The organism is Tenuifilum sp., from assembly GCF_037481895.1.
GTDB classification, from domain to species: domain Bacteria; phylum Bacteroidota; class Bacteroidia; order Bacteroidales; family Tenuifilaceae; genus Tenuifilum; species Tenuifilum osseticum.
The window spans coordinates 1-57,671 of sequence record NZ_JBBFKU010000011.1 but is presented as its reverse complement, the minus strand read 5'-3'; the positions used below and the strand labels follow the sequence as shown (position 1 = coordinate 57,671).

Annotated in this window: 43 protein-coding genes and 2 tRNA genes; 33 read left to right on the top strand and 12 right to left on the bottom strand. The window is 41.5% G+C overall.

What is annotated here, in order from left to right:
• Window positions 1–15 precede the first annotated feature (15 nt).
• On the top strand, window positions 16–1,092 hold the full coding sequence (buk, locus tag WHS63_RS05010; protein ID WP_445204156.1) for a butyrate kinase: 1,077 nt from the start codon (window positions 16–18) through the stop codon (window positions 1,090–1,092).
• An 857-nt stretch (window positions 1,093–1,949) separates the two neighbouring features.
• Here the strand turns inward: buk and WHS63_RS05005 are convergent.
• Window positions 1,950–2,657, bottom strand: coding sequence for an SDR family oxidoreductase (locus tag WHS63_RS05005; RefSeq protein WP_445204155.1), 708 nt, complete (start codon window positions 2,655–2,657; stop codon window positions 1,950–1,952).
• A gap of 88 nt (window positions 2,658–2,745) precedes the next feature.
• Here WHS63_RS05005 and WHS63_RS05000 point away from each other — a divergent pair, with 88 nt between their 5' ends.
• Entirely contained in the window at window positions 2,746–3,339 is a 594-nt protein-coding gene (locus WHS63_RS05000; protein ID WP_445204154.1) for a hypothetical protein, read from the top strand.
• 54 nt (window positions 3,340–3,393) lie between these two features.
• On the opposite strand, the gene WHS63_RS04995 is transcribed toward WHS63_RS05000, so the two are convergent.
• The gene (locus tag WHS63_RS04995) at window positions 3,394–3,594 is read right to left on the bottom strand and encodes a cold-shock protein (protein WP_445199377.1); all 201 of its coding nucleotides are present in this window, start codon (window positions 3,592–3,594) and stop codon (window positions 3,394–3,396) included.
• A gap of 211 nt (window positions 3,595–3,805) precedes the next feature.
• Between WHS63_RS04995 and WHS63_RS04990 the strand changes: the two genes are divergently transcribed.
• The 10 genes from WHS63_RS04990 to WHS63_RS04945 all read left to right on the top strand — a co-directional run bounded on the left by WHS63_RS04990 (window position 3,806) and on the right by WHS63_RS04945 (window position 16,330).
• Window positions 3,806–4,300: an FKBP-type peptidyl-prolyl cis-trans isomerase gene (locus tag WHS63_RS04990; protein WP_445204153.1), complete on the top strand. Its 495-nt coding sequence runs from the start codon at window positions 3,806–3,808 to the stop codon at window positions 4,298–4,300.
• 283 nt (window positions 4,301–4,583) lie between these two features.
• On the top strand, window positions 4,584–5,108 hold the full coding sequence (locus WHS63_RS04985; protein ID WP_445204152.1) for a hypothetical protein: 525 nt from the start codon (window positions 4,584–4,586) through the stop codon (window positions 5,106–5,108).
• A 110-nt stretch (window positions 5,109–5,218) separates the two neighbouring features.
• The gene (locus WHS63_RS04980; protein WP_445204151.1) at window positions 5,219–6,505 is read left to right on the top strand and encodes a dicarboxylate/amino acid:cation symporter; all 1,287 of its coding nucleotides are present in this window, start codon (window positions 5,219–5,221) and stop codon (window positions 6,503–6,505) included.
• A 50-nt stretch (window positions 6,506–6,555) separates the two neighbouring features.
• Window positions 6,556–7,200, top strand: coding sequence for a hypothetical protein (locus WHS63_RS04975; RefSeq protein ID WP_445204150.1), 645 nt, complete (start codon window positions 6,556–6,558; stop codon window positions 7,198–7,200).
• A gap of 7 nt (window positions 7,201–7,207) precedes the next feature.
• Window positions 7,208–10,213 carry an ATP-binding cassette domain-containing protein gene (locus tag WHS63_RS04970; RefSeq protein WP_445204149.1) on the top strand — a complete coding sequence of 1,002 codons (3,006 nt, stop codon included), beginning with the start codon at window positions 7,208–7,210 and terminating at the stop codon, window positions 10,211–10,213.
• Between the two features lie 259 nt (window positions 10,214–10,472).
• The gene (locus WHS63_RS04965; protein WP_445204148.1) at window positions 10,473–11,363 is read left to right on the top strand and encodes a hypothetical protein; all 891 of its coding nucleotides are present in this window, start codon (window positions 10,473–10,475) and stop codon (window positions 11,361–11,363) included.
• A 17-nt stretch (window positions 11,364–11,380) separates the two neighbouring features.
• Entirely contained in the window at window positions 11,381–11,845 is a 465-nt protein-coding gene (locus WHS63_RS04960) for a hypothetical protein (RefSeq protein ID WP_445204147.1), read from the top strand.
• An 8-nt stretch (window positions 11,846–11,853) separates the two neighbouring features.
• Window positions 11,854–13,116 carry a hypothetical protein gene (locus tag WHS63_RS04955; protein WP_445204146.1) on the top strand — a complete coding sequence of 421 codons (1,263 nt, stop codon included), beginning with the start codon at window positions 11,854–11,856 and terminating at the stop codon, window positions 13,114–13,116.
• Window positions 13,117–13,126: 10 nt separating this feature from the next.
• Window positions 13,127–13,504: a response regulator gene (locus WHS63_RS04950; protein ID WP_445204145.1), complete on the top strand. Its 378-nt coding sequence runs from the start codon at window positions 13,127–13,129 to the stop codon at window positions 13,502–13,504.
• Window positions 13,505–13,522: 18 nt separating this feature from the next.
• Window positions 13,523–16,330: an ATP-binding protein gene (locus WHS63_RS04945; RefSeq protein WP_445204144.1), complete on the top strand. Its 2,808-nt coding sequence runs from the start codon at window positions 13,523–13,525 to the stop codon at window positions 16,328–16,330.
• Between the two features lie 970 nt (window positions 16,331–17,300).
• Here the strand turns inward: WHS63_RS04945 and WHS63_RS04940 are convergent.
• From WHS63_RS04940 to WHS63_RS04925, 4 genes are all read right to left on the bottom strand, one after another.
• The gene (locus tag WHS63_RS04940) at window positions 17,301–18,500 is read right to left on the bottom strand and encodes a sensor histidine kinase (RefSeq protein ID WP_445204143.1); all 1,200 of its coding nucleotides are present in this window, start codon (window positions 18,498–18,500) and stop codon (window positions 17,301–17,303) included.
• Window positions 18,501–18,503: 3 nt separating this feature from the next.
• Window positions 18,504–19,559 carry a cobalamin-dependent protein gene (locus WHS63_RS04935; RefSeq protein WP_445204177.1) on the bottom strand — a complete coding sequence of 352 codons (1,056 nt, stop codon included), beginning with the start codon at window positions 19,557–19,559 and terminating at the stop codon, window positions 18,504–18,506.
• A gap of 78 nt (window positions 19,560–19,637) precedes the next feature.
• Entirely contained in the window at window positions 19,638–22,370 is a 2,733-nt protein-coding gene (locus WHS63_RS04930; protein WP_445204176.1) for a PAS domain-containing hybrid sensor histidine kinase/response regulator, read from the bottom strand.
• Between the two features lie 5 nt (window positions 22,371–22,375).
• A complete protein-coding gene (locus WHS63_RS04925; RefSeq protein WP_445204142.1) occupies window positions 22,376–23,650 on the bottom strand; it encodes a PAS domain S-box protein in 1,275 nt (424 codons plus the stop codon).
• A gap of 514 nt (window positions 23,651–24,164) precedes the next feature.
• Here WHS63_RS04925 and WHS63_RS04920 point away from each other — a divergent pair.
• From WHS63_RS04920 to WHS63_RS04890, 7 genes are all read left to right on the top strand, one after another.
• Window positions 24,165–25,745, top strand: a complete 1,581-nt coding sequence (locus WHS63_RS04920; protein ID WP_445204141.1) for a peptide chain release factor 3 — start codon at window positions 24,165–24,167, stop codon at window positions 25,743–25,745.
• Between the two features lie 1,204 nt (window positions 25,746–26,949).
• Window positions 26,950–28,278 (top strand): MFS transporter, encoded by a 1,329-nt coding sequence (locus WHS63_RS04915; RefSeq protein WP_445204140.1) that lies wholly within the window; start codon window positions 26,950–26,952, stop codon window positions 28,276–28,278.
• Between the two features lie 4 nt (window positions 28,279–28,282).
• The gene (gene pgmB, locus WHS63_RS04910; protein ID WP_445204139.1) at window positions 28,283–28,945 is read left to right on the top strand and encodes a beta-phosphoglucomutase; all 663 of its coding nucleotides are present in this window, start codon (window positions 28,283–28,285) and stop codon (window positions 28,943–28,945) included.
• Between the two features lie 5 nt (window positions 28,946–28,950).
• Entirely contained in the window at window positions 28,951–31,275 is a 2,325-nt protein-coding gene (locus WHS63_RS04905; RefSeq protein WP_445204138.1) for a glycoside hydrolase family 65 protein, read from the top strand.
• 49 nt (window positions 31,276–31,324) lie between these two features.
• Window positions 31,325–32,389 (top strand): class II fructose-bisphosphate aldolase, encoded by a 1,065-nt coding sequence (gene fbaA, locus WHS63_RS04900; RefSeq protein WP_445204137.1) that lies wholly within the window; start codon window positions 31,325–31,327, stop codon window positions 32,387–32,389.
• A gap of 176 nt (window positions 32,390–32,565) precedes the next feature.
• The gene (locus WHS63_RS04895; protein WP_445204136.1) at window positions 32,566–34,389 is read left to right on the top strand and encodes a glycoside hydrolase family 13 protein; all 1,824 of its coding nucleotides are present in this window, start codon (window positions 32,566–32,568) and stop codon (window positions 34,387–34,389) included.
• A 19-nt stretch (window positions 34,390–34,408) separates the two neighbouring features.
• Window positions 34,409–36,790 carry an alpha-amylase family glycosyl hydrolase gene (locus WHS63_RS04890; RefSeq protein WP_445204135.1) on the top strand — a complete coding sequence of 794 codons (2,382 nt, stop codon included), beginning with the start codon at window positions 34,409–34,411 and terminating at the stop codon, window positions 36,788–36,790.
• A 295-nt stretch (window positions 36,791–37,085) separates the two neighbouring features.
• Here the strand turns inward: WHS63_RS04890 and WHS63_RS04885 are convergent.
• Window positions 37,086–37,161 (bottom strand) — tRNA-Lys (locus WHS63_RS04885).
• 224 nt (window positions 37,162–37,385) lie between these two features.
• On the opposite strand from WHS63_RS04885, the gene WHS63_RS04880 reads away from it, so the two are divergent.
• From WHS63_RS04880 to WHS63_RS04865, 4 genes are all read left to right on the top strand, one after another.
• Window positions 37,386–38,213: an SDR family oxidoreductase gene (locus tag WHS63_RS04880; protein WP_445204134.1), complete on the top strand. Its 828-nt coding sequence runs from the start codon at window positions 37,386–37,388 to the stop codon at window positions 38,211–38,213.
• 50 nt (window positions 38,214–38,263) lie between these two features.
• Entirely contained in the window at window positions 38,264–39,739 is a 1,476-nt protein-coding gene (gene cls / locus WHS63_RS04875) for a cardiolipin synthase (protein WP_445204133.1), read from the top strand.
• Window positions 39,740–39,795: 56 nt separating this feature from the next.
• Window positions 39,796–40,443, top strand: coding sequence for a porin family protein (locus WHS63_RS04870; RefSeq protein ID WP_445204132.1), 648 nt, complete (start codon window positions 39,796–39,798; stop codon window positions 40,441–40,443).
• A 188-nt stretch (window positions 40,444–40,631) separates the two neighbouring features.
• The gene (locus tag WHS63_RS04865; RefSeq protein WP_445204131.1) at window positions 40,632–42,053 is read left to right on the top strand and encodes an ATP-binding protein; all 1,422 of its coding nucleotides are present in this window, start codon (window positions 40,632–40,634) and stop codon (window positions 42,051–42,053) included.
• On the opposite strand, the gene kdsA is transcribed toward WHS63_RS04865, so the two are convergent.
• A complete protein-coding gene (kdsA, locus tag WHS63_RS04860) occupies window positions 42,040–42,864 on the bottom strand; it encodes a 3-deoxy-8-phosphooctulonate synthase (RefSeq protein WP_445204130.1) in 825 nt (274 codons plus the stop codon). The genes WHS63_RS04865 and kdsA overlap by 14 nt on opposite strands.
• A 10-nt stretch (window positions 42,865–42,874) precedes the next feature.
• Window positions 42,875–44,155, bottom strand: coding sequence for a replication-associated recombination protein A (locus WHS63_RS04855; RefSeq protein WP_445204129.1), 1,281 nt, complete (start codon window positions 44,153–44,155; stop codon window positions 42,875–42,877).
• Between the two features lie 125 nt (window positions 44,156–44,280).
• On the opposite strand from WHS63_RS04855, the gene WHS63_RS04850 reads away from it, so the two are divergent.
• On the top strand, window positions 44,281–45,246 hold the full coding sequence (locus WHS63_RS04850; protein WP_445204128.1) for a DUF6588 family protein: 966 nt from the start codon (window positions 44,281–44,283) through the stop codon (window positions 45,244–45,246).
• A 46-nt stretch (window positions 45,247–45,292) separates the two neighbouring features.
• Here the strand turns inward: WHS63_RS04850 and WHS63_RS04845 are convergent, their stop codons facing one another.
• Window positions 45,293–47,620 (bottom strand): PAS domain S-box protein, encoded by a 2,328-nt coding sequence (locus WHS63_RS04845; protein WP_445204127.1) that lies wholly within the window; start codon window positions 47,618–47,620, stop codon window positions 45,293–45,295.
• A 169-nt stretch (window positions 47,621–47,789) separates the two neighbouring features.
• Here WHS63_RS04845 and fabG point away from each other — a divergent pair, with 169 nt between their 5' ends.
• The 9 genes from fabG (at window position 47,790) to rimO (ending at window position 54,292) form a co-directional block, all read left to right on the top strand.
• A complete protein-coding gene (gene fabG / locus WHS63_RS04840; RefSeq protein WP_369490537.1) occupies window positions 47,790–48,536 on the top strand; it encodes a 3-oxoacyl-[acyl-carrier-protein] reductase in 747 nt (248 codons plus the stop codon).
• 106 nt (window positions 48,537–48,642) lie between these two features.
• Complete coding sequence (locus WHS63_RS04835; RefSeq protein WP_445204126.1) at window positions 48,643–49,626, top strand: DUF6340 family protein; 984 nt, start codon at window positions 48,643–48,645, stop codon at window positions 49,624–49,626.
• A gap of 139 nt (window positions 49,627–49,765) precedes the next feature.
• Window positions 49,766–49,839, top strand: a tRNA-Thr gene (locus tag WHS63_RS04830).
• Between the two features lie 49 nt (window positions 49,840–49,888).
• Complete coding sequence (locus WHS63_RS04825) at window positions 49,889–51,133, top strand: CinA family nicotinamide mononucleotide deamidase-related protein (protein WP_445204125.1); 1,245 nt, start codon at window positions 49,889–49,891, stop codon at window positions 51,131–51,133.
• Window positions 51,134–51,331: 198 nt separating this feature from the next.
• Entirely contained in the window at window positions 51,332–51,565 is a 234-nt protein-coding gene (rpmB, locus tag WHS63_RS04820; protein WP_369490534.1) for a 50S ribosomal protein L28, read from the top strand.
• Window positions 51,566–51,585: 20 nt separating this feature from the next.
• Entirely contained in the window at window positions 51,586–51,768 is a 183-nt protein-coding gene (rpmG, locus tag WHS63_RS04815) for a 50S ribosomal protein L33 (RefSeq protein ID WP_369490533.1), read from the top strand.
• A gap of 11 nt (window positions 51,769–51,779) precedes the next feature.
• The gene (locus WHS63_RS04810; RefSeq protein ID WP_369490532.1) at window positions 51,780–51,932 is read left to right on the top strand and encodes a DUF4295 domain-containing protein; all 153 of its coding nucleotides are present in this window, start codon (window positions 51,780–51,782) and stop codon (window positions 51,930–51,932) included.
• Window positions 51,933–52,021: 89 nt separating this feature from the next.
• Complete coding sequence (ftsY, locus tag WHS63_RS04805; RefSeq protein ID WP_445204124.1) at window positions 52,022–52,990, top strand: signal recognition particle-docking protein FtsY; 969 nt, start codon at window positions 52,022–52,024, stop codon at window positions 52,988–52,990.
• A gap of 6 nt (window positions 52,991–52,996) precedes the next feature.
• Window positions 52,997–54,292, top strand: coding sequence for a 30S ribosomal protein S12 methylthiotransferase RimO (gene rimO, locus WHS63_RS04800; RefSeq protein WP_445204123.1), 1,296 nt, complete (start codon window positions 52,997–52,999; stop codon window positions 54,290–54,292).
• Between the two features lie 49 nt (window positions 54,293–54,341).
• Here the strand turns inward: rimO and tpx are convergent, their stop codons facing one another.
• A complete protein-coding gene (tpx, locus tag WHS63_RS04795; protein ID WP_445204122.1) occupies window positions 54,342–54,848 on the bottom strand; it encodes a thiol peroxidase in 507 nt (168 codons plus the stop codon).
• A gap of 110 nt (window positions 54,849–54,958) precedes the next feature.
• Window positions 54,959–57,502: an ATP-dependent Clp protease ATP-binding subunit gene (locus WHS63_RS04790; RefSeq protein ID WP_445204121.1), complete on the bottom strand. Its 2,544-nt coding sequence runs from the start codon at window positions 57,500–57,502 to the stop codon at window positions 54,959–54,961.
• Window positions 57,503–57,671 lie beyond the last annotated feature (169 nt).

Here is a 57,671-nt window from a genome sequence, read left to right as displayed (position 1 = left end):
AATATTTAAATTAGCATGGAAGAATATAAAATACTGGCTATCAATCCCGGTTCCACGTCAACCAAAATTGCCGTATTCCGGAATAATAAAAACGTTTTCCTAAAAAACATTAAACACTCGGCCGACGATTTGGCAAAGTTTAAGACCATTGCCGACCAGTTCAGTTTCCGTAAGGAAATTATACTTGAGGAGTTGAAACAGGCTGGTATTGATGTTAATAAAATATCGGCAGTAGTTGGTCGTGGTGGGCTGCTCAAACCTATTGAATCGGGAGTTTACGAGGTTAATGAGCAAATGAAAGCTGACTTACGCAACAGCATAATGGGCGAGCATGCCAGTAACCTTGGCGCTTTAATTGCCGACGATATTGCCCGATCGTTACCCTCGGCTAAGGCATACATTGCCGACCCCGTGGTGGTTGACGAGATGGAAGATGTTGCTCGCATTTCAGGCCATCCCCGTTTCAAAAGGGTATCTATCTTCCATGCCTTAAACCAGAAGGCCATTGCCCGGTTGCATGCTAAAAGTATCGATAAAAAGTACGAGGAGCTCAACCTTGTTATCGCACACCTTGGTGGAGGTATATCGGTTGGTGCACATCGTCAGGGCAGGGTAATTGATGTAAACAACGCCCTCGATGGCGATGGTCCTTTCTCACCTGAGCGTGCTGGAACTGTACCCGCTGGCCAGCTTGCAAAGCTTTGCTTTAGTGGTGAGGTAACCTACGATGAGGTAAAAAAGATGCTTACCGGTAAGGGCGGACTGGTTGCCCATGCCGGAACCAACGATGCATATGAAATTGAGCTAAAAGCTCGTGCCGGCGATGCTAAGGCTAAACTTCTTCAGGATGCTATGGCCTATAACATTGGTAAAGCTATTGGTTCCATGGCTGCAGTGCTGAAAGGTAAGGTTGATGCAATAATTCTTACCGGTGGTATTGCACACAATCCTGACCTGGTTGATTACGTTAAGGAGATGGTTGGGTTTATTGCACCAGTTGCTGTTTACCCCGGTGAAGATGAGATGCAAGCCCTTGCCATGAATGGGCTCATGGTGCTAAAAGGCGAGGTAATGCCAAAGGAGTATAAGTAATATGAATGATTAATAAAGAGGAGGGGCAAATGCCCCTCTTTTTTTTGGGGGGGGAGGTAAAGAAAGTCTTTATATATCTAGCATTTGCAATGTCATCCTGAGTGTAGCGAAGGATCTCTAATCGACCCCATGAGATGTTTCGCTTGCGCTCAACATGACAATAGTTTCACGAACAACGCGCAACGTTTCCAGCCACGTAGTGGCGAAACATTTGTAATTCCATGGCTAATCCTACTCTAAAGCGATGCACGCAATACATAATCCAAAGAGCAAGGGTAAAGCGTTGCATCGCTACAGAAAGGCATGGCAAAGAGCCTTTTTCATGTTCTTTCTTGTCTTGATACAAGAAAGAACCAAAGAAAATCAAGGCTGAAAAGCCCGACCCGATGGGTACCCCGTGGGTGTAACTGCCACGCGATACTATTCGCCACGCCTGTGGCGTGGCTCAATTGGTATCGCTTACCAGACCCACCGCAACGTTCCACCCCCGACCCATTGCCGGGTCAGGCTTTTATGCCACTGCCAATGGCATTCCTCGTTGTACTTGGAATCTCATTAATAATTAATAAAGAGTGAAGGAAAAAGGGATGCTTCGGCAAGCTCAACATGACAATAGTTTCACGAACAAAGAGCAACTATACACGAACAACTTCATTTGTCATCCTGAACGTAGCGAAGGATCTTTTGAATAGTGTGCAGTGTACAGTGTGCAGTTTACAGGGAAAATGAAAAGTGGTGTTTGGTTTTTAGTGTTTAGTGAAATGCTTTTTTTCTCCATCAACTATCAACCATCAACCAACAACTATCAACTTATCCTTTACCCTTTATCCTTTATCCTTTATCCTTTATCCTTCTCCTTAAGGTGTACTAACGCTTACAGGCAGTATTTTCCCATTAAAGAACCTATTCCCGTTCTGTGCAAAGTATGCAATAAAGCTAGCCATTTCCTGAGCGGTCAAGGGAGCCTTGTAGCCAGGAAAAGCATTGCGAAGCATTTCGGTATCGGTAGCACCTAGAGCTAAGCAGTTAAAAGCAATACCTGTGCTTTTGAACTCCTCGGCAAGGTTCTCGGTTACAGAAGCTAGGGCTGCTTTTGATGAAGCATAAACCGATAGGCCGGGAAACTTAACGCTTCCCTGAAATCCACCCATACTGCTAATGTTTACCACGTGGCTACCAGCATCCATTAAAGGTATTAGCAGTTTTATCAAAAGGATAGGGGCAAGGTAATTAACCTCTAACATACTGCTTATTTGTTCGTATGTAAGTTCAGTAAGGGGTTTTGCATAAAGTAATCCTGCATTATTTATCAGAATATCAACCTTGTCGATATGCTTTCTTATGATTGAGCCAATATCCTCAGTTCCTTGGCAGAGTTTTGTCAAGTCGTAAACTACAGGGATAACCGTTGAGGCTGGGTTAATCTTCGCAACCTCATTCTGTAGTTTTTCTAAGTTATGCCCGTTTCGGGCTATACAGAGAATGGTGTTACCTCCTTTTTGGGCTAGTTCAATCGCAGTTGCATAACCTATACCTTGCGAGGCGCCAGTAATAACTATGTTCATCGCTAATCTTTTTTAACAGACATAAAGTTAACCAATTAAACATAAATGGCTAATTTTGTGTTCATGTTAGTAAGTAAACATCAGTATTATGCTGAAAAAATCTATCTTTCTAGTAATATTTGTTTTGGTAAGCGCCCTTGCCTTTTCGCAACGAAAACATGGCGATTTCCAACGATTTTCGGATAGAGTATATTTTGGGGGTAGTTTAGGCCTAGCAATTGGAAATCGCATAACCCAAATTGATGTATTGCCCCAGGGTGGCATTTGGATTTTTCCACAATGGTCGGTTGGGGTAGGTGGGCGTTATACCTATCGCAGGGAAAGGTTTAGCTTTGACCCCTCGAGCACCAGTATAAAACCGGTAACTACTACCATTTGGGGATATTCTGGTTTTACCGATATTTTACCCATCCCCGATTTTAATGAAGCCTTTGGCGTTAAGCTTCATGGTGGTTTTGTAATTCACGGTGAGTTCGAGAACCTTTACCTTGACCGTAAGTTTTTTGACATTACCTCTACCCAAGGCATGGGCTGGATACGGATGTATATGGTAGGTGGAGGCTGGCGTCAACGGATAGGCGATAGGGCAGCCGTTAACTTTTTGGTTCTATGGGATTTAACCGATAACCGCTATTCGCCCTACACTTCAAACCCTATTCTTCGGTTCTCTATCACGTTTTAAAATAAAAAAGGCCTCAAACAGAGGCCTTTTCTTTTATTATGTTAGGAATAAATGTTATTCTAACACAACTACATTTGTGGCCTGTGGACCACGTTTGCCTTCAGAAATTTCGAAGCTAACGGCTTGACCTTCATCTAAGCGTTTAAAACCTTCGCGTTGAATTCCTGTGTAGTGAACGAATACATCGTTACCTTCTTCGGTTTGAATAAAGCCATAGCCTTTTGCTGCATCAAACCATTTTACTTTACCTTTCATGTTACGTTAAAAATAAATTGTGAATAAATTGATTGTTTTAAAAACATTACAAATATGTAACTATTATTTGAATAAACAACATCATTTTACCTTTTTTGTTTACCTATGATCAAAATTTATCAACCTTAAATGCGAACAATTAACCTTACACGCTTGTTTATGCCAAAATAAAGTAGTTTCTTTGATGAATTAATATTCTAAAACAATTTACATGAACGTTTCCAAAAACAAAGTTGTATCAATTAGCTATGAACTAAAGGTTGATGGCGATTTGATTGATGCTGCACAGGCAGATAATCCACTTGTATTCCTCTATGGGCATGGCCAGCTCTTGCCTCTTTTTGAGGATAATATTAAAGATCTCGCGGAAGGCGATTCCTTTGAGTTTATGATTCCAAGCAAGGATGGTTACGGTGAGGTTAACGACCAGGCCATTGTTGAGTTACCCAAGGAGATTTTTGTTATTGATGGTGAACTACAGGAAGATCTCCTGGTGATAGGCAACCGCTTACCCATGCGCGACTCCGAGGGAAATGCGCTGGATGGAACTGTGATTGAAGTTACCGATAACTCCGTGGTTATGGATTTTAACCACCCCCTAGCTGGTAAGGACCTTTTCTTCACCGGTAAGGTTGAAAACATTCGCGAAGCTACTGCCGAAGAGATTAGCCATGGTCATGTGCATGGAATGGGCCACGGCCACTAACAGATATTACAACTTTTGTAAGTAAAAGGGGGTGAATTATTCACCTCCTTTTTTTCATTATGTAACATTTTTACTATTTTAGCAGTAATATTAAATTACTTGCCTAATACTTTCAGAATATGAAACACCTATGGAAGGCAGCTTGCACAAATACAGATGAACAACCGAGCGTTTTTAGCGAGCTCGACGAAGTCAAACTATGGGTGTTCCATCCGCTCGATAAAGTATGTTAAAAGCAAGCGAGTAATGATTTAGTAATTAATAATATAAATATTTTGTACGGATGAAACGCAAACTTTTAGGAATGGTTCTGATGGCGCTGGCCATTGTAACCAGCTGTAAAAACGATAATGACGACCAGGACATAAATATCATTAAGTTTAACGATGGGCAGTTCACCCTTTACCGAGGCTATAGCCATAAGTATAGCGATGCCCTTGAAACAGGCGCAACTCCATTTGTTATAAACCTGCTTGGTGAAGGAGTAAGCTACAGCTCCGATGCCGGTAAATTTACCGGAACTGGATCCTTAGTAACCGGATACTTTTACTCAGAAAACATTGCTGAAGTTAAGAATGGTCTTTACACCATCGACATCTTTTCGCAAAAAGGAAAATATACTGCCGATTCATGCAAAATATACTACAACTATGATTTTGCACAGGATACCGGCAAAATCTACACTATTAAGGCTGGTACATTCGATGTGGTTAACCTGGGTAGGCTAATGAGCTACAAGATTGATATCCAAACCGCTGATTTTATCCACTTTACCGGCGAGTTTAGGGGCACAGTCGATCCTCTTTAGCTATGAAACTAGAAATTTGAATATTATTGAAATCTGAAATCTGAAATCTGAAATTTTAAACTTAAACCTTTACCCTTTATCCTTTATCCTTTATCCTTAAATTCCTGTCTATGCTTCGCAAATTACCACTTTACGCTAAGATTTTAATAGGGATGTTCCTTGGCTTGGCATTTGGATTTTTGGTAATTACTTTTGGAATACAACATTTTGCCACTGACTATATCAAACCTTTTGGAACCATTTTCCTGAACCTGCTTAAGCTTATTGCCATGCCGCTAATATTTGCATCGTTGGTGAGTGGGGTTAGCGGCTTAAGCGATGTTAGTCGGTTATCAAAGCTGGGAATAAAAACCATTTCGCTATACATTGTTACTACAATAATTGCTGTAACAATTGGGCTGGTTTTAGTGAGTGTTATTCGCCCCGGAAGCTATGTTAGTGAAGCAAAAAGAGTTGAATTACTTGAAAAATACTCGTTCGATTTAGCCAAACGGCAACAAGCCGCCGAGGGCATCGCACAGCAATCACCTCTGCAATTCCTTGTGGATATAGTTCCAGAGAATGTTGTAAACGCAGCATCCAATAACACTTCCATGCTGCAGGTCATTTTCTTTGCCATACTGTTTGGTGTTGCGCTAATTCTTGTTCCCCATTCAAGGGTGGCTATAGTAAAGGATTTTGTAGGGGGATTAAATGAGGTAATTCTCAAAATAGTGGATATTGTTATGCTTTTTGCCCCTTTTGGTGTGTTTGCATTAATGGTAACTCTTTTAGTCGATTTTGTAGGAACCGATTTAGGTTCATCGGTTCAACTTTTTACCTCGCTGGGGTTATACGCTCTAACCGTAATACTTGGATTATTATTAATTATCACCTTAGTATACCCCACATTTTTGAAGCTTTACGCTAAGATCAACTTTAAAAAATTTTATCGTGCCATTTTTCCTGCTCAGCTAGTGGCATTCTCTACCAGCTCGAGCGCCGCCACACTACCGGTTACCATGGAGCAGGTGGAAAAGGAGTTGAATGTTCCCAATGAAATATCGAGCTTTGTATTGCCGGTAGGGGTTACCATAAATATGGATGGAACAAGTCTTTACCAGGCTGTTGCAACCGTTTTCATTGCCGAAGTTTTTGGAATAGAGCTTACTTTAATACAACTTCTAACCATACTAATTACGGCAACTTTGGCATCAATTGGCTCAGCGGGTGTGCCCGGAGCTGGTATAGTAATGCTAATTATTGTTCTGAACTCTGTGGGATTGCCCGTTGAAGGTTTGGCTTTAATACTTGCCATTGACCGCCCACTTGATATGCTTCGCACAACACTAAATGTAACCGGCGATGCAATGATTGCTACAATAATTGCTAAAACCGAGGGGAAACTTGGTGAGTAGATGAACAACTTTAAGCTTTTTTTATTACCTTAGGCTGACATAAGTTAGCCATGAAACTAAACGATTACACAAGTCACTCTGAAATTCTCCGCCAGGTTGGGTTTGAGTCACGAACTCTGCTTAATGGCATTACCGGCCCAATTCAGCTTATACGTTCACTAAGCAACGATCCAAACCTCCTTGAAATACTTCACATTCTGGAATTAAGCACGGTAAGGTTCGAAAAATTCTCGTTACGTTCGCAGCTCCTTTCCGATTTACTCAACCCATCAATGCAAGTATCTAACCAGCGATTTGACTTGGTCGATTTACTAAAACACGCTGTACTGGAGTTGAATGATTTTATCAACTTCTTTGGCGTTAATATTGAACTAAGCAAGGACTTATCAAGTTTTGAAGTTGAAGCTGATAGAGATATTATTTACCAGTCAGTTCTGATAGCTTTTGAGCAGTTCATGTCAGTTCTTGAAAGTGGTTCTGCCATCAAGGTTAATGGCGAAGAGCGATCCCAGAAAATTTCCATAACAGCATTCGACAATGGTTTTGTTGCCGACAAGTTTACCCAGTTTAGCGAGAACCAGTCGGTAGAGATAGATGTTGCTCTGTTTGTGCATAGTTTCAGGAAATTCAGCATACCCTTTTCCGTTTACAAGAATAATGGCCATACTGTAATGGAAATTTCTGGCCAACAATAGCAATGCCATGAACGAGCTTTTGGTATATTCACAGGTTAACCTTTTTGCCCATATAGTGCTTAATGGCGATGCCAGCCTGCAAAAACTTGCAGAAATTTACACTGAGGTGCTTTTTACTCGCCTTGTAAATCCCAGGATTGGGAAGAAGCAGAAAGAGGAGCTAAAACAGGTAATCAGGAATAGCAAGCAAACCGTTAGTAGCATTGATGTTAATAAGATTTGTAGCAAATTAAATAGGGAAAGTTCCATTCAGCAACGGCTTTTACTACTTATTAATCTCCTTGAATTTGGATTGTTTGTTCAGAAAAATGCAATTCTACTATCAAAATCAAATAGTATTGCTGGAAAAATAAAGCAGATAGCCGATGAGCTAAAAATATCAGCTGAAACCTATAGCTTATGTAGCAGCTTTGTTTCGGGCAAACTTTACGAAGTACACGACCGTAGGAATATCCTAATAGTAAAGTCGGTAAGTCCTGAATTGGAAGGCTTTCATTTTGTAAAAAAGGAGCAGATTGCTGGGTATTTTGTATTTGTTTACTTTCCCGATGTTTCCACAATCTTTTTCCGTTACCAGGGAAAGGAAAACCTACAGCTAAACTCAAAGCCCATACAGCCAAAGGCAATATACTACTTTCAGAGTGGGTCAGTTATTTCACAAAATGGCAAACCGCTTTTGTACTATAGTAAGGTTATTGGCCGGTTTAAAGGATTAAACCAACATGAATCAATAACCCTAAACCTGAAAAATGTTGAATTTACCTATCCCCGTTCGAACTTTGGATTACACAACTTGTCGCTAACTGCCACATCGGGCGAACTTGTGGGAATAATGGGTGGGAGTGGGGTTGGAAAGTCAACGTTCTTCAACCTCCTCAACGGTTCATTAGTTCCAAAAAGGGGCAATATAACCCTTAACGGTGTTAACTATAGGGAGGGGTTATCGCAGATTCAAAAGTTAATAGGTTTTGTTCCTCAGGACGATTCGCTTTTTGAAAACCTAACCGTTTTTGAGAATTTATACTATACTGCACGGCTTGCTCTAGGTAATTTAACTGTTGAGCAAACCAAGGAGCTAGTGAATGCTAAGCTTGCTGAGTTTGGACTATACCATATTCGTAACCTAAAGGTTGGAAGTTCTTTATCGCGCAACATTAGTGGTGGACAGCGCAAAAGGCTGAATATAGTTTCCGAAATCATCAGGGAGCCAAAGTTGCTACTTGTCGATGAGCCTACATCGGGCTTGTCATCGGCCGATTCGCATAGAGTTATGTCATTGCTCAAGGAGCAATCGCTATCTGGAAGGTTAGTGCTTGTAAACATCCATCAACCCTCTACTGAAATTTATAGGCTATTTGATAAGGTTTTGGTGCTTGATCAGGGCGGATATATGGTGTACTATGGCAATCCGCTTGAGGCTATCCGTTACTTTAAGATGCATGCTGGCCGTATTGATGCCGATGAAGTGGAGTGCAGCGTTTGCAAGAACATAAAATCCGATGAGATTTTCGACATAATTGACGAGAAGCAGGTTGATGAATTTGGTCAGCTCACCGAAAACAGAAAAGTAAAACCCATAGTTTGGAGTAGCCGCTTCATACCTACCGACGAAGGAGAAATCACCATAAATCCATTACCGGAAAGTAAATCAGTTAAAGCAGATTGGGTTAACCAGCTTGAGGTATTTCTCACAAGGCTTACCCTTAGCAAGTTACGCGATATTGAATTTTTTATTTTCGCTTTTGTCATACCCGTTTTACTTGCTGCCGTAATAGCCTTTTTCAGCAAGTATTCGTTTCCCAATGAACAGGGGGGATATACCTACATCTTTTACGAAAACTATAACATACCCATTTTCTTCCTTACCAGTATTATTGCGTCCATGTTCTTAGGTATGATAGTTACATCCGATAGTGTTATTAAGGATGCCAATATCAATAATCGTGAAGCTTTTCTTTTCCTGAACCGCAAAGCCTACTATAATTCAAAGGTTCTTTTTTACTTCGGCTTAACAATCCTTCAAACGCTAATATACACGGCAATATCTATTTATATTCTCAAGGTAAAGGGAATGTTTTTACCTATTTGGGTGATACTGATTTTGATGGGATTTTTCGGAAATATAGCCGGCCTCATTGTTTCAACCATTTTCAAATCGTTATCGGCAGCCTACCTTATTGTGCCTTTCCTGGTTATACCCCAGATTATCCTAAGCGGTATAACCATCCCTTTTGATAGGATGAACCATCGGTTAGCAAATCCTGAGGTTGTTCCGGTAATTGGAGTAGTTTCTCCCTCCATGTGGGGAATGGAAGCCTTGCTTGTTCATCAGTTCAAGAATAATGCCTATGAGCGACATTTTTTTGAAATTGATATGGCCGAAAGCCAAAGCCGTATTCAATCGCAGTACCTAATTCCAAAGCTTTTTCAGGTTATTCAGAGCTATAACCAGTCCGATAGCATTAACAGGCTTAGGCTTAAAAATCTCATTAAAAGCGGTTTAAGTCAACTAAATATTGGTATTGCTGAATTACCACAGCCTAATACCGCTGAGTTCCGCAAACTTGAAATTATACTTCATGAACTACAGCAAAAAAAACAGCAACAGTATTCCAAAGCCATAAGAAGAAAGGATGAAATTGTTACAAAGCTGCAGAGCCAGTTCAACAGTGCGGAAGCCTTTTTAGAGTTTAAGCAAATGCATACCAATAGGGGAGTCGATGACTTGACTCTTGCCCGCAAGAATATAACAGCTATTCAGGTGGTTGAGAATAGGCTGGTTCAAACAATCGATCCTGTTTTTAAGATTCCCATGAATAAATGGGGTAGGGCTCACTTCCTTGCTCCAGCTAAGCGCATTGCAAACAAGCTATTTGATACTTTCACTTTTAATGTTGCCGTGCTTCTTGTTTTTCTTGTAGGTATTTACCTCATCTTACTATTTGATATTTTACCAAAACTCTCCAATTCAATGGTTCAACTCAAGCTATTTAAGCTAGTAAAGGGCTTTTAGGGAATATTATTATTGCACCCTCGTCCCTATTATATCAAATTGTTATTCTTAATCCTTTATCCTTTATCCTTTATCCTTTAACCTTATCAGTCCTGTTGAATCTTTTTTGTTTTTACTTAACAAACGTATTGCTACCAAAGCTAATTTTTTTGAATGTTTCACACATCCTTGTTTATTATCACTTGCTTTTTTAATAGGAAAAACTTAAATTGGCAATAACTGTAGAACATGAAAATATTGAACCCTAATACCTTGTTTTATGAAACAATTCCGATTTTATTTCGTGGTTTTAGCAATGCTGCTTGCAGCAATGTTTTACTCCTGCTCAGGAGGTAAAACCAACCAAGCTGATGTTGATACTGAATTTGGTGAGGATACACTGGTTCAGGATCAAATGGAAATTATGCTACCCACACCTTCGGAGGTGCTGAGCATTGTTCTTACATCGGGTATTAAGTATTCCGATAGCTATATGGCACCCCTTGGCATTGAGAAAAAAACGGTTATGGTTAAGCATAAGGCATTGATTTTAGGTGTGTACTTTGCCGACTTTGCCTATACCAATTACTACAACCAGAGGAATGCTTCCTCGGAATACTTTAAAGCTTTACAGGTGCTAACTCGCGATTTGGGTATAGGCTCCATACTGAACGATGCTTACTTTAAGCGTTTCGACGCAAACCTTAATAACCCAGACTCACTGGATGCCATTTTCGAAGATTTCTCGCAAAACGCATACAATACTATCCTTGAATCGGGAAATAGGGAGCTACTCTCAATGATTGGTATTGGTGCTGCCATTGAGGTATTGCAAATAGGGATTAACTCAATTGAGAATGCAGCAAACCCCGACGAAGCAATAGCTACGGTTATTGACCAAAGCGCTGTTTTTGACAATTACTACAATAACTTTATTGCATACAATAGCAGTAAACCTGAATTTAAAAGTTTAACCGAGGATGTTACTGAAATTTTCAAGTTTTTCAAGGAAAAACTCTCTTCGGCAGGTAACGAATCGGTAGTAACTGATAGCAAGGAACATTTCACCATAACTGGTGGCGATACTACAAAGCTTAGCAAAGCCGAATTGGCGCAGCTGCGCAATATGGTTGCCAATGCTCGTAAAAAGCTAATTGACCTTAAGTATTAATCTAAAACCTTTCTGCTATGTTTAAGCAAATTATACTTACAGCTTCACTCTTTATCGCGACTATTGTAACGGTACAGGCTCAATGCTCAGGTTTTCATACTATTAGAGAATGTACTCCACCAGATATTGAAGATTTCAAGCGGTTTGGCCAGTCCCGAAGCCGTATGGTTGAAGCCAAAAAAACTTTTACTTACCAGGTTGTACTTTTTGGTGGTTACGACTATAAAATTGGTATCTGTACTGAAAAGGGTTATTATCCAATCCAATTCAGGATAATTAATGCGGATGATAATTCTGTTTTTTACGATAACGCAAACGACGACTACGTTGAAACGGTAGGTTTTACAGTTGAAAAGACCAAAAACGTTCTTTTTGAGATTACCGTATTAGCAAGCAAAAAGGAATTCAAAGATGCAACCGATTCAAGGGTATGTGCCGGAATAGCAATATACTGGCGTAAAGTCCCCAAAACAGGCTTTTAGCATTAGCTATGAGGGTGTATATATCCATACTATCATTCACATTGTTTTTCGGTTTTGCAGTAACGGGGCAAAATCTAATCAGGAATGGCAGCTTTGAGAAATACTATGTTTGTCCCGATAATTATACGGTTGAACACACAAAACGTTTTTTGCCCGAATGGGTTATGCCTACCAAGGGTACCCCCGATTACTTTAACCGATGTAGTAAGGAGATGGTGGGGGTACCCCAGAACTTTATGGGTAGTATTTTCCCGGCCGAGGGCGATGGCTTTATTGGCTTAGTGCTGCTCGACACCCCTGATGTGAAGGAGGAGATTGATTACCGCGACTACGTACATAGCGGTCCCCTTGCGCCTGTAAACATAACTAACGCTAACATTAAAAAGCCCGATACTAAGCGTAAGGTTAAACCTATAAATTACAGGGAGTATATACAAACACAACTGGTTACACCCCTACAACCTAACCAGCTATACCGCATTAGCTTTAAGTATGCCCTTGCGCAGCACTCCACATTTGTATCGAACAGGCTTGGCATAGCTTTCACCGAAAGTCCAATAACCCGAAAGGATGGTGTGCTACCAATCAAACCAGTTGCTTTTATTGACACAGCGGTACTATACTGCACACCAGGAATTTGGGCTGAATTTGCCGATACCTTTAGAACCCGTGGCGGCGAGCTCTTTATGACTTTAGGCAACTTTTTCCCTGATAGTCAAACAGCCTATTTTCCAAACGATATTGGTTCCTTAAACACAACCCTTCAGCGTACCATACTTACCAATCAGGTTACCTACTATTACATAGATGATATCAGGCTTGAGCCTGTTAAAAAAGAGGACGTAAAGGTGCTCTCGCCTCGCTTCATTCCCTTTAGCATGCTTAAAAGGCATGAACTTTTAGAAATTGATACCCTATGTAGGTATTATGCACTACTCGATGAGGTTTACTTTGATATTGGACAACCTGGCACCAAACCCCGTAGCCTCTGCCAGCTTTACTGGCTTACCAATTTCTTGGCTCAAAACCCCAACTTAGGAATTGAACTAAATGGTTTTCTTCACGAGGTTGAAAACGATACAGTTGGTGCAAGTAGCCGACTAAAAGCCATGATGGAGTATTTGCAGGAAATGGGCATAAGTAGTGGCAGGATACGGTTAAGAACTTTTGAGGACTACAAATCCATTTCGCCCAAATATCGATTTTACCGCGAGGGATTGCCATGCGTCTTCTACTCATCGCTTGTTGCAGTTCGATTTTTTACCATTTAAAAATAATGCCATGGAGAATATAAAAGATTTAAGCAATAAAACCATTCTGGTAGTTGAGGACGATAAGTTTACCTCATTGATTATCCAGAATTTCCTTGCAAAAACAAAGGCTAAAATTGTAACTGCTTACAATGGTGAGCAGGCGGTTGAACAGGCACGCGCTCACAATCCCGATTTAATTTTCATGGACCTTAAACTTCCAGGAATAAGTGGGCATGAGGCAACCCGAAAAATTAAGGAGTTCCTGCCAAACACTATCATTATTGCTCAAACCGCTTTTGTTACCGATGCCGATAGGGCTGAAGCCCTAGATTCTGGCTGCTCCGATTTTTTAACCAAACCCCTTAGCAGCGATAAGATTTACCGTACCCTGGACAAATTTCTGTAACCCTTAACATTTTACTTGATGAAACCCGTTGAAGGTAGTAACTGGCATATACTGCTTTACTCATCGAATCAGTCCAATTGTACTGAATTGGTAAAGGGATTGCTTAACCGTCCTGAATTTTCACACTGTAAATTTTTACAGGTTGATTCGCTTCCCGGGTTAAATAATGTTTTAAGCCAGCGTTTCAACGGCGTTTTATTGGTGCATTTAACTTCTAATAGTTACGGTTTAATTAAGCAAGCAGTGTCGGTCAGGAATGATATTTCTCCCCAAGTTCAGGTTGTTGCCTTGCTCGACCATGAGGCTGTAAACCTCGATACTGCTAAATTGCTCAGTATGGATATTGACGATGTGGTACATTGCACCAATAAAGAATGGTTACAGGCAACTTTACTTAAATATTACTTTACCAGTAAGGCCGATAGCTGCATATTACCCTACGCTCCATTCGATGGGTATAGTACCCATGTCGATAGAATTCATAGCGAATTTCCCTTTGGTATTGTTAGGGTTATTCTTAAGCCAGATGTTTACGTTGAATACATTAACAGGGAGGCAGAGCGCATTTTAGGTTTTAACCTTAAGCAGCATAAAGCACAACCAGAACTTAGGAACAGGTTTATCCCTGATGAACGCATTAAGTTAATCCTTGAAAACGCTGGAACCAGCAATGAATTCATTAAGCGGCGATTCAAGATAAGCGTTGGTAACGAAAATTATAAGTGGGTGGAGGCCATTTATATTCCTGGTTTTAAGAATAACCAGTCATTCCAATCCATTGAGGTTATTCTTAGGGATGTTACCCGCGAAGAAATTGACAAGGCACTGCAAAAAGCGGTTTACGATATTGCCCGAATGACCAGTACCAACTTCTCGCTGAACAGGATTTTTACGGTAACCCATAAAATTATTTCCGATTTAATTAATATCGATAACTTCTATATAGCCCTTTACAATTCCGAGAACAATGAGGTATCGTTCCCTTACTTTGTCGATTCTACAGATATTAAAACCCCAAATCCCCGCAGTGATGGCCATGGATTAACTGAGTATGTAATTCGTACGGGAAATACCCTGCTTTGTCAACCAAGTTGCTTCGATGAGCTAATTTTTAAAAATGAGATTGACCTAATTGGAACCAAACCAATGGCATGGTTGGGCGTTCCCCTCAAATTCCATGGACATTTACTTGGGGTTATGGCTGTACAGCACTACACCAATTCCAATGCTTTTGGGGTAAATGAACAATACATACTGGAGTACTTCTCCGAGCAGGTAGCACGAACTATTGATTACAAACGAAAGGCCGACACTGTAAAGTTACTTTCCACAGCCGTTGAGCAAAGCCCCGTCTCCGTTGTAATTACCACTCTTAAGCCCGAAATTGTATATGTAAACTCTACCTTTACCAAGGTAACTGGCTACGAACCCCATGAAGCCATGGGTAGAAACCCACGTTTTTTACAATCGGGACAAACCCCAAAGGAGCGATATGTGGAAATGTGGGATACCCTCACCTCCGGTAATATTTGGAAGGGTGAATTCATAAATAAACGCAAGAATGGTGATATTTTTTATGAGGAAACAATAATTGTACTTATTACCGATGAACTTGGTAAAAATGCCTATTACCTTTCTGTAAAAATTGATATCACCGATAAGAAGATGCTCATGAATGAGCTTATCGCTGCAAAAGAAAAAGCTGAGGAGAGCGATAAGCTCAAAACAGCCTTTTTGCAGAACATTAGCCACGAGATTCGTACACCCATGAACGCCATTGTTGGTTTTGCTGAAATTCTTGAATCGGACCACGACGATGAGGGTAAAATTAGCTACTACACCGGCGTAATAAAACAGCGCTCATACGATTTGCTTGATATTGTTAACGAGCTTCTCGATATTTCCCGTCTTGAATCGGGACAGCTGAAGGCTGAATTTAAGCCTTTTGATTTAAATGGCATTTTTACCGACCTTGCTCAAACCTTTGAGGGCTACAAAAAACGCATGGAGCGTGAGGAAATTGAGCTTAGGCTATTACCTTTACCTGCTCACGTATCGAACCTGATTGAAAGCGATGAGTCAAAGCTACGCCAGGTATTTGTTAACCTTATCCACAACGCCCTAAAGTTTACCCATAGCGGTTACGTTGAGTTTGGGTTCCATGAGCTATCCAACGGTTCAATTGTATTCCGGGTTACCGATACGGGAATTGGCATACCACACGACATGCAGGGTAAGATATTTGAACGTTTCCAAAAGGTTAGCCCCAAGGGGGTGATTTACGATGGGCTTGGACTTGGACTTACTATTGTTCAAAGCCTGGTTAACCTGCTCAACGGAAAAATCTGGCTTGAATCGGAGGTTGGTAAAGGCACCTCATTTTACTTCTCATTACCTTACAAGCCCATAAAGAAAGTTGAGGAAATTGCGATTGAAACAGTGAATCCAGAAGTGATTAAAAATCTAAACCTCTTGGTAGTGGAAGATGATGCTTTCAACATTGCCTACTTCAATGAGCTTTTTAGTGGATTAAATGTAAACTACCACATTGAGAGCACCGGAAGTAGTGCAATTGACCATTTTAAGCAGAACTCATCGTACGATGCAGTACTTATGGACATAAAGCTTCCCGATATGACCGGGTACGAGGTAATTGAGGAGTTCAAGCGAATCAACCCAACTGTACCGATCTTTGCACAAACAGCCTACGCAGCCGAGAGCGATAGGAAAAAAGCTTTAGAGGTAGGTTGTGTGGATTACATTGCCAAACCCATATTCCGCGATAAGCTAATTGGCATGCTGCAAAAGCATTTGGTTAAAGGATGATATTCTTTACATTGTTTGCGCGCGTCACCAGACGCGTGCAATATTCGCCCTGAAAAGGCAAATTGCTTTAAACCAGGGTTTTAACCCTGGATAATGTGGTATTCAAAATTTTAGGCGATGTACGCAATGGCATTCCAAAGAGTAAGGGTGTAACGTTGCATCGCAACAGAAAGACATGGCTAAGAGCGATTGCCAGAAAACCAATCAAAAGGTGTTAAAGAGTTGTAGGTTCAAAGAGATGCTTCGACTGGCTCAGCATGACAAAGGGCGTAAAGATGCAAGGGGTATTGTCATTCCGAGTCCCGATTCTATCGGGATAGACTATGTCGAGGAATCTCCTTCAAGTATAGTGCGACCAGCCCCGTAGGGGATAAACCTTTGTAACTCCATGGCTACTCCCACAAGTATAGCGAGGGGCTGGGGTGAATCCGTTTCCCACATTCAACCTAAATGACCCCTCTAAATCTCCCCTGAGAGGGGAGACTTTAACGGTGCACCCCTCTCCTGTCAGGAGATGGGCTGGGGTGAGGTCGATTCCATGAACAACGAACAACTCTCCCAGCCCCGTAGGGGCGTAATATTTGTAACGCAATTGTTACTCCCTCATGCATAGCGATGCACGCCATGGCATTCCAAAGAGCAAGGGTGAAACGCTGCATCGCAAGGGAAAAAAAACATTCCCAAAAGCGACTGCTTAGAAACTAATCAAAAGGAATGTAATGGAGTTAAAAGGAGATGCTTCGACTAGCTCAGCATGACAATTGTTTTACGAACAACGAGCAACTATACACGATCAACTTCATTTGTCATTCCGAGCGCAGTCGAGGGATCTCATCAAAGGGTAAAAGGAGAAAAGATATGCTTCGGTGGAATCTATCCCGATATATTAGGAACTCAACATGACACGATAGGACGGGGCAACACCAAACAACCAACCATCAACCAACAACTATAAACTAATCCTTTACCCTTAATCCTTTTTCAGTGGCAAATACACAACAAACTCAGTCCCCTTGTTAGGAGTGCTACTAACCTCAATATGACCACCATGACCCTCAACTATTTTCTTTACTATTGAGAGGCCTAAACCAGTGCATTTTTCGCCTGCCGTTCCTTCGGCAGCTATGCGAACAAAGGGTTTAAAAAGCTTTTCAAGCTGTTCCTGAGTCATCCCTATACCCTGATCCCTAACACTTAAGGTTGCGTACTCTCCTTTTCTGTCGATTTGAACATTGATTTCAGAACCGGGAAACGAGAACTTAATAGCATTTGAAATCAAGTTGTTAAAAACCTGTTCTAGCTTTCTTAAATCAGCATCAACGATTATTTCGTAATCGGGTGAATAATACTTAATGGCAATTTGTTTATGCTTTGCCAAATCGGTTTGAATGGAAATCCAACGCTCAATGGTGGTATTAAGGTTGATTGTGGTTTTTGATAATTCAAGTTTGCCCGATTCAATCTTATTGTAATCGAGCAGATCCTCAACCAGTCCCAACATGAAATGAGCCGATTGCCGGATAACTTCAAGTAGCCAGCGTTGATTTTCGGTTAGCGTATCGGTGGTTTGTTCTGCCAAAAATTCGGCGTAGTTCTGAATTACCCCAAGGGGGTTGCGCAGGTCATGCGCAGCCATGCCTATAAAGCTATTCTTTAACTCGTTCAATCGCTCAAGCTCTGCATTTTTCCTATTCAGCTCACGTTGTAGATTAACCAGCTCGTTGTTAATTCGGGTAAGCTCGTTGAAAAGGGTTTGTACCTCTTTATCGTCGGGTGGGGGTGAGGTGAACTTATCCTTCATCAGCTTGCGGATCAGGTTGGCTTGCTCGTTATTGATTTTTTGCATCTCCTCAATCAGCGAAAATGCTTCCTGATGGTTCTCAGAACCAATTATCAGGAGTTCATCATCAAGCTTTAGTCCAATGAAGTAAAGCCGGTATCTTCGGCCGGCGTTCTGTATGGTCAAGTAGTGGTCAAATGAAAAGAGTTTGGTGTTGATATCATCGATAAATCTAAAACCCTTTTCGATACTTGATGGGTGAAGAATGGCCGGGAAATGCCTTCCTTTTATAGAATTCCTATCTTCCAGTAATTCATTATGAATAACGTTGGTAATTATGCCCTTGGTATCGCAACTTAGAACTATTCCCTTAATGCCTTCAGTATCCATATACTATGCGGCTAATGTATTACCAACCTCAACAGCTTTTAATGCATCGGGAGCATAGGCATGGGCTCCAAACCAGTTGGGGTTAACGCTTGCTTGGTTAAGAGCGTATCCACCAATAATGATTTTGGTTTTGGGTGGGAGCTTTGGTTTTATTTGCTCAATCACATCCTTAAGTATGCTACGATGAATGGGTAATGCAATGGATAGTCCTAGCAAATCGGCATTCCTCTCGTTTGCGGCTTTAACAATACTGTCTGTTGGAGTATTGGCTCCCAGGTAGTAGGTGTCCCAGCCATCCATTTCAAAGAAGTCCGCAACCATTCGTACACCAATTTCATGGAGTTCGTTCCCAACACAAGCTGCTACAAAACTTAAACCTTTACGTTGTGTGGTGAATATTTTAGGGTATAGCATGGACATGGCTTGCTGCGTAACAGCGGTGCAATAGTGCTCCTTTGCAACACTTATTTTACTTTGGAGCCAAAGCTGCCCAATTTGATACTGCGCTGCCTGAAATATTTCCAGGTAAATATCCTTAACTGCTACTCCCTGGTTGGAGAGCTGATTGATGAATTGTAATGCTTCGTGTCTATTTCCATTAAGCAGCAATTCAATGTATTGGTTAGCCTGCTCGTTTAAAGGGGTAATGGTATTGCTTGTGAGCAAATGTTTTTGGTTGGTTCTGAGAGCCATTAACGATTCATCAATAACCTGCGAAGCCTTGTGGTGGAGCTCAGGGAATTCGCGGCTAATTGTAACTTTTAGGCATTCGAGTGTCTCGAGCATGGTATTTTCGGGTAGTTTTAGGCCTTTGAATAGCTCATCGGCCCACAGCGAGTAGTTTACCAGAATTTGTGGATCGTTTGCTACAATGGACTCGTACAGGTAGTCCAATAGGTAGCGCGCGTCGCGTAAGCTAACTTCGATACCGGTTTTGCCGTATCGGGCCCACTCCTTAGGTCTTAGCTGAAACTGATAGGTAACAAGGCTTAGCGCTATTACCTCCGATTTTTCTTTCAGGATGTTTGCTATATCCATTTTAGTTGTTTTATTCTTTATTAGTTTTTTTTCTCAACTCGTATTGCAGCTTGTATGATAAAATCAAATATCAATCTGAATATGCTCCATATTTTATGACTATTTTTTTATCCTCTCCTTCACAACCCTAAGGAGTTCATCTTTTTTTAGTGGCTTGGTTAGGTAACCATCAAAACCATAGGTTTCAATTTTGGTTTTATCTTCACCAAGCGCATAAGCTGTTTGAGCTACAATTGGTATTTGGGGTTTAAACTTCCTTATCTCCTCAAAGGCTTTGAATCCATCCATTATAGGCATTTTCAAGTCCATTAGGATAAGTTTGATATTTTCGTTATTATGGGCCATGTTTACTGCTTCCTCCCCGTTGGCCGCCCTCATACATTTGTAGTTGAATTGTCGGAGTATCTCATTAATATACATAAAGTTAAACTCATCGTCTTCGGCAACCAGAATAAGTTCACTTTCACCTTTTAGCTGGTCGGGTGGTATTTCCACAAAAACCTCGGTTTTTGGTTCACCGGTTAAGTAAGGTAAAGTAACTGTTACGGATGTGCCTTTTCCAAGCTCGGAGTCTAACTCAATGGTACCACCCAGAAGCTCAGTGTAAGCTTTTGTAATGGCAAGCCCAAGTCCAATTCCACCCACCTTAATTGTTAAGGGGTTTTCAACCCTAAAGAAACGCTTAAAAACCATTTCCCTATTCTTACGGTCAATCCCAATGCCAGTATCCTTAACTTTGAACACCACACGGTTATCCTTTACTTCATAACCAAATGCCACCGCTCCGCGCGGGGTGTATTTTATCCCGTTTGTAATCAAATTTATCAGTATTTGCTGAAGCTTAACCCTGTCAGTATATATGTATGTTTCCGATGTTGTGTTTGGGGGTAAATAGATTAGTTCAAGTTCCCTGTTTTCTGAAATTTTTATTTTCAGCTCATTGTAAATATCCTGCATGAGTTGGTCAAGATTAAAGGTTTCCGGATTAGTTTTAATAAGCCCCGTATCGAGTTTGGCAATCTCTACAGTTTCATTGATAATATCCATTAAACGGAAACCGCTTTTTTGGATAATATCAATGTATTCCTTTCTTTTCTGTTCATCCTGTGAGTATTTTAAAAGATCGCCAAACCCCATTATGGCGTTCATGGGTGTTCTAATTTCGTGCGACAGGTTGGCCAGAAAGGCCGACTTTAACCTATCGCTTTCCTCAGCTTTTTGTTTTGCCTTTACTAGGTCATCTTCAAATTTTTTCCGGTCAGTAATATCGCGGATTACAATAAGTTCCCGTTCAGCACCTCCAATCTTTGTGAGGCGCAGGTTAACCTCAACCCAAAAATGTTCCCCGTTCTTTCGCTTTGCCAGCCAGTCGAACCTTTGTGGACCCTCCTTGGCTGCTTTTTTGGAATAATATCCAACTTTATCGTTTGTATATGGCTCAACATTGGCTCCAAGGGCATTCAACCCAATGCTCAAAAACTCTCTTTTGTCATTATACCCATACAATTCAACTGCCCTATTGTTGCAATCAACTATATGGTTGGTTTTGGGGTCATAAATCAGAATAGCCTCAGCAGTAGCGTTGAATATCTCGCGGTACTCCTTCTCGCGCCTTTCAATTTCACGCTGGTGGGCAACACGCTCGGTAATATCGCGCACTACAGCCATAAGTCTATCAACCCCTCCAATCTTCGATTTTTTGAGCGATATCTCTGCCCAAAATGTTTCGCCGCTTTTCTTTTTACCAAGCCAGGTGTAGGTTTGGGGTCCAACTGTCAACGCTTTCTTAGCCCATTTAGCAGCTTCAGCAATATTGTACTTTTCATCGTTTGCACTAAGGGAGCCTAAAAGTTTGCCAATTAGCTCATCCTTGCTGTATCCGTAAAGCGCTTGCGTTTGCTTATTGCAATCAATAATTTTGCCTGTTTCAATATCGTAAATGAGTATCGCTTCAAGGGTGGAGTCAAAAATTTCACGGAGTTCATGTTCGCGTTGTTTCAATTCAGCCAAATGTTTTTTTCTTTGGCTAATATCTAAAACAATTGCATTGTAAAAATCGGCATCTGAAGCCTTTGTTTTCTCAACATAGACCTCAACTGGATATTCAGTGCCATTCTTACGGCGATGTATTGTCTCAAAAAATATCTTAGATGAAGTCCCCTCGTTAAGAGGTTTTAACAACTCGTTAAATTTTTCAGCTGTTAGGTATGGTTTTAAGTCAAGTGGGGTAAGTTCAAGCAATTCCTCTGGTGAATAACCTAAGTTATTCACAGCGGTTTTGTTAAACTCAATAAATTTTAGATTGTCGCATCGAAAAATATATACTTCGTTTATACTCTCATCCAATATCTTTAGTAGTCTATCAATTCTATTTTGCTTGTTTTTTTGATCAGATATATCGCGCCATACGGCATATATCATCCGTTTTCCATTAAACACAATTGGTGTTAGCGACACCTCTGCCCAGAATTTTTGTCCATTTACTTTATTATGAAGCCATTCAAATTTGTTAAAACCTTGTTCAAGTGCAATTTCAATCATTTTGTTGGCAAGCTCATACGATGAACTCCCACAAGGCTGAGTTTGTGGACTTAGAGCCGAAGGGTGAGGTGAGTTTTTAAGCAGTTCAATACGCGATTTAAAACCATGGAGTCGTGCCGCAGAGTCATTACAATCAATAAAGTGAAAATTTTCATCCAGTATTCCGATTGCATCCTTTGAGAAATGCATTACACGTAAAAACCGTTGTTCACTTTCAATAAAATTTTGCTCTGTCCTTTTTCTATCCGAAATATCTCTTACAATGGCCATTACCCTACTAACGCCTCCAATCTCAACTAGTTTGAGTCGTACGTTAACCCAAAATGTTTCCCCATTTTTTTTTTACGTGCTAGCCATTCAAAATCCTGGGGTTCTCCTTTAATGGTTTTTTTTATGTACTCTTGAGCTTTATCCTCGGTAAAGGGTTCTATGTTTGCACTTAAATCACCAATACTTCCATTTATAATTTCTTCCTTTGTGAAACCATACATCTCCATTGTAATATCGTTACAATCAATTATTTTTCCTCTTTCGATATCATCAATTTGAATGGAGTCAAATCCTGAGTTAAATATCTCCCTGAATTCTTGTTCTTTTTGGCTTAGTAGTTTATGCGACTTAACCAACTCACTTACATCGCTAACCATAACATGCCTTGCTGGTCTTCCTTTGTAAGTAATCCAATGCGATGCTATTTGAACATGAATTATATCACCATTCTTTTTCCTATGCCTCCAATTACCTGAAGTTTGATATACATCATCTTGAGTTTGTATGTTTTCTATTAGCCTGGGAATTTCCTCTTCGGGTCTAATATCTTTGATTGTCATTTCCAGAAACTCCTCACGTGTGTAACCGTATTGTTTAATGGCTGCCGAGTTCACTTCCATAAAACGTAGGGTTTCTAGGTCGTATATCCACATGGGATTGGGGTTATTCTCAAACAGCAGGCGATATTTCTCCTCGCTTTCCTCAAGCTTGTCTCTCTGTATCCAATTCTCTTCCCTACTAAACAAGAGCTTTGCAATTAGGGTAGTTGCTAAGGGATAAATTAGCATTACTGGCCACCAGATTACAAGCAGGGTAGCCATTCTGTTTTCTTCGGGTAGGAAAATGGTGCATCCAAGCATTACCAGGTGAACTATAAAGCTAACCACGTAAACCTCACCAAGGTTTTTATTAGCAATTATGCCTGGACGAACTTTCCGCCAAAGCAGGCTGATAAGCGATGAGCTAACTATTACTGCCACTCCCATATACATCCCAGCACCTCCCATCAATACCCGGTATGCAGCAACCAATACCGTTGCAACCACTGTGGTTACCCCGCCAAAAAACAGTCCCGAAATGGTAAGTAAAACCGATCGTGTATCGAATACAATCCCTTCTACCAGCACCCATGGGCTTTTCATAAGTATTATACCTATTCCCCCAACTAGTAAGCCAAGTAAAACCTGAATTTGAAACCTTCGACTTTTATCGGATTTTAGCCAGATAAAATCGTAAAGAACCGCAGTAGCTATTAGTATTGCTGCATTTTCAAGTATTCCAATAACTATGGGATTTTCCATGGGTGTAAAAATTTAGTATCACCATAAATTTAGGCAATATTTTATCTTAAATCAATAATCAATAACCAATATTTTTTAGTTATTGATATATGCCATATTGAGTCCTGATATACCAAGAAATACTCCATTGAAACATCTCTCTTTTATGCTGAACCCTGCCGAAGCATCACTTTACCTTTATAACCCATTAATGGATCCCTGGCTGCGATCTGAATGACAAAAGGATTTGACGGTTGATTGACTCAAAATTGAACGCAAATTGCACTTATTAAGTTGATTTACACAGGTTAAACTAACCAAACCCTAAACACTAAACACCAAACACAATCACCCCTGTACACTGAACACTGCACACTATAAATAAAATCCCTCGCAACGCTCAGAATGATTAAAGGGATGTAAACTATTTATGGCTAATCATCATAAATCATCAACCCTTACTTTCTTTTTCTTCGCACCTTAATTCGTTTAAAGGCTAATAATTGCTAATTTTGCAAGCCATAAATGTAGATATATGATTTTTGAGGACGAAGTTAAGCGCCGCCGAACATTTGCCATTGTTAGCCACCCCGATGCTGGTAAGACAACCCTAACCGAAAAGTTGCTGCTCTTTGGCGGAGCAATTCACATTGCAGGTGCCGTAAAAAGTAATAAGATTAAAAAGACTGCCACGTCCGATTTCATGGAGATAGAGCGCCAGCGTGGTATTTCGGTTTCCACATCGGTAATGGAGTTTGAGTATCAGGGCTATAAAATTAACATTCTCGATACACCCGGTCACCAAGATTTTGCCGAGGATACATATCGTACCCTTACTGCTGTCGATAGCGTTATAATTGTTATTGACCATGCAAAAGGCGTTGAGGCGCAAACCCGTAAGCTTATGGAGGTTTGCCGCATGCGTAAAACTCCTGTAATCATCTTTATCAACAAGCTCGATAGGCCTGGCAACGACCCATTCGACCTGCTCGATGAGATTGAGAAGGAACTTCAGATTAAGGTACGCCCGCTTAGCTGGTCAATTAGCCAGGGGCCATCGTTCAAGGGGGTTTACAACCTTTTTGAGCAGAAACTCTTCCTTTTCTCCGGTGAGAATAAGCAAACCATTGCCGACGATATAGTTGAGATATCTGATTTGAACTCGCCTGAACTGGATTCTTACATTAAGCCCTACACCAATAAGTTTCTGGAGGAGATTGAGATTGTTAACGAGGTTTACCCGGAGTTTGATATCAGAACTTACCTTTCCGGCGAGGTGGCTCCCGTTTTCTTTGGTAGTGCCCTAAACAACTTTGGGGTTAAGGAACTCCTGGATTGTTTTGTACAAATTGCTCCCCATCCCGGCCCTACCACTACCGATACCCGTACGGTTACACCCTTTGAGCAAAAATTTAGCGGATTTGTGTTTAAAATTTTTGCCAACATGGATCCCAATCACCGTAACAGGATAGCATTCCTAAAGATATGTTCTGGTCGGTTTGAGCGTAATGTTCCATACTTCCACGTAAGATTAGGAAAATCGTTCCGTTTTTCCAGCCCCAACGCATTCTTGGCCGATAAAAAGTCGATAGTGGAGTTTGCATACCCCGGCGACATAATTGGCTTGCCCGATTCAGGCAATTTCAAGATTGGCGATACCCTTACTGAGGGCGAGGTTATGAACTTTAAAGGTATCCCTAACTTTGCCCCTGAGCTTTTCCGCTACATTGAGAATGCCGACCCCTTAAAGTATAAGCAACTGGCAAAAGGAATTGAGCAGCTAACCGATGAGGGTGTAGCCCAGCTCTTCACCCAAAAATCCAATGGTCGAAAGATCATAGGTACAGTGGGTGCTCTTCAGTTTGATGTTATTCAGTTCCGATTGGAGCATGAGTATGGTGCTAAATGCCGCTACGAGCCCATAAACCTTTACAAGGCTTGCTGGATTGAAACCAATAACAAGGCCCAGCTCGACGATTTCCGTATTCGAAAGTATAATAACCTTGCCCTCGATAAGCATGGGCGTGAGGTGTTCCTGGCCGATTCGCCTTACTCCCTACAAATGGCTATTGAAAAGTTCCCCGATATTAAGTTCTACTTCACCTCAGAGTTTTAATATAGGTTGTTAGTTGTGTGTTGATGGTTGATAGTTATTACAAAGGATTTAACACTATATAGCACATATTATTCTCTGTGACACTGTGATGCCTGGATAAACTATGTTAAGTTTTTTTCAGGTTTACCTTTCCAGCCCCGTAGGGGCTAAACATTTACAACTCCATTGTCATTCCGAACTAGTCGAGGAATCTCATTAAAAAAGGGATGAAGTTACAAAGAGATGCTTCGGCAAGCTCAGCATGACACGATAGAACGAGGCAACACCAAACTATCAACAAGCAACCAACAATTATCATTTTAAATCGTTTCACAGAGTAAATCCAAATAATCTGCGTCATCTGCGTTCCATTGCATTAGCAAGTATCACAGAGTTACACAGTGTAACACGGTGTTTCACAGAATTGCAATCACGAACAAGCATCAACTTTTATTTGTCATCCTGAGCGCAGCGAAAGATCTCGAAACAGCCTAATGAGATGTTTTGCTAACGCTCAACATGACAATAGTTTCACGAGCAACGAACAACGTTTCCAGCCCCGTAGGGGCGTAATATTTGTAACACAATAGTTACTCCCTCATGCATAGCGATGCACGCAATACATTTTCCAAAGAGCAAGGGTGAAACGTTGCATCTCAAGAGGAAAATCATTCCCAAAAGTGACTGCTTGGAACCTAATCAAAAGGTATAAATGAATTGGAGGTAAAAAGAGATGCTTCGGCGGTGCTCAGCATGACAATGGAGTAGAAGAAGTATGTTTTTTGTCATTCCGAGCTTGTCGAGGAATCTCATTAAATAAGGGATGATAGCACATAGTGATGCTTCGGTTGCGCTCAGCATGACACGATAGGACGAGGCAACACCAAACTATCAACAATCAACCAACAACTATCAACTTTAATCGTTTCATAGTGTAAATCCACCCAATCTGAGTCATCTGCGTTCCATTTAAATTCAATACCAACACACACCCATCGATAAATTTACCGCAAACGTTTACGGTTGATTTTACGCGGTTTTCCTGATGTTCAAAGGTTTCCGTATTGAAAAATTTTGAATAATTTCTACAACCCTTCGTAAACGATTGAAATGCCTCTTTCATGTTCTGAAACCCTTATTTCATAAGGGTTTTAACTTTATGTTATGTTTTTTTTAAGATTTTTTTACTTTAATTTTGGACACCTTGAAAACTAAAAATAGCTTTATGGTAAAGAAACCTAAACTCAGCTTTTGGCAAATTTGGAACCTTAGCTTTGGCTTTTTAGGGGTTCAGGCAGGTTTTGCCCTGCAAAATGCCAATGTTTCACGCATACTATCAAATTATGGCGCTGACCTACATCACCTCTCTTTTTTCTGGCTTGTAGCACCAATCATGGGGCTAATCATTCAGCCATGGGTAGGAGCAGCGAGCGATAGGACATGGACCCGAATGGGGCGCCGTAAACCTTTTATTTTTGGAGGCGCTATTGCAGCTTCATTAGGTATGTTTTTTATGCCTAACTCACATATTGCAATAGCCATTCTACCTCCTGTAATTTTTGGAGCAATAATGCTGGCATTAATGGATGCTTCGTTCAACGTTACTTTCCAGCCTTTTCGCTCTTTGGTTGCCGACATGACCCCCGATGAGCAAACCAATACCGGTTACTCAGTTCAAACCCTGCTTATCAATCTGGGTGCCGTTATTGGTTCTTTCCTGCCTTTCGTCCTCACTAATTTGCTTGGAGTGGGTAATACCGCTCCTGAAGGACAAGTCCCCCCTTCAGTGGTTTGGTCGTTTTATATTGGTGGTTCTATTCTGTTGATATCGGTTTTGTGGACTGTGTTCACAACCAAAGAATATAACCCCGATGAGTTTAAACAGTACAACCAATCCGATAGCGTTGTTGTTGAAGCTGAGAAAAAAAGTTTCTGGCAAACTTTAACATCAATGCCGGGTATAATGGGCAAACTAGCCATTGTTCAGTTCTTTTCTTGGTTTGCTCTGTTTGCCATGTGGGTTTATACAACACCAGCCGTTGCCCAGCATATTTGGGGAACAGCCATTGGCGATTCCACTTCTCCTGAGTATAACGAAGCGGCTAACTGGGTAGGGGTTCTTTTTGGTTTATATAGCGTTTTTGCGGCCATTTTTGCCATTTTCCTCGACAAGATAGCTAATCGCTTAGGTAGAGTGAAAACCTATTCCATTTCGCTTCTTTTTGGCGCGTTAGGCTATTTATCGATGTACATATTTACCGGTCAATATGCTCTTATTCTTTCAATGGTAGGTGTTGGAATTGCTTGGGCTGCCATTCTGGCTATGCCTTACGCAATTCTTGCGCGTTCGCTACCAGCCGATAGAATGGGAGTGTATATGGGTATTTTTAACATAACCGTGGTAGTACCGCAAATTGTAAGTGGTTTACTGCTTGGAACTATTCTCAAATTTGTTTTCAACGAAAAGGCAATCTATATGATAGTTCTTGCCGGTTTATCGATGCTTTTAGCTTCGGCAAGCGCTATTCTTTTTGTTAAAGAGAAAAAGGCTTAACCCGATGAATGAGATTAAGGCTTGTATTTTCGATTTAGATGGGGTAGTGGTCGATACTGCAAAGTATCACTACTTGGCTTGGAAGCGCCTTGCGCTGGAGTTGGGCTTTGAGTTTACCGAGCAGCATAACGAGCGCCTTAAAGGTGTTAGCCGTATGCGCTCCCTTGAAATTTTGCTGGAGGTTGGTGGTTTGTCGTTTCCATTGGATGAAATGGAACGAATGGCTGCCAAGAAAAATGCCTGGTACGTGGAGTACATTGAACGAATGACCCCCGATGAGATTCTTCCCGGCGCAAAGGAATTGCTGGAGGAGTTAAGGGCTAATGGCATAAAAGTTTCTCTTGGTTCTGCAAGCAAAAATTCGCCCCTTATCCTTGAACGGATTGGTTTAAAAAATCATTTCGATGCTGTAATTGATGGTAACTCGGTTACAGTAGCCAAACCAGCACCTGATATCTTCCTGGTTGCTGCAAAATCGCTTGGGGTAAATCCTGAGTTTTGTGTTGTATTTGAGGATGCCGAAGCCGGTATTGAGGCTGCAATTAATGCAGGTATGCGCACTGTTGGTATTGGCAATCCTCAAATTCTGAACCGTGCCGATGTGGTTGTGCCTAATCTTAAAGGTTTTACATATAGCAAGTTAGTTGAACTATTCTTAAAAAAGTAATCGATATGAACCCTTATCTTAAACACGACGAGTGGTGCATCATTGAAGAGGGATTTATTCCTGAAAATACTCGTGCTTCGGAGAGTATTTTCAGCATTGGAAATGGTGCTATGGGACAGCGTGCTAACTTTGAAGAGAAATTCACCGGCAGCACGCTTCAGGGAAGCTACATAGGTGGCGTTTACTACCCCGATAAAACCCGAGTGGGTTGGTGGAAAAATGGCTACCCTGAGTATTTCGCAAAGGTTATCAACTCTACCAACTGGATTGGAATCAATGTAATTGTAAACGGCGAGGAGCTCGACCTGGCCAAGTGCAAAGTTCAGGATTTCCGTAGGGTACTCAACATGAAGGAGGGATACCTTGAACGATCATTTATTGCCGAGCTACAGAACGGTTTAAAGTTGGCCGTCAAGTCAACACGATTTTTAAGTATGGTCGATTCTGAACTTGGCGCCATACGTTACTCTGTTAAACCGCTTAACGCCGATGCTAATATCGGGGTTCACCCATACCTCGATGCCGATGTTCACAATGAGGATTCCAACTATGGCGAAAAGTTCTGGGAAGTGGTCGATATTAAAGGCACATCAGCTTTCAGCTACATTGTAAGCCGTACTAAAAAGCTCGATTTCCACGTTGGCCATGCCATGCGTAACTTTATTTACGTTAATGGTCAGCATCAGAATGTTCAGCCTCAAGTAAACACCTCGGCAATGTACGTCGATAACAGGTTTACCATTAATGCAAAGGCTGGCGATGAGGTAACCCTTTACAAGTATGCTGCTGTAATCTCAAGCCTTAACCATGAAAAGGGAACATTCCCTAAGGTTCTCGAAAAGCTTATCGATACTGCCGTATCAAAAGGTTTCGACAAAATGCTTGATGAGCAGCGAAATGCATGGGCTGAGATTTGGCAACATAGCGATATCACCATTGAGGGCGATGTAGCTGCTCAGCAGGGTATCCGCTTCAATATTTTCCAGCTCAGCCAAACCTATACGGGCAAGGATGAACGCTTGAACATCGGCCCAAAAGGTTTTACAGGTGAAAAGTATGGTGGGTCAACCTATTGGGATACTGAGGCTTACTGTTTACCCTTCTATATGGTTACCCACGGACAAAAGGTTGCCCGTCAGCTTCTGCTCTACCGCTACAAGCAACTTGGAAAGGCTATTGAAAATGCTCAAAAACTTGGCTTTACCGATGGTGCTGCACTTTATCCAATGGTTACCATGAACGGTGAGGAGTGCCACAACGAGTGGGAAATTACTTTTGAGGAGATTCATCGTAACGGTGCCATTGCTTTTGCAATTTACAATTACGTTCGCTATACAGGCGATAAAAGTTACTTGGTAAACTTTGGCCTTGAAGTGCTCATTGCAATTGCTCGTTTTTGGGCACAGCGTGTTAACTTCTCACAGGAGAAGGGTAAGTACGTTATGCTGGGTGTTACCGGCCCCAATGAGTATGAGAATAACGTAAATAACAACTGGTACACTTCCACCATTGCTTGCTGGTGCATGGAGTATGCTGAGGAGGTAGCAGCATATGTTAAATCAACCGATCCATCCAAGTATGCTGAGTTGACTAAATCAATCCATTTCGATGAATCTAAGGAGATAGCCAAGTGGCGCGATATCCGTAATAATATGTTCTTCCCTGTTGATGAAAAGTTAGGAATATTCCTGCAACAGGAAGGGTATATGGACAAGGAGCAGATTCTTGTTAAGGATCTTGATCCAAAGGAGCGTCCGTTAAATCAGAAATGGAGCTGGGACCGTATACTGCGTTCCTGCTTCATCAAGCAAGCCGATGTTTTACAGGGATTATATTTCCTTGAGGACAGGTACGATACCGATACCATTAAACGTAATTATGAGTTTTACGAGGCCCGAACAGTTCATGAATCATCGCTTTCACCATGCGTTCATAGCGTTCTGGCATCTCGTATTGGCAATGTTGATAAAGCTTATGAGCTTTACCTACGAACTGCCCGCCTCGATCTCGACGATTACAACCGCGAGGTTAAGGAGGGACTCCACATTACCAGTATGGCCGGCACCTGGATTTCCATTGTTGAAGGTTTTGGTGGAATGCGCGTTCGAAACAACATGCTCACTTTTAACCCGCTTATTCCCGATAAGTGGAAATCGTATAGCTTTAAGGTTTGGTTCCGCGATAACATTCTTAAGATAATGGTAACCAGTTCACAAATAACTATTAACAATGAAAGCGGGAATGCAATAACCCTTAAGATTTACGGTGTTGAGCATTCAGTACCTGCCTCCAGTTCAATAAGCGTTCCGGTTCAGAAACAAATTTTCTAAGCCTTAAAAAAGATTACCTTTGCGTCGTATTTTTTAAAACTACAAAATCATGAAACGTTTTAAACCAGGCGTAATAACCGGAAAAGAGTTACAGGAACTATTTGCAATTGCTAAGGCTGAGCAGTTTGCTCTACCAGCAGTCAACGTTACTGGAACTAATACAATGAATGCCGTGCTGGAAACCGCCCGTGAGGTGGGCTCACCGGTTATTATTCAGTTTTCAAACAGCGGGGCATCGTTTATTGCAGGCAAATCGCTATCCAACGACGGTCAACAGGCTAGTATACTTGGCGCAATTAGCGGAGCTAAGCATGTTCATTTGCTGGCCGAGGCCTATGGTGTTCCCGTTGTACTTCACACCGACCACGCTGCCAAAAAACTTCTTCCATGGATTGATGGCTTGCTCGATGCGGGCGAAAAACATTTCCGCGAAACCGGAAAACCTCTTTTCAGCTCACACATGCTCGATCTTTCCGAGGAATCGCTTCATGAAAATATCGAAATCTGCAAGCGTTACCTGGAGCGCATGGCCAAAATGGGAATGACCCTGGAAATTGAGCTTGGCGTTACCGGCGGCGAGGAGGATGGCGTTGATAATACTGGTGTTGACAGTTCAAGATTATACACCCAACCCGAGGAAGTGGCTTACGCATATGAGGAGCTAATGAAAATTAGCCCCAATTTCACCATTGCTGCATCGTTTGGCAATGTGCATGGCGTTTACAAGCCCGGCAATGTGGTGCTTAACCCAATTATCCTTAAGAACTCACAGGAGTTAATCAAGCAGAAATATGCTACAGCCGACAAGCCTGTAAACTTTGTATTCCATGGTGGTAGCGGTTCCGAAAAGGAAAAGATTACTGAGGCTATCAGCTATGGTGTAATTAAGATGAATATTGATACCGATTTGCAGTGGGCTTTCTGGGAAGGCATCAAAAACTATTACGAGGCCAAGAAGGGTTACCTGCAGGGTCAAATTGGGAATCCCGAAGGGGAAGATGCTCCCAACAAGAAGTATTACGATCCTCGCGTTTGGCTTCGCAAAGGCGAAGAGTCAATTGTTGCCCGTCTAAAGGAGGCTTTTGCCGATCTTAATGCTATAGGTCGTGGGTAATGAATAGCTTGTTCCATATTCCGGATTTTTGTCCAGCTGGTAATAAAAGTATTCATATCCAAATAGTTATTTATTAGAATTTGGGCTGTTGGGGGCTTCCCTGACAGCCCTTGTTGTTTTCAGGAAAAATCAGTCTTAAACCAATAACCATGTTTAAAAACCGCTTATCTTTACTGATGTCTACTATGTTTATGGTGATGACATCACTTGCTCAGAAACCGGTTGAGCGTATCGAACCCCCTTGCTGGTGGGTTGGTATGAATAATCCAAACCTTCAGCTTCTGGTTTACGGGAAAAATATTGCCTCGGCAAAGGTTTCTATCAACAACCCCAATATCGATCTTGTAGGTATCGATAGGGTTGAAAATCCAAACTATATCTTCATCAACCTAACCGTTAAACCCGATGCCAAGCCAGGGAGTATAGATATTAAGTTTATCTTTCCAAAAGGTAAACCGCTTACTTATGCTTACGAACTTAAAGCCCGTCAAGCTGGCTCAGCTAACCGCAAAGGCTTTGATAATTCCGATGTGGTTTACCTGGTTTACCCCGACAGGTTTTCCAACGGAAACCCTGCCATTGACCAGGTTAGCGGATATACTGATAAGGTTGACCGCAATGAACCTTACGCCCGTCACGGCGGCGATATTCAGGGTATTCTGTATCACCTCGACTATTTTAAACAGCTGGGAGTAACAACGCTTTGGTTAAATCCTGTGCTAGAGAGCAACCAGCCTTCGTGGTCGTACCATGGCTATGCCATAACCGATTTTTACAGGGTTGACCCCCGTCTGGGTAGCAATGAACTATACAAGGAATTCATTGATAAAGCCCACGCCCAGGGCATCAAGGTAGTTAAGGATATGGTTTTCAACCACTGTGGGGGTGAGCATTGGTGGATGAAGGATGTGCCAATGAAAAGCTGGTTCAACCTTTACCCCGATTACAAACGGACAAACTACCGCATTCCTACCACCTTCGACCCGCATGCTTCTGTTGCCGATAGCAGCTTAATGGCCGACGGCTGGTTCGACGGACACATGCCCGACCTTAACCAGCGAAACCCATACCTTGCCAACTACCTAATACAGAACAGTATCTGGTGGATTGAGTATGCCGGCTTGGATGGCATCCGAATGGATACCCATCCGTATTGCGATAAGCATTTTATGGCCCGCTGGTGCGATGCAGTCCAGCATGAATATCCTAACTTCAGCATTGTTGGCGAAACCTGGGTGAACTATCCCGCTTGGGTGGCATACTGGCAAAAGGATGCCCATAATCGCGACGGGTATAACTCAAACCTTGAGATTGTAATGGATTTCCCGTTGATGTTTGCCATGCACAAGGCTTTTGATGAAAAGGAGGGTTGGGATACAGGCTTAGCTCGCCTTTACGAGATTATTGCCCATGACTTTGTTTACCCAAATCCCGATAAGCTTTTCATCTTTGCCGATAATCACGATATCGGCCGTTTCCAGCGCGATTCTTCTCAGGCATTAGGCCGTTTAAAACTCGCCATGGCATTCCTGCTTACTACCCGTGGCATTCCTCAAATTTACTACGGAACTGAGATTTTACTGCCCGGCGATGATGCCAAGGGTCATGGCGATATTCGCCGCGATTTTCCCGGCGGATGGCCAACCGATTCCAAGTCGGCTTTTACCCCTGAGGGTCGAACAAAGCGCCAAAATGAAATCTGGAACTACATGTCTACCATCCTGAATTGGCGCAAAACGGCTACTGCCATTCACAACGGAAAATTAACCCATTTTATCCCTGAAAATGAGGTGTATGTTTATTTTCGCCATAATGCAGAGCAAACCGTGATGGTTATACTTCATAACGGTTATCAACCCAAGGTTTTGGATACCTCTCGCTTTGCAGAGTTCCTTTCCAATAAAACGAGTGGAATTGATATTATTACCGGAAATAAGTTTGAAAACCTTGCAAAGATTCAGCTTTCACCCCGCTCGGCTATGATAATTGAGTTGAAGTAATTTTAAAAATATTATGTATATGAAATACAGATTATTAGCATTGATTACCGTAACCTTTATAGTAAGTTCATGCCAAAAAAGCTTACGGATTGAAAATGCTACTACCAGCCCGGCAGTTCATGATTTGCTTTCAGTCATTCAGCTTGCTGGCGATAGCACATTGGTTTACCTAACCGATTACTTTCCTGATCCTCAGGTGATTGATTCCATATCTATACCCTCACATTTTCAGCATAGCATTTCCGATAGTAAGGCATACCTTACTTTGAAAGCTGACAATCAGTCATTGCCATGGCTCTCTAACATTTTTATCTGGGCTAAGGGCGATAAATACTGTTTAGTGGTTAGGAAAAATCGTAAACTTCCTGTAACCTTTACCTTCGATCCTCAGGGAAAAAAGGTAAAAAGCGTTCAGCTTGCAGGGCAAATAAACGACTGGAATCCCAGTTCTACAAATCTCACATTCGATGGAAGGGTTTATAAAACCACTAAGCTTTTAAATCCGGGGAAATACCATTACCAGGTTGTTATTGACGGCAAATGGATGCTTGACCCAGCAAACCCCACTTTTGAGGATAATGGAATGGGTGGGTATAATTCAGTGTTAGTTGTCGGCAACACAAATCCTGAGGAGTTACCCAAACTCGTTCCATTCTCAACGGAGGGTAATAAATTGTTAATTAAAGCGATAGGCAATGTAGATAAGTTTATTGTACTGTGGCAGAATTACTTAATGGATGATAAATTTGTTACCTCTAAGGAAGGATTTTACGAAATAACAATACCTGATAATGCCCGAGGTTACAAGCGATCCCATATACGCATTTGGGCCTACAACCAGCAAGGGGAATCGAACAATCTACTTATACCGCTTGAGGGAAATAGAGTGGTTATAAATCCGTCGCAGCTTTCACGTAGCGATAAGCATGCTCAAATTATGTATTTCCTTTTGGTTGACCGCTTTAATAACGGCAACCCATCCAACGATTTCAAGGTGAACGATCCCGAAATTCACCCCAAGGCAAATTACTTTGGTGGCGACCTGGCTGGCGTTACCCAAAAGGTTAAGGATGGGTATTTTACCAAACTGGGAATCAATACTATATGGCTTTCACCAATTACTCAAAACCCCTTAGGGGCATGGGGATTATATCCACAACCCCGCACCAAATTTTCGGGCTACCATGGCTACTGGCCGGTTTCTTCTTCCAAGGTCGACTTTAGGTTTGGGACTGAGAGTGAACTTAATGAGCTTATTGCTGAAGCCCATAAGCGAAACATGAACGTTATACTCGATTACGTGGCCAACCACGTTCACCAGGAGCATCCCCTTTACAAGCAGCATCCCGACTGGGCTACATCGCTTTACCTGCCCGATGGTTCACTAAACACCGAACGCTGGGATGAATATCGCCTTACAACTTGGTTCGATACGTTTCTTCCAACGCTCGACCTGGAACGTCCTGAGGTTTATGAACCCATGACCGACTCAGCTTTATTCTGGGTCTCCCATTACGACCTTGATGGATTCCGCCACGATGCCACTAAGCATATTCATGAGAATTTCTGGCGTAGGCTTACCCAAAAAATCAAGCTTAACCTACCCAATAAACCGGTTTACCAGATTGGCGAAACCTATGGCAGCCACGAACTCATTGCAAGCTACATTGGCAGCGGTATGCTCGATGCCCAGTTCGATTTTAACATTTACGATGCCTCGGTTGCCGCTTTTGCCCGCAACGACTACCCCTTTACTAAGCTTGATGGAGCACTGCACCAAACATTCAGCTACTTTGGCTGGATTAACCTTATGGGCTATATCTCAGGAAATCAGGATAGGGGACGTTTTATTTCCTATGCCGGTGGAGCCTTACGTTTCGATGAGGATGCCAAAAAGGCTGGTTGGACCCGCGAAATTGGCGTTGGCGATAGTACTGCTTATGCTAAACTCTGCATGCTTAACGCATTCAATATGACCATTCCCGGTGTTCCAACCATATACTACGGCGACGAGTTTGGGATGCCCGGTGGCAACGACCCCGATAACCGCCGCATGATGAAGTTCGATGGATTATCAACCCTTGAGCAGCAAACCCTTGAAACTGTTACAAAACTTGTAAATATCCGCAGAAATAACCTGGCTCTGGTTTACGGCTCATTCCATACCATCCTCGTAAACGATAATGTTTACGCTTACGCTCGCAAGTATTTTGACAATACCGTAGTTGTAATCTTCAACAAGTCGAACCAGGAACAAGTTATTGACCTGCAAATACCTGAATATATGAGTGATAGCATACTATATCCAAACTTCAATTCTAAATATTCAATCCAAAACGGGAAACTTGAAGTTACGCTTAAGCCAAACAGTTTCGAAATATTCACAACCAGAATAAATTAGGCTAATGAATTTCTAACCAATAAAAAGGTCGGATTATTGCTAATCCGACCTTTTTTACTTTTGGAGAGCTAAAGGTTGTGCATAGGATTTTGCTTTACGATACTTCTTGTGGGTTTATTTTAATTGAATCAAAAAAAGCTAAAGGTTTGATTTGGATCAGATGCAAAATCAGATAAATTCACGGAATAGGCTCTCTTTAACTTTTTCCCCTTTTTATCTTTACCCTTTATCCTTTAATTTTTACCCTTTACCCTTTATCCTTAATACAAAAGCCCGACGTTTCCATCGGGCTTTTTGGTGATTCAGCTGGGATTCGAACCCAGGACCCCATCCTTAAAAGGGATGTGCTCTACCTGCTGAGCTACTGAATCTACCTATTTTATTGAGAACTACTTTTGTTTTTTGCGTTGCAAAGATAGACTCTTTCTCTAAAATATACAAATTTTTCTTTCATTTCAAATGTAAATATTGTTCTATCCATTGATTATCAGATTAATGAAGTCTGTTAAAAAGATTAAAAGTTGCTCTTTAACAGTAATTCAAACTCATGTAAGCCATTATTTAATAGATTAGCTGAACAATATTTGTAATTACCATGACAAAGGCATTAAAAAAATTAACGGGAAAAGTAGTTGTTATTACTGGTGCATCATCGGGCATTGGAAAAGCTTTAACCTACGAGTTTTCAAAGTATAACACCAAGCTGGTTATTGGTGCTCGTAACATCGATGAGCTTAATGCTATTGCATCTGAACTATCCTCCTTTGGAGTAGAGGTGCTGCCTGTAAAAACCGATGTGACCTGCGAGGGCGACTGTAAGAACTTAGTTGAACAGGCCATAAGCAAGTTTGGACAAATCGATATTCTTATCAATAACGCCGGCGTTTCCATGCGTGCCCTTTTTAAGGATGTTGACCTTAAGGTTATTCGGCATCTCATGGATGTAAATTTTTGGGGTACGGTTTACTCTACAAAGTATGCATTACCCTATTTGCTTGAGACAAAAGGTTCAGTAGTAGGTGTGAGTTCCATTGCTGGATTCCACGGATTACCAGGCCGATGTGGGTATTCAGCATCAAAATTTGCAATGCATGGCTTCCTGGAAACCCTACGCATCGAAAATCTCAAGAACGGTTTGCATGTAATGATTGCGGCTCCTGGGTTTACTGCTACTAACGTCAGATTCTCGGCTTTAACCGCCGATGGTACCCCTCAGGGTATGTCGCCTCGCGATGAGAAAAACATGATGACTCCCGAGGAGGTTGCAAAAATTATTGTTAAAGGAATTGTTAAACGCCGTAGGAATATTATCATGGGTACCGAAGGTAAAATATCGGTACTGGCCCAACGCATTTTGCCCACTGTGATCGATCGGCTTCTATACGAATACATGGCAAAAGAGCCCAATTCGCCCTTTAAATAGGTTATTTGCATAATTTCCCGAATTTTTCTTAATTAGAGAAAAATTTGGGTATGATTGTCTTGAGCATACTAACCGAAACGTTTTTAAACCACCTAACTACGCTACTATGGGCGATTTATATCATTACCGTGCTTTCTACGGCTGCTATGATTATCCATGAAAAGCGCGATCCCGCTAAAACGTCCACCTGGGTTTTACTTCTTATTACTTTACCAATACTTGGGTTATTACTTTATATCGTATTTGGCCAAAACCGTAGAAAGGAAAAGCTATTTAGCCGTAAGGAGATTCAGGATATTGAACAAATTGAGTATTTAAGCCATAAGCAGGTTATCCGTTTTTCCTCTAAAACCGATATTCACCATAAGCTTGCTGATCATTTAAGTATTATCACCCTTTTGCTCAACAACAGCAAGGCCCTGCTAACTGAAAAGAATGAGGTTGAAATTTTCCAAACAGGCATTCAAGCCTTTGATTCCATAATAGAATCACTTTACTCAGCCACTTCAAGCATTCATATCGAGTTTTATATTATAAATGAAGATAAGTTGGGTAATCGAATTAAAAATATCCTGATAACAAAGGCTAAAGAGGGCGTTAAGGTTAGAGTACTTTTCGATGACGTAGGCAGTTGGAGCCTACCTAAAAGGTATGTCAAGGAGCTAAAGGATGCTGGCATAGAGATCTATCCGTTCATGGAGGTTCGATTCCCCTTGCTCACCAGTAGGGTAAACTACCGAAACCACCGAAAAGTTGTAGTGGTCGATGGAAAAGTTGGATTTTTAGGTGGAATGAATATTGCTGACCGGTACATCGAGGGTACCCGAAGACTTGGCCAGTGGTACGACACCATGTTGAAAATCGAGGGCGAGGCAGTTCATTCACTTCAGGTTATCTTTCTGATTGATTGGTACTTTGTTACAGGAAAAATCATCAGGGAACGTGATATTTACTTTCCTCAGCCAACCGTTACCAGTTACCATCCCTTACAAATTGTTACAAGCGGTCCAGATTCCGACTGGGCAAGTATAATGCAAGCCTTTTTCCATGCCATAACACGTGCCAATAAGCATATCTACATATCTACGCCTTACTTTATACCTAACGAGAGTATCCTAACAGCCCTTAAAACAGCAGCACTAAGTGGGATTGATGTTAGGATTATTTTGCCCGGAAAATCCGATTCCACCGTTGTTTACTGGAGTTCACTCTCTTATGTTTCCGAGTTACTGGAGGCTGGTATCAAGGTTTACCTTTACCAAAATGGCTTTAACCACTCCAAGGTGATGATGATTGATGGTAAGTTGGCCATGGTGGGGTCGGCTAACATGGATATCCGCAGCTTTGAGGATAACTTTGAGGTGGCGGCTTTCATTTACGATAATCAGGTTACTGAGAGGCTTGAGGAAAATTTCTTATCCAATCTGGTTCAAAGCCAGGTTATTACACCCCAAAGCTGGAGTAAACGTCCGCTGAAAAATAGCTACAAGGAAGCATTGGCACGATTAATTAGTCCTCTCTTTTAAATCTAGCACGCAATTTGATAATAGTAGATCATTAAACCTTTTTAAATCCGATTACTATGAAAAGAACACTTTTTATTTTGGCACTCACAAGCCTTTCCCTGTTCTCTAACGCTCAGTTCTTTAGAATGGGGCTTAAGGGCGGCATTAGCTCATCCAATGTTAAGTTTAGTAAGGCAGCCATTACCGACGGTGCAAACCAATACATTGTGGAGCAGGGCGATGCTAAACTTGGATTTCATGCTGGGCTATTTGCCCGGGTGCAAATTATGGGTTTCTTTGTTCAGCCCGAGCTGCTTTTTTCCCGCTCGCAGGGCGAGGTTATGCTTAAGGATGTTACCCTAAACAATGTTTACAACGAAATGCAAAAGTTCAACAAGTTCGATATCCCAGTTATTGTTGGATGGAAATTTGGTCCTGCTAGGGTTGGACTTGGACCGGTTGCAACAATCTTAATCTCCGAAAACGATGGTCTTAAAGATAAATTAGCCGATTTGACCAACCAAACAGTGAAAAATAATTTCAGGTCGGCAACTTTTGGGTACCAGGTAGGAGTGGGTCTCGATATTCTTAAAACCCTTACCCTCGACCTTAAATACGAAGGCAACCTCAGCAAACTTGGAACTGGCATCACTTTGGGTGGTACCGACTACTCATTCGATCAACGCAACCCACAAATCATCATGAGCGTTGGCTTCTTCTTTTAGGCTTTATTTAATGTCAGAAGGTTTCTTTAGAATGATTCTAAGGAAACCTTTTGTCATTTAAAACGTGTCGTTTATTTAAACTATAAATCTATTCAAGGAATTCTTAGGCTTTTTAGGCAAATAATTATTGTTATTGTATTTAAAAAGTTGAATATTTGAATTCGCATAGAATAATTATGTTGGAATTTATGGGTATCGGAATTATAATCATCGTGGCGTTAGTTTCTACAGCCACTACATATTTCATTACTCACAATTACCTTAAAAGAAAATTATCTGCAAATGCAGTTAATAGTTCATCCGAATCGATTTTGCTTGAACAGCTTAGGGAGGAGATTCAAAGGTTAAAGATTCAATGTAAAGAGTTACAAATTGAAAACGATGAACAGGCCGATTTACTTGCACAAGCACATTTAGAGATACAACGACTAGAAGCAGCAGTCCAAAATGCCAAGATTAGGGCCGAGGAAGCCGATATCCTCAAATCAAACTTCCTGGCCAATATGAGTCATGAGATTCGCACCCCAATGAATGGCATTTTAGGATTTGCCCAACTCCTAAAGAATGAGGAATCGCAGGAAAAGCGCGATAGGTATATCGATATCATTTACCATAACGGCATGATGCTGGTTAATCTCATAGATGATATTATCGATTTATCCAAGATAGATGCAGGACAGCTAACCGTTAATCCTGCCGACTGCAACCTCGACAACCTGATGTTTGAGATATACACATTTTTCAACGAGATTAAGTTCAAGCAGGAAAAAGAGCATATTAATATTCGCTTACTAAACCTGAACGACGATGAATCAAATATTCTATACACCGATGCCCAACGTTTACGTCAGGTTCTGGTTAACCTTATTGGTAATGCCCTGAAATTTACTGAAAAGGGATCGGTTGAGTTTGGTTACCTGATCAACGAGAATAAGAGTAATATTGAATTTTTTGTAAGGGATACAGGAATTGGCATACCAAAGGATAAGCAGGATATTATTTTCGATAGGTTCCGTCAGGTACAGGAGGGGTCAACCCGTAAATACGGCGGTACAGGTATCGGGTTATACATTTCAAAACATATCATTGAGTTGCTCGGTGGCGATATCTGGTTTGAGTCGGAAGTCGGACAGGGGACTACATTCCACTTTTCCCTCCCTTACCACGAATCAAAGAGCGTTAACGATGGTTCCGTAATTTTCAAAGCCAAAAATCCTGAATATAAGTGGGAGGGCATAACTATCCTGATAGCTGAAGATATAGATACCAACTATAAATACCTTTCCACCGTTCTAGCCGATACAAAAGCCAAAATTCTTTGGGCAAGAAATGGCGAGGAAGCAGTATCCATGGTACTCAATGGTTCCCCGGTTGATATTGTTCTAATGGATATTCAAATGCCTGTGGTTGATGGGTATGAGGCAACTTCAAGAATAAGAGAAAATTATCCTGATTTACCAATTATTGCACAAACCGCATACGCTCTACCTCACGATAATCTTAAATGTTTTGAGGTGGGGTGTAACGACTATATTTCAAAGCCTATTAACGCCCACCTCCTAAAGAAAAAGATTAACGATTTGCTTAACGTTCACGTTAAAAGTTCTTAACCACTTGCCTGATTGCAACTAGCCGCTCAAGTAATCCTTCCAGGTACTTTATATTTAGCATGTTTGCCCCATCCGATAATGCTTCGGCTGGGTTAAAATGGGTTTCCATAAAGAGTCCATCGGCTCCTGTTGCAATGGCAGCACGGGCAATGGTTTCAATCATATCGGGCCTGCCACCCGTAACCCCAGTGGTTTGGTTTGGTTGCTGAAGCGAGTGGGTTACATCAACAACAACAGGAAATCCAAATGCTCGCATGGTTGGTATGGCCCTAAAATCAACTATTAGATCATGATACCCAAACATTGTTCCTCTGTCAGTTAGAATTACGTTGGTATTGCCTGAATCAACAACTTTTTGCGCTGCAAATTTCATGGAGTCGGGTGATACAAATTGCCCTTTTTTGATATTTACATACCTTCCAGTTTGGGCTGCTGCAATCAGTAGGTCTGTTTGTCTGCACAGGAATGCCGGAATCTGAAGAATATCAACATATTCAGCCGCCATGGCAGCTTCTGGGGCACTATGAATGTCTGTAACAATGGGTAAGCCAAATCGCTCATTTACTTCGCCTAGAATTTTCAATGCCTTTTCATCGCCAATACCAGCAAATGAATCGATTCTTGAACGGTTTGCCTTGCGGTACGAGGCTTTAAAAATGTAAGGGATTTTAAGTTTTTCTGTGATACTCAATACAGTTTCTGCAATCCTCATTACGTTATCGCGGCTTTCAACTACACAAGGTCCGGCCATCAAAAAAAAGTTGCCGGATTCAATGTGCTTAATTCCTTTAATCTTTGCAATAGTGTTCATATTATTAGCATTACTTGTTATACTTACCTTTCCATAGTGCCTTTATCCTTGCAGCGATTTCCTGCTCACGGCTATTGTCCTGCGGTTTATATATTGAGGTTCCCGAAAGCTTTTCGGGTAGGAATTCCTGCTCCACAAAATTTCCCGGAAAGCTATGGGCATACTTATAGTCAATACCGTAGCCAATATCCTTCATCAACCTGGTTGGTGCATTGCGTAGATGGAGTGGTACGGGTAAGTCACCGGTTTCTTTTACTATCCCTTGTGCCTTGCCAATTGCCTCGTAGGCTGAATTGCTTTTTGGGCTTGTTGCCAGATAAATGGTTGCCTCGGATAGGATAATTCGTGACTCGGGCATACCAATCATCTGAACTGCCTGAAAACAGCTGGTGGCCATGAGTAACGCATTGGGGTTAGCCAAGCCTATGTCCTCAGCAGCTAAAATAACTAACCTGCGTGCAATGAATTCGGGGTCCTCGCCACCTTCAATCATACGCGCCAACCAGTAAACAGCAGCATTGGGATCGCTACCCCTTACCGACTTAATAAATGCCGATATGATGTCATAGTGCTGCTCTCCGTTCTTATCGTAAATTGCCAGGTTTTGCTGTAGCACATCAACTACGGCTTTATTGGTTATTACAACCTGATTATTGTTATTTTGTGTTGATGTTATAAGTTCAATGATATTATATAACTTCCGGGCATCGCCTCCTGAGAATCTGTAAAGAGCGTCCCTTTCACGGAGTTCAAACCTAAATTTTTTCAGCTCAGGATCGGTGGTTGTTGCTCTAACAAAAAGTAGTTCAAGTTCCTCATTGGAGAGCGGTTTTAGTATATAAACCTGGCAACGTGAAAGCAATGGTGTAATCACCTCAAATGAGGGGTTCTCGGTTGTAGCACCAATTAATGTAAAAACACCTTGCTCCACCGCACCAAGCAGTGAATCCTGTTGCGACTTACTGAATCGGTGTATTTCATCAATAAAAAGAATGGGCGAGGGTGAATTGAAGAATTTTTGTGATTTCGCCTTTTCAATCACATCCCTAACATCTTTTACACCTGAACTAATTGCGCTTAGGGTATAAAAGGGTCTATTTAACTCGTTTGATATAACCCTAGCCAGAGTTGTTTTTCCTACGCCCGGTGGGCCCCATAGTATAAACGAGGTTATATTACCTCTGGTTACCATTTCCCGAATAACCCCTTTGCTACCCACAAGATGCTCCTGCCCTACATAATCGTTCAGATTACGGGGTCGCATCCTTTCAGCTAAGGGTATTGTCGGCATGGGAAAAATATTTCCACAAAATTAGGTAATAATGCCTTTTTTACGGTTCATTTTTTAATAAATATTGACATTGAACTCTTTTTATGCTTTATTTGTTTAAAATTAAACCCTTTAAAAAAATAGATATGAAGCTGTTAAGGAAATCTATCGTCCTGCTTCTAAGCCTAATAGCAGGAACGCTTTACGCACAGGAAGATGTTGCAACATTCCTGAAAGGAAGCCTGAATGATGCCGAAAAGCTTAGTAAAGCATACCTTGAACCTTTTGGTAAGAGTTTGGGAACAAGCTTGAATTCTGGGTGGTACAACTCTGCAAATCCTCATGGAATTTTAGGGTTCGACATCACCTTTACAGTCCCAATTACAATACCGCCAAGTTCCGATAAAACGTTTGACGTTTCAAAGCTAAACCTGGAATACTGGCAGGTAAAATCTGGTTCTAGTTCCACCTCACCAACAGTAACGGGTAAAAGTTCAAACTCCATATTAACCGATAAAGCAACAGGGCTAAGCGAGTTAAACATGCCCGATGGGGCCAACCTTAAATTTGTTCCTGCCCCAATGATTCAGGTAGCAAAAGGATTACCCTTTCACACCGAGATAGTTGGTCGATTCTTACCAACAATAAACATTTCAAGCGTTGGGAACTTTGGTTTGTGGGGTGTTGGCGTTAAAAACGAGTTCAAGGAATTTATTCCTTTTGTAAAACGATTGCCCTTTAGCATGTCGGTTCTTTTCGGATACACTCAGTTCACTTCATCGTTCGACATCAATAAGGCACAAAAGCAAAAGCTCAACTTTAAATCTTCGGGATATACGGCTCGCTTGCTTGTTTCTAAGTCCATTCCAGTATTAACCGTTTATGGCGGTTTGGGGTATAACCATTCAACAACCGATATTTCACTTAAGGGAACCTACAATGTTGAAGGTGTTGGGACTGTTACTGACCCCGTTGCTTTCGACTTTGCCAACAACGGTTTTACTGCCAATCTTGGGTTAAGGCTTAAGCTCGCAATCCTTGCTTTCCATTTCGACTACTCACTTGGCAATTATGGTATCTTTAATGCCGGGGTTGGAATTAATTTCCGCTAAAGAATTTTATTTAAGTTAGAAGGCCGGGATTAGCCCCGGCCTTTTTTTATTTCTTCTTTGTTTTCCCCTCTGGATTTTCGTCAATAAAATCGGTTATGTTGTGAGCTATCTTCAGAATCTTCACAACCCTTCTGTTTTCATCAAGAATAGGTGAGTAGGTCTCAATGAATGTATAGGTTTTACCGCCAATCTTAACCTTAGATGTTTCCTTTTTTATCATTCCATTACGGAGGTCCTGCCAGAACTTTTGGTAGGCATTTTTCTGTTCGGAGGTCATCTCCAGGTTGTCGGCATGGTGAGTTCCAACAATATCTTTCTCGGTTTGCCCTGTTAGTTTAAGGTAGGCTTCGTTTACAGTGATAATGTTACCATTCAAATCGTACTCAATAACGTAGCTGGAAGAATGCAAAGCATTGATTAGGCTTTCCATCTCGGCCGACTTGCGAGCCGATTCCTCCTGGGTTGCCTGAAGCTCTTCCATGTTTTGTCGCATCTCTTCCTCCTGCGATGCGAGCTCCTCCGATTTTATCCTTGATTCTTCAAGTAATTTTGCAGTCCTAATATTTATTTTAACACTCGATATGGTTGCAGCAAAGCTTTCGCCTATCTTTTCAATAAATTTAATTTTATAATCCTCAATAGGCTCAAACGAGGCAATCTCAATAACCCCGTGAACTTCATCGTTAATCTTCATAGGGACAAGGAGTAATTCGGTGGGTTCATCCTGCCCAAGCCCAGAGGCAATTTTTATATACCCGTTGGGTATTTCGGTCATGTATATGGTTTCCGCTTCCTGTGCGCATCTTCCAACAAGGCCTTCACCCATTCGAATGACTTTCTCCTCGTATTTTCGGCGCTCGTAGGCATAGGTTGCCATCAACTCAAGGTAGATATCATTTGGATTATCATTATTGATAAGAAATACAGCACCAATTGTGGCATCAACATACTTTGTTAGGTTTCGAATGGTTTCGTAAGCAAAGTCGTTTAGGTTGCTGTTATTGTGCCTCAATATTTCAGCAAACTTAGCCATGCCCTCGTTGTACCATCTATTCTTGTTTTCCTCAGCTTTCCTTTCCTCATCAATTTTTTTAGCATACTCCAGGCTCTTACGCATTTCAAGTAGCGCATCACCTAAAACGTCGTCATCGGAAAGTTTGGAGTATTTTGCTTGTAGATTACCTTTTCCTATTTCCCTGGCAAACTGCGAGGTTTTAAACAAACTGTCAATTAAAATGTTAATTGAGCTTGCAATATCCTCAATCTCATCACCAGTCTTTATCTCAATCTTTTTTGCTGGGTCTATCTTACCAAGGGAGAGCTCACCTAGTACTTTTGTTGCCCTTACTAATGGGCTTGTAATGCTGTAGGCAATAATCCAAAGCACAATTGCTAGCACAATTAATCCTATTACCATTACAATCCTAACCTGGCTTGTTATGGTGCTTATTTGTTCATTAATTACTTTCTCGGGCACGAATATACCAAGACTCCACCTTTCAGCAGCTTGACCCGCAGTAAAAGAGTTAAAGGTAAGGTAGTACTTACTTTTTCCCTCTAACACTGTTTCTGAGTATTTCCCATTGGTAATTACGCTGTTAATTATTTGTTTTCCGTTAGTCAAAACTGTGTCGGCCAGTGCTCCAAGCAATGTGGAATCGGGATGTGCAACAATGGTACCGTTATTCGAAATTAGAATGGCGTAACTCCCTTCGTAGGGTTTTAGATTCTTTATCATTTCCTGATAAACTGAGAGCTCAATGTCAAAGCCAAAGAGCGCAGCAAATCTGTTGTTGACTACCAACGGCACGCATACGCTGGTCTCCAGTACTCTTTTTTGACTTCCGGCATAGGTGTACCAGTATGGATCAACCAATGCTTCTTTTTTATCGGTTTTAAGTTTATAGTACAAACTACTCGGGTTATCACCGGTCTCGTTTAATCTTTCAAATATTTGTTTAAGTTCATTGTTTTCCCTCAGGTAGGTGTACCTATCTCTGCCGTAAGGCTTATCCCATTTCCTATCTAAGGCCCAAAGCTCCCAACTTGCCCAAACCGACAGTAAATCAGGGGTGTTTTCGGCAATTCCTTTTAGTTGCCTTAAAGTATTTAGCTTAACATCTTCGGGATTTCGTTGCTCAAGGTCATAAAAGCTGTAGGTTATGGTTCTTGCCAAGGCAAACTGCTTATCAAATTCACCCTTAATTTGAGTGGTGTAGGTTTTTGATGTGGCATCAATGTATTCATAAATGTTTGTCCGGGTAAACCTATCAACTCTTTTGTTTAAAAAAGCAATGCTTGCCCAAAAAACAACTGCTGTAACCGTAAGTACAGCGATTATCAACTTTACTCTAATATGAATTTTCACCTTCATGGTAAATGTTTTTTGAAGAAAAACAATCAACTTTTAATGTGTGAATATAGCACTTTTGAAATAAACAAGCAATAATAGGAGCAATAAGTGAGCTTTGATACTTAAAACAGAAGTTTAATTACCAATATTTATTACATTTGCGTTTGAAAATCATTCAAAATTTAAACCTATGAAGTTACTTGAAGGAAAGACTGGCTTGGTTACAGGTGCGGCTCGGGGTATAGGGCGCGCCATTGCAATTGCCTTTGCCCAACATGGAGCAAATGTAGCCTTTACCGACATTGCTTACGATGACAACATGAAATCGCTTGAGCAGGAGCTAACCGCATTAGGCGTAAAAGCCAAAGGATACGCTTCCGATGCCAGCGATTACGATAATTCCCAGAAAATTGTAGATGAAATAGCCAAAGATTTTGGCCAAATCGATATCTTGGTCAACAATGCCGGTATCACACGCGATACATTGCTTATGCGTATGACCGAGGAGCAATGGGATTTAGTGATTAAGGTTAACCTAAAGTCGGTTTTTAACCTTACCAAGGCCGTTCAAAAGTACATGCTTAAGCAGAAAAACGGTTCAATTATTAACATGAGCTCAGTGGTTGGAGTTTCAGGTAATGCCGGACAGGCCAACTATGCAGCGTCAAAGGCTGGAATAATTGGATTTACCAAAGCTGTTGCCCGCGAACTGGGCTCACGTAACATCCGTTGCAATGCAATTGCTCCCGGATTCATTATCACAGAAATGACCCACAAGTTACCCGATGAAGTTCGCGAGGATTGGATAAAAAAAATACCCCTTCAGCGTGGTGGTACCCCCGACGATGTAGCCAATGTTTGCGTATTCCTGGGTTCCGACCTATCGTCGTACGTTAGCGGACAGGTTATTAATGTTTGTGGTGCAATGAATACCTAGTACTTGTCGCATTATAAATCAAGTTGAAAGCAAGCATTCTAATACTTAAGCTGCTTGTTTTCAACTTTTTTATTTTATGAAATGCCAAAACCCTATTAAAAAGTTTATGTGGATAAAAAAGTTTAAATGGTTAGTATTACTTATCTCATTAACATCTTGTATATCACATAGGTATATTGATATTGAGTTTTACGATTCACCCCAAAAATCGATTGTTGTTCCGGGTGAAAACCTGCTAGTGGTTGAAAATCTTCACCTACGAAATACCGATACTCCCATTCGGGAACTTGATTGGGCTTTGGATAGCGTTGCCTCAAATGAAGCAACCGATGCCCTCATAAGCCTATTTAAAACTTCTCCGTGGTACTCCGGTATAACCCTTTTTAAACATATTTATTACCGTAACGATTCTTCAAGGGTTGTTCTTCCCCTTTCCTGGCAAGTAATCGATAGCCTCAGCAATGTTTACAATAGTAAAATGGTTGTCTCGCTTGAGTACTTAAAAGTACGTCCATACTATGATACATACCCTTTGTGGCGTGGCGATTTTAAGGAGTATTACGGATTCATTCAGGTATCCAGCTATACCTATTGGCGCATTTACAATGTTGATACAAAAAAGATTAATTTAGGCCAGCTGCTTACCGATACCCTTTTATGGGAAAAAAACGATTGGATTGAGGTTGCACCTGGCAACCAGCTTCCTGGTATATTCGAGGCTTGTGCATTTGCTGGTGCCGATGCCGGTGAGCAATTCGCCCAACTTATTGCTCCGCAATGGCAAAAGGACAGCAGAGCAATATATGTTCCCAACACTAACAAAGAGATGAGCAGAGCATACCAACTTGCCATGCATGGAAACTGGTTAGATGCCGCCGCGATTTGGCAAAGGTTATCTTCATCAACCAGTAAGGAATTGGCTGCACAAGCAGCATTCAATATGGCCCTAGCCAACGAGATGCTGGGCAAATTCCAGCTATCCATTGAATGGCTCGACTTTGCAAAATCTAAATACCCTCACCTTAAGTTTCTAAAGGAGTATCGGGATATTTTGCAGCACCGAATAGAGAACAATAAACCCCAAAAGTAAGCTTAATATTCTATAATTACTCGTAAAGTAGAAAGTGGCAAAATTCATTATATCAATTAATTATAAATTATTTTTATTTCTATCCTATAGCCTGTTTTGCGAATTGTTATCTAATTGATATTTTTGCAGCGGTAATAATGCCTCTTTAGCTCAGTTGGTTAGAGCGGCGGTTTCGTAAACCGCAGGTCGCGGGTTCAAGTCCCGTGAGAGGCTCTGGTAGGACAGGGCAACCTGTCCTTTTTAAATTTAGTGGTGCAAGCAAATGAGAGCATCAATCCTAACCATTGGCGATGAGTTACTTATTGGTCAGGTTATCGATACCAATTCGGCCTGGTTGGCCGATAGCCTTACCGAGCTTGGATTTGAGGTAACCAAAATCCTTACCATTTCCGATAGCTCACAAGCAATTGCCGAAGCTGTTAACGAACTAATGGGCCAGTCGGATCTTGTTATTTCCACAGGCGGGTTAGGCCCTACTAGCGACGACCGCACAAAGCCAACGCTATGTGAGTTATTTGGTGGTCAGCTTATGCTCCATGCTCCCTCCCTAAGCCTAATTGAACAGATTTTTCACAAACGCGGTCTTCCTCTAACTGAGACCAATAAGAACCAAGCATTAATTCCCTCTTCGTGCACACCAATTCTTAACTATCATGGAACGGCTCCTGGAATGATATTCAGGAAAGGCAATTGCTTTCTGATTTCGCTTCCGGGAGTTCCATTTGAAATGAAGAATATGTTTACCGAGGGGGTTCGACCATTTATTGAGCAAAATTTTACCCTTCCCGCAATAGTTCGGGTAACCGTCAACACCTTTGGAATCCCTGAATCGTTCCTTTCCGATAAGTTAAAAGACTTTGAAAAATATTTAGCCGATAGAAGTATTGCGCTAGCCTACCTGCCAAGCCCTTCGGGAATCAGGTTACGTCTTACTGCAACTGGTGACAATAAGGGTAGGCTAAGCAACTTGTTGGATATGGCAGTAAATGAACTTAAGGGTTTGATTGGTGAAAATATTTTTGGTTTCAATGACGAAACACTTCATTCGGTAGTATCTAAAAGACTTAGGGGAAAAAATGCAACCCTAGCAGTGGCCGAAAGCTGTACAGGTGGCTATATTTCGCATTTAATAACTCAGCTGCCCGGTAGCTCCGATATATATAAGGGAGGTATTGTAGCATACTCAAACGAGATTAAACAAAACGTGCTAGGGGTAAGCCATGATTTGCTCATAAGTCATGGCGCAGTTAGTCAACCAGTAGTTGAGGCCATGCTCGATGGTACACTTAGAGTTTTCCAGAGTGAGTATGCCATTGCAGTGTCCGGCATCGCCGGACCAACAGGAGCAACCGCCGGTAAGCCTGTGGGCACCACCTGGATTGGTGTTGCATCAAGGGAAACGCGACGGGTAGAACTCTATACTTTTGGAAACCTAAGGGAGGTTAATATTCAACGCGCAGCATATACGGCTTTGTACCAATTGCTAAAACTTATGGAAAAGGATTAGTGTATCAGTTTAAATGTTCTTTGTAAATAAATGAATATAATATAAATATGGTAAATGTAATTTTATCATAAAATGAGAAGGTATCTAAATTAAGCTAATTTTCAGCAATTTTTTTATCAAAATATTTGAATAATTCATAAATAATGACGTAATTTGCGTCCTGTTTCGAAAAAAGTAAAAACGGTAAAATATACAGCGATGTCAAGAGTTTGTCAGTTAACCGGAAAAAGAGTAATGGTGGGAAACAACGTTTCGCATTCAAAAAGAAGAACCAAACGCAGATTCCTGCCTAACCTTAAAACCAAAAGGTTGTTCCTTGAAAGTGAAAACCGTTGGGTTACCCTTAGGCTTAGCACTTCAGCTATGAGAACCATCGATAAGGTTGGTTTAGATAATGCCCTGAAGAAATTTGCTAAGAAAGGTCACATTTAATCTTTTAAAAAAGTATAGCAATGGCAAAGAAAGGTAATAGAGTTCAGGTTATTCTGGAATGTACCGAACATAAGGAAAGTGGTTTACCTGGTACTTCAAGGTATATTACCACTAAGAATAAGAAGAATACACCCGATAGGCTTGAGCGTCGTAAGTACAACCCGATTCTCAAGAAGGTTACACTTCATCGTGAAATTAAATAACACTTTTAGATATGGCAAAGAAAGTAGTTGCTTCGCTTCAAAAAGCCACGAAAGATCGTGTGAAGTGCATTAAAATGGTGCGTTCACCCAAAACGGGCGCATACATGTTCAAGGAAGAAACAATGGATAAATCCGAATCGGCCGATTTCTTCAAACAGAAATAGTTTTCTGCATTATATCTTACAAATAAAAGCTTTTCGGTTTATTCGAAAAGCTTTTATTGTTATTTTAGCGCCCGAAAATAATATTGTATATGGGTATTCTTAACATTTTTAATCCCGATAGTAAGGACAACAATAACTCCAGCTCCCTTGACCAGGGTTTGGCCAAAACAAAGGAGAACCTTTTCAAAAGAATTTCAAGGGCTGTAGCCGGTAAGTCCAGGGTTGACGACGAGGTCCTGGACGAGCTCGAGGAGGGACTTATCTCCGCCGATGTTGGCGTTGAAACCACACTCCGCATTATTGAACGCATCCAAAAGCGTGCTGCTGCCGAGAAGTACCTGAATACAGCAGAATTAAATACTATACTTAAATCCGAAATACTATCGTTACTTGCCGAGAATTCCCCAAATTCTACCCTTACAGTTAGTGGTGATATTCCTAAACCCTATGTAATTATGGTAGTTGGCGTTAACGGGGTTGGAAAAACTACTACTATTGGCAAACTGGCATACATGTTTAAAAACCAGGGCAAAAGGGTATTGTTAGGTGCTGCCGATACCTTCAGAGCGGCGGCCGTAGAGCAGCTTACCATTTGGGCTAATAGGGTAGATGTTCCCATTGTTAAGCAGCAAATGGGAGCCGATCCAGCTGCCGTTGCTTTCGACACCCTAAACTCTGCCAAATCTAACGACACCGACATAGTAATTATCGATACCGCTGGCCGTCTTCACAATAAAGTCAATTTAATGAACGAGCTTTCCAAAATACGTAGGGTAATGCAAAAGGTTATTCCCGATGCACCACATGAGGTATTGCTCGTTCTGGATGGTTCAACAGGTCAAAATGCCTTTGCACAGGCACGCGAGTTCACTTCGGCAACCGATGTTACAGCCATTGCTCTCACCAAGCTCGACGGTACGGCAAAAGGGGGTGTTGTGCTTGGCATTTCCGATCAATTCAAGATACCCGTAAAGTATATCGGAGTGGGTGAAAAAATGACTGATTTGCAGATATTTGATAGGGTTGCGTTTGTTGAGTCGCTATTTCGTAACGTTTAGCCAAACATGACGAAAAAAATAAATGTTGTTACACTGGGGTGCTCAAAAAATGTTGTTGACTCCGAGGTGCTTATGCATCAGCTCGATAGCGGGGGATGGAAAATTGTTCACAATTCAAACGATCCATCGGCAAGGGTTGTTGTGATTAACACTTGCGGTTTTATTGGCGATGCTAAGGAAGAATCGGTTGAAACTATACTTAGCTTTGTCGATGCCAAGAATAGGGGGCTGATCGATAAGGTTTATGTTATGGGATGCCTTTCGCAACGCTACCGCAATGAGCTGGAAGCTGAAATCCCCGAAGTAGATGGATATTTTGGGGTTTCCGATTTACCACAAATTGTTGCTGAGCTCAATGTGAAGTATAACGAAACCGAGCTGAATAAACGCTGGCTTTCAACCCCAAGGCATTACGCTTACCTGAAAATATCCGAGGGTTGCAACTGGGGATGTTCATTCTGTGCAATACCACTTATTAGAGGTAAGCATGTTTCCCGCCCCATTGAATCATTGGTTAACGAGGCAAAAGAACTCGCCAAACAAGGCGTTAAGGAACTAATTGTAATTGCGCAGGACACTACCTATTACGGATTTGATATATATGGTGAACGCCGAATTGCTCAGCTTCTCAATAGCCTCAGCCAGATTGACGGTATTGAATGGATTAGGCTTCACTATGCATACCCATCTGGTTTTCCCGATGACCTAACTGATGTCCTAAAGTCGAACCCGAAAATTTGCAAGTATATCGATATTCCATTACAGCATATAAATACTCAGGTACTTAAAATGATGCGTAGGGGAATAAGCCGAGAACAAACCATTGATTTCATTGAGAAGATAAGAAAGAATATCCCCGAAATTGCTATCCGAACCACTTTTCTGGTTGGCCACCCAGGGGAAACCCCTGAGGCTTTCAATGAACTGATTGACTTTGTTAAGGATTACCGGTTCGACAGGGTAGGTGTATTTGCATACTCTGAGGAGGAAGGAACCTATGCTGCGCAAAACTTTACCGACTCCATACCCGATGAAGAGAAAACACGAAGAGTTGAAAAGCTGATGGAGGTTCAACAAAGGGTATCTTTTGAGTTAAACCAGCTGAGAGTTGGTCACACGTATAAGGTTATAATTGATGCAATTGAAGACCATTACGCTGTTTGCCGAACGGAGTTCGATTCACCCGAGGTGGATCAGGAGGTTCTGGTAAAGCTTAACGCTAATAAGGTAAAACCCGGTGAGTTTCATACAGTACGTATTGTAGAGGCCCAGGAATACGATTTAATCGGTGAGTTTGTATAAAAAATAAAGGTCGTTGTTAACGACCTTTATTTCAATTTAATGCATCATACTACTTAACTAATTCCTTTAGTACTTTAATTGCAGCATCGTAGTTTGGTTCTTGGGCAATTTCAGGGACATACTCCACGTATTTAATGGTATCATCCTTATCTATTATCACAACACCACGGGCAAGTAGCCTTAATTCCTTTATCAGAAAACCATAGTTTGTACCAAACTCTAGGTCTCTATGATCCGAAAGGGTAACTAAGTTAGTAATTCCTTCAGCTCCACAAAAACGCTTTAGGGCAAAAGGCAAATCGTTCGAGATCGCTAAAAATACCACCTTATCGCCAAATTCCGATGCGGTCTTGTTGAACTTGTGGTTCTGAACCGAACATACGCTGGTGTCAATGGATGGGAAAACGGAAATTAGTTTTACTTTTCCCTTAAAATCGCTCATTTTTACAGGCTTTAGAGAGTTATCAAGGGCCGTAAATTCTAAAGCTTTATCGCCTGCCTTAACCTGTTCGCCTGTCAGGGTTACGGGATTTCCGCCAAATGTAACTGTTTTCATAATTCTATTTGGTTAGTTTGTTACTAATATAACAACTTTGCTAGGGGAATGTTCAAAAAAAAGAGACGCACCTTTTGTTGTGCGTCTCTTACTCATTGCATTACAAATTATTACTCTTCATCGGCGTTGGTAACCTCCTCTTCCGCTTTTGCTGTTCGAATGGTAATTTCGTCATTCTTTTTACTATAGCCAACCAGGAATACTGTACCAGGTTTTGCATCGCTCTTTATTAAGGCTTCAGCTAATGGATCCTCCAGATACTTTTGAATGGCTCGTTTAAGTGGACGTGCGCCATACTGAACATCATATCCCTTTTCCGTGATAAAATCCTTAGCTGCAGTCGAAATCTTAATGGTATAGCCTAAACCAGCAACCCTGTCGAATAATCCTTTAAGCTCAATATCGATGATTTTGTGTATATCGCTCTTGGTAAGCGAGTTGAACATAACAATGTCATCAATACGGTTCAAGAATTCGGGGGCAAAGGCTTTTTTCAGCGCCTTTTGGATTATACTTTTCTCGTAATCGCTTTTTGCCTCCGACTTGGCTTTAGTGGCAAAACCTACACCCTGTCCAAACTCCTTCAAGTCACGGGTTCCAATGTTGGAGGTCATTATTATTATGGTATTCTTAAAATCAACCCTACGTCCTAAGCTGTCGGTAAGCTGGCCTTCGTCCAAAACCTGGAGTAGAATGTGAAAAACATCGGGGTGTGCTTTTTCAACTTCATCGAGCAATACAACCGAGTAGGGTTTTCGACGTACTTTCTCGGTGAGCTGCCCTCCCTCTTCGTAACCTATGTATCCCGGAGGCGCACCAACAAGCCGCGACACGGAGAATTTCTCCATGTACTCGCTCATATCGATACGTATAAGGTTATCGGTAGTATCGAAAAGGTATTTTGCCAAAACCTTTGCAAGTTGTGTTTTTCCAACACCGGTTGGCCCAAGAAAGATAAACGAACCAATAGGACGATTTGGATCCTTTAGCCCGGCGCGGTTACGTTGAATAGCCTTAACAATCTTATCAATTGCCTCGTCCTGACCAATAACGGAGCGCTTCAACTCATCGGCCATTTTGAGTAGGCGTGCGCCTTCAGCCTGAGCTATACGCTGAACGGGAACTCCAGTCATCATGGCAACAACTTCGGCTACCTTTTCGGCATCTACAATTTCGCGATGCTTAGTTAACTCTTTTTCCCACCGCGCTTGCTCTGCTTCTAGCTGTTCAATAAGTTTTTTCTCGTTATCACGATACTTTGCCGCTAGCTCAAACATCTGGTTCTTAACTGCTTTGATCTTTTCCTTTTTGGTCTCCTCAATGAGTTTTTCCAGCTTGAGAATACTCTCTGGAACCTTGATGTTTGAGATATGAACGCGCGAACCAGCCTCATCTAACGCATCTATTGCCTTATCGGGCAAATGCCTGTCGCTGATGTATCGCATGGTAAGCTTCACGCATGCCTCAATGGCGTCGGGGGTATAGGTAACGTTATGGTGTTCCTCGTATCTCTCCTTAATGTTGTTGAGTATGTCAATCGTCTCTTCAGGCGTTGTGGGTTCAATCATTACCTTTTGGAAGCGTCGCTCCAGCGCTCCATCCTTTTCAATGTGCTCACGGTACTCGTCAAGGGTAGTAGCCCCAATGCATTGGAGTTCGCCACGGGCAAGTGCAGGTTTGAGCATGTTGGCGGCATCGAGCGAACCAGTGGCTCCGCCTGCTCCTACAATAGTATGAATCTCGTCAATGAAAAGTATAATGTTTGGGCTACGGGTAAGCTCATTTAGTATGGCTTTCATGCGTTCCTCAAACTGTCCCCGATACTTTGTGCCGGCAACTATTGATGCTAAATCGAGTGCGATTACCCGTTTATTGAATAGCACACGCGACACTTTCTTTTTAACAATTCGTAGGGCTAACCCTTCGGCAATAGCCGACTTACCAACGCCAGGCTCACCAATGAGGATTGGATTATTCTTTTTCCGGCGGCTCAATATTTGCGCTATTCGCTCTATCTCCCTTTCTCGTCCGATTATTGGGTCTAAACGACCCTCCTCAGCGGCTTTGGTAAGATCAATCCCAAAGTTATCCAATACTGGGGTATCGGACGACTTAGAGGATGATTGACCTGAACGCCCCATGTTGCCAAAAATACCACCTTCGCCTTCATCATCCTCGCTGCCACCGCCGGAAAAGTCATCTTTATCACCCGAATCCTCCACAATCAAATGTTTACGAACTGTTTCGTAATCAACATCATGCTCTAGTAGCAGCTGGGTGATATAGCTGGTTTCATCCTTAAGAATTGCGAGTAAAAGATGGGCTGTATTGATAGTATCGCTTTTAAGCGAACGGGCTTCAAGTATTACGATTTTTAAAACCCTTTCGGTTGATTTGTAAATACTTATGTCCTCAGACTCATCAATACCCGAATTATTTTCAGCGGGTTGTAACAACCGACTGTCAATCGACTTTTTTAGATCATTTAAATTTAAACCCTCCGAAAGCAGAATATTGATTGCTTCGCCCTCACCATCACGAAGAATACCCAAAAAAAGATGATCGGGGGTAATGGCTGTATTACCCAACCGGATAGCCTCCTCGCGACTGTAAGCTATAACATCTTTGATTTTTTGTGAAAACTTTTGTTCCATAAATACTTCTCCAAAAACTTTTACTAAAGTAATAGACATAAACGTAACAACAATGCTTTTGTTAATAAATTTAGTATTTTTTTAATAAATAATCACTACTGAACGACTAAAAAAAATAGGGGCTATTTCCCGAAGGATTCACCCCAAGTTGTAAGTTTGTTTTTGCGAA

What these genes read in the sequence shown, in the direction of transcription:
- WHS63_RS04845 (WP_445204127.1), bottom strand. Translation starts at nt 47,620, where the DNA reads ATGAAGGTGAAAATTCATATTAGAGTAAAGTTGATAATCGCTGTACTT.
- WHS63_RS05000 (WP_445204154.1), top strand. Translation starts at nt 2,746, where the DNA reads ATGCTGAAAAAATCTATCTTTCTAGTAATATTTGTTTTGGTAAGCGCC.
- buk (WP_445204156.1), top strand. Translation starts at nt 16, where the DNA reads ATGGAAGAATATAAAATACTGGCTATCAATCCCGGTTCCACGTCAACC.
- WHS63_RS04905 (WP_445204138.1), top strand. Translation starts at nt 28,951, where the DNA reads ATGAACCCTTATCTTAAACACGACGAGTGGTGCATCATTGAAGAGGGA.
- WHS63_RS04920 (WP_445204141.1), top strand. Translation starts at nt 24,165, where the DNA reads ATGATTTTTGAGGACGAAGTTAAGCGCCGCCGAACATTTGCCATTGTT.
- WHS63_RS04985 (WP_445204152.1), top strand. Translation starts at nt 4,584, where the DNA reads ATGAAACGCAAACTTTTAGGAATGGTTCTGATGGCGCTGGCCATTGTA.
- kdsA (WP_445204130.1), bottom strand. Translation starts at nt 42,864, where the DNA reads ATGAACACTATTGCAAAGATTAAAGGAATTAAGCACATTGAATCCGGC.
- WHS63_RS04945 (WP_445204144.1), top strand. Translation starts at nt 13,523, where the DNA reads ATGAAACCCGTTGAAGGTAGTAACTGGCATATACTGCTTTACTCATCG.
- WHS63_RS04960 (WP_445204147.1), top strand. Translation starts at nt 11,381, where the DNA reads ATGTTTAAGCAAATTATACTTACAGCTTCACTCTTTATCGCGACTATT.
- WHS63_RS04895 (WP_445204136.1), top strand. Translation starts at nt 32,566, where the DNA reads ATGTCTACTATGTTTATGGTGATGACATCACTTGCTCAGAAACCGGTT.
- fabG (WP_369490537.1), top strand. Translation starts at nt 47,790, where the DNA reads ATGAAGTTACTTGAAGGAAAGACTGGCTTGGTTACAGGTGCGGCTCGG.
- ftsY (WP_445204124.1), top strand. Translation starts at nt 52,022, where the DNA reads ATGGGTATTCTTAACATTTTTAATCCCGATAGTAAGGACAACAATAAC.
- WHS63_RS05005 (WP_445204155.1), bottom strand. Translation starts at nt 2,657, where the DNA reads ATGAACATAGTTATTACTGGCGCCTCGCAAGGTATAGGTTATGCAACT.
- fbaA (WP_445204137.1), top strand. Translation starts at nt 31,325, where the DNA reads ATGAAACGTTTTAAACCAGGCGTAATAACCGGAAAAGAGTTACAGGAA.
- pgmB (WP_445204139.1), top strand. Translation starts at nt 28,283, where the DNA reads ATGAATGAGATTAAGGCTTGTATTTTCGATTTAGATGGGGTAGTGGTC.
- rpmG (WP_369490533.1), top strand. Translation starts at nt 51,586, where the DNA reads ATGGCAAAGAAAGGTAATAGAGTTCAGGTTATTCTGGAATGTACCGAA.
- WHS63_RS04995 (WP_445199377.1), bottom strand. Translation starts at nt 3,594, where the DNA reads ATGAAAGGTAAAGTAAAATGGTTTGATGCAGCAAAAGGCTATGGCTTT.
- WHS63_RS04835 (WP_445204126.1), top strand. Translation starts at nt 48,643, where the DNA reads ATGTGGATAAAAAAGTTTAAATGGTTAGTATTACTTATCTCATTAACA.
- rpmB (WP_369490534.1), top strand. Translation starts at nt 51,332, where the DNA reads ATGTCAAGAGTTTGTCAGTTAACCGGAAAAAGAGTAATGGTGGGAAAC.
- WHS63_RS04955 (WP_445204146.1), top strand. Translation starts at nt 11,854, where the DNA reads ATGAGGGTGTATATATCCATACTATCATTCACATTGTTTTTCGGTTTT.
- WHS63_RS04790 (WP_445204121.1), bottom strand. Translation starts at nt 57,502, where the DNA reads ATGGAACAAAAGTTTTCACAAAAAATCAAAGATGTTATAGCTTACAGT.
- cls (WP_445204133.1), top strand. Translation starts at nt 38,264, where the DNA reads ATGATTGTCTTGAGCATACTAACCGAAACGTTTTTAAACCACCTAACT.
- WHS63_RS04850 (WP_445204128.1), top strand. Translation starts at nt 44,281, where the DNA reads ATGAAGCTGTTAAGGAAATCTATCGTCCTGCTTCTAAGCCTAATAGCA.
- WHS63_RS04965 (WP_445204148.1), top strand. Translation starts at nt 10,473, where the DNA reads ATGAAACAATTCCGATTTTATTTCGTGGTTTTAGCAATGCTGCTTGCA.
- WHS63_RS04980 (WP_445204151.1), top strand. Translation starts at nt 5,219, where the DNA reads ATGCTTCGCAAATTACCACTTTACGCTAAGATTTTAATAGGGATGTTC.
- WHS63_RS04975 (WP_445204150.1), top strand. Translation starts at nt 6,556, where the DNA reads ATGAAACTAAACGATTACACAAGTCACTCTGAAATTCTCCGCCAGGTT.
- WHS63_RS04855 (WP_445204129.1), bottom strand. Translation starts at nt 44,155, where the DNA reads ATGCCGACAATACCCTTAGCTGAAAGGATGCGACCCCGTAATCTGAAC.
- WHS63_RS04925 (WP_445204142.1), bottom strand. Translation starts at nt 23,650, where the DNA reads ATGGAAAATCCCATAGTTATTGGAATACTTGAAAATGCAGCAATACTA.
- WHS63_RS04915 (WP_445204140.1), top strand. Translation starts at nt 26,950, where the DNA reads ATGGTAAAGAAACCTAAACTCAGCTTTTGGCAAATTTGGAACCTTAGC.
- WHS63_RS04865 (WP_445204131.1), top strand. Translation starts at nt 40,632, where the DNA reads ATGGGTATCGGAATTATAATCATCGTGGCGTTAGTTTCTACAGCCACT.
- WHS63_RS04870 (WP_445204132.1), top strand. Translation starts at nt 39,796, where the DNA reads ATGAAAAGAACACTTTTTATTTTGGCACTCACAAGCCTTTCCCTGTTC.
- rimO (WP_445204123.1), top strand. Translation starts at nt 52,997, where the DNA reads ATGACGAAAAAAATAAATGTTGTTACACTGGGGTGCTCAAAAAATGTT.
- WHS63_RS04990 (WP_445204153.1), top strand. Translation starts at nt 3,806, where the DNA reads ATGAACGTTTCCAAAAACAAAGTTGTATCAATTAGCTATGAACTAAAG.
- WHS63_RS04970 (WP_445204149.1), top strand. Translation starts at nt 7,208, where the DNA reads ATGAACGAGCTTTTGGTATATTCACAGGTTAACCTTTTTGCCCATATA.
- WHS63_RS04880 (WP_445204134.1), top strand. Translation starts at nt 37,386, where the DNA reads ATGACAAAGGCATTAAAAAAATTAACGGGAAAAGTAGTTGTTATTACT.
- WHS63_RS04940 (WP_445204143.1), bottom strand. Translation starts at nt 18,500, where the DNA reads ATGGATACTGAAGGCATTAAGGGAATAGTTCTAAGTTGCGATACCAAG.
- WHS63_RS04810 (WP_369490532.1), top strand. Translation starts at nt 51,780, where the DNA reads ATGGCAAAGAAAGTAGTTGCTTCGCTTCAAAAAGCCACGAAAGATCGT.
- tpx (WP_445204122.1), bottom strand. Translation starts at nt 54,848, where the DNA reads ATGAAAACAGTTACATTTGGCGGAAATCCCGTAACCCTGACAGGCGAA.
- WHS63_RS04825 (WP_445204125.1), top strand. Translation starts at nt 49,889, where the DNA reads ATGAGAGCATCAATCCTAACCATTGGCGATGAGTTACTTATTGGTCAG.
- WHS63_RS04890 (WP_445204135.1), top strand. Translation starts at nt 34,409, where the DNA reads ATGAAATACAGATTATTAGCATTGATTACCGTAACCTTTATAGTAAGT.
- WHS63_RS04950 (WP_445204145.1), top strand. Translation starts at nt 13,127, where the DNA reads ATGGAGAATATAAAAGATTTAAGCAATAAAACCATTCTGGTAGTTGAG.